A 57671-nucleotide genomic window follows, 5' to 3' on the forward strand; every position below is an offset into this window, starting at 1 on the left:
GCCACGCCCCGAGCCCGGCCGGCGGGGGCGATGGTGTCAGTCGTCGGCGGAACGGCGGGACTGGCAGGCCGGGCAGAGCCCCCAGAAGGTGACCTCCGCCTCGTCCACCTCGAAGCCGTACGCGATGTTCGGGTCGAGGCACGGGGCCGCGCCGACCGCGCAGTCGATGTCGGCGATCTCGCCGCAACCCCGGCAGACCACGTGGTGGTGGTTGTCTCCGGCGCGCGCCTCGTAGCGGGCGGGGCTGCCGGCCGGCTCGATCCGGCGGGACAGCCCGGCCCGGGACAGCGCGCCGAGGACGTCGTAGACGGCCTGGGTGGAGACGGTGTCGAGGCGTTCCCGCACCCGGCGGGTGATCTCGTCGACCTCCAGGTGGCCGCCGGCAGCGAGGACGTCCAGCACGGCGAGGCGCGGCCGGGTGACCCGTAGGCCCCTCGATCGGAGCAGCTTCTCACCAGCGGACATGAGGTCAATGACAACACGGCCCCCACCAGGCGACAAGCAAGCTCCTCGGCCGGGTGGTCAGGGCCACAGCCCGCATCGACCGGGCCGCGGGCTGAACCGGGCAATCAACGCGCGCGTGTACCCGTTCGTCAGCACTGCCGTGGCGGCGGATCGTCGTACGCTGGCTGCCGCGGGCCGCGTCCACTCTCGGAGGTATCGGGTGTTCAGGGAGATCAACGGGCTGCCAGGCCACGTTCTGGTGATTCACGCCGCCGTGGTGTTCGTTCCGCTGCTTGCCGTGCTGGCCGCCGCTTACGGGTTGCTGCCGAGGTGGCGCCCCCGGTTCGGCTGGGCGGTGGCCGCCCTCGCGGTGGTCACCCCGATCGTCACCTGGGTGGCGACGGAGTCGGGCGAGACGCTGGAGGATGCGCTGCGGGAGAAGGGCTACCCGCCGCAGATCCTCGACCAGGTCCACGAGCACGCGGAGTACGGCGGGACGTTGCTCTGGTTCACCGTCGGCCTCGCCGTGGCGGCCCTCCTACTGCTGCTGGTGACCCGCAACGACGACCGGGTCTCCCGGCTGCCCTCCTGGGCGCCCCTGCTGCTGACCGTGGTGGTGGTCGTGCTCGGGGTGGCCTCGCTGGTCTACGTCTACCTGACCGGCGACACCGGCGCCCAGGCGGTCTGGGGCGGCACCCTCTGACCGTCCGTCCGTCCGTGCGCGAGCCGGCCTGGTCAGAAGATCGCCCGGGAGCAGAGCAGGCAGACCAGGGCGACCAGCACCACCGCTGCGGCCCCGCCGACGCTCCAGGTGACCCACTGGGCGCGCTGTTCCTCCACGTCCAACCCGGCCGTGTCCTGCGGAGGCAGGTGCCGGGGCGGCGCCACCCGCAGGTGCACCGGGGGCCGCCAGCCGGGCGGCGGGGGCGTGGTGGGCGGCGGCCCGCCGTACCCGGCCGGGCCGGGACTGGCGGCACCGGCCGGCCGTTCCTGGTCGGGGGCCGCGCCGGCGTTGCCGGGGGCGTCCGGCGGGCGGCGCCAGTAGTCGTCCTCGGGGCGGTCACCGCTGGGCGTCGTCACGCCGTCCGACGCTACCAACCCCGGGGCCGCGTGGCCGACCGGACGCGGGCCGGAACCGGTACTCTTGCCGCTCGTGAGCATCGACCCGGGGACGCAGGCGCGCGGCGACGACGACCGTGCCGTCGAGCTGAGCGACGACTTCGTGGTGTTGCCCGAGCAGACGGCCGACGACACCGACCGGGGTTGGGGCGAGCGGTCCGGCGGCAACGACGACTGGCTGCTCGCCGAGCGCCCGCCGCACTGGGCCTGAGCCCCGCCGCCTGCCGTCCCGTCCCGCTCGGCGTCAGCTGCGGACCACGATGGCGAACCGGCTGCCCTCCGGCAGCCCGACGGCGCGCTGCGCCTGCTCCGGGCGCAGCGCCAGGTAGAGCGCCGAAAAGCCGTCCGCCGCGCCGGCCCCGACCACGTCGAGCACCAGCGCGCGGGACGCCAGCAGGTCGGCCTCGGCGGCCCGGCCGTCGGCCGGCACGGCGAGCAGGTCGACCCGGGCACCGGGGCGGACCACGGCGAGCGCGGCGGGTTCGGCCAGTCGGACCGGGACGCCGACCGCCCCGTCGGGCAGCGGCAGCGCGGACGGCGGGCCGCCGGTGGACGGCACCGGGCCCGGGCCGGGGGAGTGGGAGCCGCCCGGCGGTGGCGGGCAGCCGGCCGGGGTCTGTAGGACCGCCGCGGCGAGCCCGAGGAGGGCGGCGACGAGGGCGGCACGCAGCAGCGTGGACCGTCCTGGAAGCCGGGGCCGGCGCACCGGCCGCAGTGATCCCGTGCCCGCCCCGGTGATCGCCATCCGGTCCTCCCGCCTCCCCCGGGTGCCGTGGTGGCACCGGGGCACCCCGCCTCGTCCGGTGCCGTGACGGCACCGGGAGCAGCAGGCTAGGACGGGAAGGGCCGGCCCCGCCCGGGTCGGGGCGGGGCCTGTGGACAACCGGGCCGCCTGTGGACAACCCCCACGCGGCGCGGCGATCTGCTAGGAAACCGGGTCAGGAGGAGCTGGAACCGCTGGCCGCCGGGGCCTTCGGCGTGCCGCCCGAGGACGACGACCCGGACGCGCCGCCTGAGGACGACGACCCGGACGAGGTCGACGAGCCCGAGGACTCGCTGGTCGAGCCGCCGGACGTGCTCGACGACGCCCCGGAGTCGCCGGACGACGAGTCGGACTTGGCCGGCTTCTCGGAGCCGCTCTTGGCCGGGTCGGCCCCGGAGCGGGAGTCGGTGCGGTAGAAGCCCGAGCCCTTGAAGACGATGCCGACCGAGTTGAAGACCTTGCGCAGCCGCCCCGCACACGCCGGGCACTCGGTCAGCGGCTCGTCAGAGAAGGACTGCACCGCCTCGAGCTGGTGACCGCACGCGGTGCAGGCGTACTGGTACGTGGGCACGTTCTCCTCCGGATGATCTGGCACGGCCGGTTGGCACTCGGCTCATTCGAGTGCCAATGGTGCGTCATCGGACCCGGGTTCGTCCAGCGGAAGTGCCGGGACCGACCCGAGGCCGCCTGTCAGCGTACGCAGCCCCGTCCCGGGGCCGACCACCGCGCGGACCGGCCGGTCGTGCGGCTCGACGGGGAGGCGTTCGCGCAGCTCACCGTCGTGCAGCAGGGCCACCGTCAGGGTCCTGTCGCCGACCCGGGCCAGCGCCCGGTCGTACGAGCCGCCCCCACGGCCCAGCCGTCGCCCGTGCCGGTCCACCGCCAGGGCCGGCACCACCACGAGCTGGGCGGCGGCGACTGCCGCCCGACCGAGCCGGGGGCCGCTCGGCTCCCGCAGTCCCCGCCCGGCCGCGACCAGGCAGCCGGGGCCGGTGTACGCCGCCCAGTCCAGGTCGAGGTCGTCGCACAGCACCGGAAGCAGCAGTTCGGCCCCGGGCGGCAGGGCCGCGCGCAACGCCTCCGGCAGCTCCGGCCCGCCCGGCTCGGAGCCGACCGGGACGTACGCGGTCATCCGGGTCGGGCGCAGCCGGCGGACCACCTCGACCAGCGCGGCCCGGACGCGCGCCGCCGCCTCGGCCCGGGCCGACGCGGGCAGCGCGCGGCGGCGGGCGAGCAGTTCGACCCGGGTACTCCGCTTCGCCGCATGGGCCACTTCCGCGTCATCAGAAAAATCAGGCACGCAACACTCCTGACGCAACGTTTCCCACCCGGTCGCACTGTGTCAGCATCGCTAGCATCGGGCGCGGAACTTCCGGGGGGAAGCGTTGACGCTACGCGGGCGGTTGACGGCAGCCTTCCTCGCGGTGGTGCTCGGCCCGGTCCTGCTCGGCGCGCTTCTCGTCGGCTCGACCATGGCGGCCGTCGACCGCAGCCGCTCGGCGGAACGGCTCGGGCTGGCGGCGGCGAGCGTGCGTACCTCGGTCGACGCCCTCTGCCAGCAGTTGCGGGCGGCGGCCGACGCGGTCGCCCTCGTCGCGGACCAGGCCGGGCGGCCCGGCGCGGCCGGGCAGGTGGTGAGCCGGGGCCTGGCCTCCGCCGTGCTGGTCACCGACGTGGCCGGCGGCGTCCTCTACACCACTCCCGACGCCCTGGCCGGGCCCTGGCGGGACTGCTCCGCCGACGAACCCGCCGGTGGGCCGGTCCGCGCCCTCACCGCGCGGGTCGGGCTGCGCGACCGGGCCGGCGTCGACCTGGGCGCGGTCGCCGCGGCCCAGCCGGTCGACCCGGGCTTCGTGGCCCGGCTGGCGGCGGTCACCGGCGTCGCGGTCACCCTCCTCGACGACGCAGCCGGCGGCGTCGCGCACACCACCGAGGACCCAGGGGTACGCGACGCGGTCCTCACCGCAGCGCGGAAGGTCACCGGGGACCGGGTCACCGAGACCGTGGACGGCCGGTACGTCCGTCGGGTGGGCCCGTCGCCGGGGCAGCCGCTGCCGCTGGTGCTCTCCGTGCCCAGCGAGCAGCCCCCCGGCCTGTACGCGGCGCTGGTGGGCGCGGTGGTGCTGGCCGGGCTGCTGGCGGTGGCGGTGGCCTGGCGGTTGGCCCGGGTCACCACCCGGCCGCTGGTCGAGCTGGCCGGCGCGGTGGACCGGGTGGCCCGTGGCGACCTGGGCGCCCGGGTGCCGGTGCGCAGCCGTGACGAGATCGGCCGGCTCGCCGCCGCGTTCAACCGGATGACCCGGGAGACCGACTCGTACGTGCAGGCGCTCACCAGCAGCCGGGACCAGTTACGTGGGCATCTCGCGGTGCTCGGCGACACCCTGGCCAGCACCCACGACCTGCAACGCATCCTGCGGGTGATCCTGCACAGCGCGATCGCCGCGACCGGGGCCCGGGCCGGGGCGGTGCTGCTGGTCGACGGCGGGGTGCTGGTGGGGCGGTGCTCCGAGGGGCTGGACGGGCGCTGGCCTGCCGCCGGGGCGCTGCCGGACGCCGCCGACCCGGCGCGGCCCGCCGACGCAGACCCGGCGGCGCTGCGGGTGCCGGTGGGGCGCGGGGTGGTCGGCGCGGTGGCGGCCACCGGTGAGCCGTGCCGGGGCCGCGTCGATCCGGCGGCCGAACCGACCGGGGAGCCGCGTTGCGAGACGTACGTCGCGGTGCCCTTCGCCACCCCCGGCGGTCTCGCCGAACGGGCCGGCGCGGAGCCTGCGGCGGCGCTCGGCGTGCTGGTCCTCTACGACCGGCTCGGCGGGGACGAGTTCGACGACGACGACCTGGTCACCCTGCGCACCTTCGCCGGGCGCGCGGCCGTGGCGGTGGACAACGTCCGGGTGCACGAGGAGGCCCAACGGCTGTCGCTGACCGACCCGCTCACCGGGCTGTGGAACTACCGCTACCTGCGCGAGTCGATCCGCCGGGAGGTGGAGCGGGCCAGCCGGTTCGGCCGGATGCTCAGCGTCCTCGCGCTCGACCTGGACCGCTTCAAGACGGTCAACGACACCTGGGGGCACGCCGCCGGGGACGCGGTGCTCGCCGAGTTCGCCCGCCGGCTCCGGGGCGAGATCCGCGAGGTGGACCTGGCCTTCCGCCAGGGCGGGGAGGAGTTCGTGCTGCTGCTGCCGGAGACCGACGCGCGGGGCGCGACCATCGTGGCCGAGCGGCTCGGCGCGGCCGTCCGGGACACCCCCGTCGCGTTGGACGGGCCCGGCGGGGTGACCATCGGAATGACCGTCTCCGTCGGCATCGCCGTGTACCCGGACCACGCCACCACCGGCCAGCAGGTTCTCGACGCCGCCGACGCCGCCCTGTACGCGGCCAAGGCGGCCGGCCGGGACATCTGGCGGCTGGCCGAGGCACGGCCCTGGCCCCTGGTGGAGGAGATCGCCGTGCCGGCCGCCGCGGCCAGCCCCTCCGACGGGCTGCCCCGGGCGGGCACGGCGATCGACGGGCGGGAGTCCCCGGCCCGAGTCGCGGCGGCGGTCGGCCCGGCCGACCCGGACGCCGGGCGGCCCGATGTGCCGGTGGCGCGGTCCGGGCCGGGCGGCGCGTCTTCCGGTCCTCACCCGTCGCGGCACGCCCGTGGCCGATAGTCTCGCGACATGTCGGAGCATTCAGCGAACCCCTCACCGGCCGCCGCAACCGGTCGTTCCCGCGCCGTCAAGGCCGTCATTCCCGCTGCCGGCCTGGCCACCCGGTTCCTGCCGGCGACCAAGGCGGTGCCCAAGGAGCTGCTGCCGGTGGTCGATCGGCCGGTGCTCCAGTACATCGTCGAGGAGGCCACCCAGGCCGGCATCGGCGACGTGCTGTTGATCACCGGGCGCGGCAAGACATCGATGGTGGACCACTTCGACCGTCGGCCGGACCTGGAGGCCCGGCTGGAGGCCAAGGGCGACACCGAGCGGCTGGCCGCCGTGCGCGGGCCCAGCGAACTGGCCGAGATCTACACCTGCCGCCAGCCCGAGCAGCTCGGCCTCGGCCACGCCGTCGGGTACGCCGAGTCGCACGTCGGGGACCAGCCCTTCGCGGTGCTGCTCGGCGACGAGTTCGTCAAGCCCTCCGAGCCGCTGCTACCGGCGATGCTGGAGCTTCAGGCCCGCACCGGTGGCGTCGTGCTGGCCTTCTTCGAGGTCGACCCGGCCGAGACGAAGCGGTACGGCATCGCCTCCGTCGAGCCGGCCGAGCCGGAGCTGACCGACGTCGGCGAGGTCGTGAAGGTCACCGGCATGGTCGAGAAGCCGAAGCCGGAGGACGCCCCGAGCAACCTCGCGGTCCTCGGCCGGTACGTGCTGCCGGGGCGGATCTTCGACGCGATCCGGCGGACGAAGCCGGGCAGCGGCGGGGAGATCCAGCTCACCGACGCGATGGAGCTGCTGCGCACCGAGGGCGTGCCGGTGCACGCGATCGTCTACCGGGGCACCCGCTACGACACCGGCATGCCGCTGGGGTACCTCCAGACCGTGGTGCAGATCGCCGCCGAGCGGGAGGACCTCGGCGCCGAGTTCCGCGCGTGGCTCGGCGAGTTCGTCGCCGCAGGCGCGTCGGGCGGTCCTAATACATGACCGCGACGGCCGACGCCGAGGCGGCCGCGAACGAGTTGACGCCGCTCGCCGACTACCTGGGCAGCGTGCTGCGCAGGTTACGCGCGCTGCCTCCGCTCGACCTCGACCTCACCCAGGCGTACGGCAACGTCCTCGCCGAGGACGTCGTCGCGCCGCACTCCTTCCCGGCCTTCGACCAGGCGGCCGTGGACGGGTACGCGGCCCGCTGGGAGGACCTCTCCGGCACGGGCCGGGCGGCCGGGTACCACCCCGGCCCGTCCGGGTCCCGCACCGTGCGGCTGAACGTGGTCGGCGACCTCGGCGCGGCGAGCTGGCGTCCGGTCCGGCTCACCCCGGGCTCCTGCTTCTCCGTCGCGGCCGGGGCGCCGCTGCCGATCACCGCCGACGTGGTGGTGCCGGTGGAGTGGACCGACCAGGGCATGGCCGCCGTGGAGATCTTCCGCACCCCCAAGCGGGGGTACGGGGTACGCCGCGCCGGTGAGGAACTGCCCGCCGGGACGCTGCTCGCCCGCGCCGGCACGTACGTCTCTCCGGCCCTGGTCGCGGTGTTCGCCGCCACCGGCATCGGGCACGTGGTGGTCCGGCCCTGCCCCCGGGTGGTGGTCGTGGCCACCGGCGACGAGCTGGTCGACGTGGGCCGGGGCAGCCAGCCCGGCCAGGTGGTGGACGCCAACTCCCACGCGCTGACCGCCGCCGCGGCCGAGGTCGGGGCGCTGGCGTACCGGGTGGGTATCTGCGACGACGACCCGGAGGGGCTGCGCGGGCTGCTGGAGGATCAGACCCTGCGCGCCGACCTGATCATCACCACCGGCGGCACCGGCACCGGGCCGGGCGACATGGTGCGCCGGATCCTGTCCCGCCGGGAGGGCGGCCGGGCCGGGCCCGTCACCTTCACCGAGGTGGCCCTCTATCCCGGCACATCCCTCGGGTTCGGTACGGTCGGCGCCGAGGAGGTGCCGGTGGTCTGTCTTCCCGGTGAGCCCGGCGCGGCGCTGATCGGCTTCGAGGTGCTGGCCCGCCCCGCCATCAACCTGCTGGCCGGGGCCGAGCCGGTGTTCCGGCCGAGCGTCCGCGCGCATCTGCTGGAGACCATCACCTCCCCCGGCGGGCTGCGCGAGTTCCGGCCCGCGCACGTCGCCGAGCGGCGCGGCGGCGGCTACACCGTCCAGCCACTGTCGGGCGGCCCGTTCACCCTGTCCGGGTTGGCCGAGGCGAACGGGCTGATGGTGCTCGGCGAGCGGGTCACCGCCGCCGCCGCGGGCTCCACCGTGGACGTCCTCCTGCTGGACCGGCGACGGTGAGCGCGAGGAGTGAGCTTGCGAGCCCCGCAGTCGTGAGCGGAAGGTTGGCTCGGTGAGCGCGAGGAGTGAGCTTGCGAGCCCCGCAGTCGCGAGCGGAAGGCAGACTCGGTGAGCCTGTTGCGGGCCGGGCGGTCGCCGGGCTGGCCGGCGGTGCTCGTGGACGGTCCGGTACTGCTGCGGCCGTACCGGCGCTCGGACGCGGCGGCCTGGTCGGAGGTGCGCCGCGCCAACCGGGCCTGGCTGACCCCCTGGGAGTCCGTGCTGCCCGGGAGCTGGGACGAGATGAACTCGCCGGCCGCATTCCGCTGGGTGCACCGGGACCAGCGCCGTTCGGCGCGTACCGGCGAGGGGATGCCGTTCGCGGTCTGCCTGCGCGAGCAGGAGCGGGAGCGGCTGGTCGGGCACCTCAACATCGGCAGCATGGTCCGGCGGGCGTTCTGCTCCGCGTACGCCGGATACTGGGTGGATTCGCGGGTCGCCGGGCAGGGGGTCATCCCCACCGCGCTGGCGCTCGCGGTGGATCACGCCTTCGGCCCGGGTGGGCTGCACCGGATCGAGGTGAACATCCGGCCGGAGAACAAGCCGTCCCGCCGGGTGGTGGAGAAGCTGGGCTTCCGTGAGGAGTCGTACCACGTGCGTTACATGCACATCGACGGTGCCTGGCGTGACCACATCGGATACGCCATGACCAGCGAAGAAGTGGCCGCCGAGGGCGGCCTGCTGGCCCGCTGGCACCGGCTGCGCGCGACCGCCGGGTGAAGCGGCCCACCTGTGCCTGATCGGCGCGGCGCACAATCAAGACGGTCGGCGGCCCGTAACCTCAAGTAACTGCAAGCTATGGCAAGCGTTGCCCGCCCGCAGGTTCGACCGCCAGGAAGGCGATTTGTCGAAGATCCTGCGGCTGTACGGCGGTTGTCCCGAACTCGGTGACGGGAGGGGTGAGGGTGCCGACCTCGGTGCTCCTCGCCGTCCTCGCCGCCGCCGGTCTGCTCGCCCTCGCGCCGGCGCTGGTTCGTCGGTACGACGCCACCGAGCGGCTGGTGGCGGAGCGGGCGCAGTCGACGGCGCGGGTGCTCCAGCGCCGCCGGCGGGGCCGCACTGTCCCCGGCCGCCGGCCGGTCAACCCTTCCCGATCGCTCGTTGTCACTCTGAGCGAGGATGTGAACACGGGTAGTCTGTCCGCCCCGGTCTCAGCGCCGCCGGCCAAGGGCCGCCGACGGCGTCGGCTGAGCGCCGTACCGTCGGCGGCGAAGTCCCGTCGACGGGCCGCGCCCCGGCGTCGCCAGCACACCCCGGCGATCTACCGCCGCCGTCGGGTGCTGGCCGCCCTGCTGCTGCTCAACTTCGTCGAGCTGATCGGCGTGGTCGTGGTCGGCCCCGGGTTCTGGATCAGCTTCTCGGTCACCGCGACGCTGCTGGTGACGTACGTCGTACACCTGCGCAAGCTGGCGTTGGTCGAGCGGCGGCGGCGGCGGGCGCAGGCCCGGGAGGCGGCCTGGCTGGCCGCCCGGCAGGCCGAGGTGCGCCGCGAGCAGGCCCGCCGGGCGGCGGCCCGCCGGGAGGCGCAGCGCCGTCTGGCGGCCCAGCGCGAGGCGGTACGCCGCACGGCGATGGGCCTGGACCGCCCGGCAGACCTGCCGCCCGCGGCCAGCGGCGGCTCGGTGTCGTACCGGCGGACGGGCGGACTGCGGGGCCGTCCGTACCAGTCGGGCCGCACCTCCCACACGGCCTGACCCGCTCGGATGTTCGGGGCGATCTTGGAAGATTTCGGCCCCTCCGGGGGCCGTTTCTTACCAAGATCCGCCGAGCGGGCGGGGTGATTCGCTCGGCGGACGGGTGTGCTGTTAGTCTTGCTGCCGGCCCGCCCGGTGAAAGCCGGGTGGGACCGAAGCCGGTCCGCCGGCGGAGGGGCTGTGGCGCAGTCCGGTAGCGCACCTCGTTCGCATCGAGGGGGTCAGGGGTTCGAATCCCCTCAGCTCCACCCGGTTAAAAGGCCGTTTCCCATCTGGGAAACGGCCTTTTTCGATGTGGCCCGGGTGGGTCTACCTGCTCTTCTGTGTCCGCCCGGGAGGAAGGCGAGCAGCGGCCGTACGGATCTTTGCAGCGCAAGGTGGTTGCTACCTAGTCTGTGCGCCATGGGCTGGAACACCTCTGCCGTCTTCGTCGCCGGCCACGACCCGCTCGCCATGCTGACCTCCGCCGCGACGGCCACCGGAGAAGAGGTCCACGGCGACGAGGCGACCTCGGGCCTGCGCCACGGCGTCGTCTACACGGCCCGGACCGGGCAGTGGCACGAGCTGTGGGACCCATCCCTGGTGTACGTGACGACAGAGATCGACCTGACCGGCCGCCGGGCGCTGTCGGTCGTCTTCTCCAGCGTCAGCAGCAGTTACGGGTTCACCTATCACGACGGGCACACCCTGGCCCGGCGTCTCGTCTACGCCGACGGGGAACCCGTGGTCAACGAGGGCGCCCCACTGCCGGTCGAGCAGGGGCTGACCTTTCCGGAGTGGGGGCCGGACGAGGACTTCGTCTGGGCCGTCATCGACGACATCACCGGCATCACCTTCGACCCGGACCGCCGTTACCAGGTCCATCAGGTCCACTGACTGCCGCCGGATGCACCGGATCCACGACGACGACCCCGCGACTATCCGCCCGGCCCCTTCCAACATCCAGGCCGGACGGGTGGTCGTCAGAGTGGAATGAGGCCGGATCGGGCGGCGTGTACTGGCCCTGGGCGGCCCCCGACCGGGGGGCTCCGCGACGAGTGTGGCCCGCATCGGCCCCCAGCGCACCTGCCGGCTGGGTCGATCTTCCGGCTCGGACGTCCCGACACTAGGATCGACATCCTTCTACCTCGTAGCCCATTCCGGAGGGAACTCCTCAATGACGGGTCTATTCGCCCGCGTCCTCACGTCGGCCTGCCTGGCACTCGCGACCGCCGGCGCCTCGGTGCTCGCGGTCGCGGGCACCACCGCTGTCGTGGCCACGCCGGCCCAGGCGGCCGGCCCCCGGCCCAACTTCCAGATGCCGGTCCCCTGCGGCGAGACATGGAGGATGGCCACCTACTACGGCCACGACGACTACGACATCGACCTGACCTTCACCGGCGGGGCCAGCAACGGCCGGCCGATCCTCGCCTCCTACGGCGGCACCGTCACGTTCGCCGGCTGGGGCAACAGCGGCGGCTGGTACGTGATCATCGACCACGGCGGCGGTTGGCGGACGTTCTACCTGCACATGATCGAGACGCCGATGGTCCGCGCCGGGCAGTGGGTGTCGACCGGCCAGCAGATCGGGCGGGTCGGCAGCACCGGCAACTCCACCGGCCCACACCTGCACTACGAGCAGGTGCGCGACGGGGTCAAGACCGAGTCGTACTTCAACGGCGTGGCCTCCGGCATCACCTCCGACGGCAGCCCGAACACCGGTCCGCTGTACATCTCCGGCCCCACCTCGGCGGCCCGGAACATGACCAGCCAGAACTGCGGGCAGGTCAACACCAACCGCCAGGTGTACGAGTCCGGCAGCCACAGCGGTTGGCAGATGCTGCCGGTCAACGGCATCACCGGCTCGGCCACCGCGTCGATGGTCATGGGCACGAACAAGCTGCTCTACACCGTCAACGACGGCCGGGTGTACGAGGCGTCCAGCGACACCGGCTGGCGCAACCTGTGGACCGGCATCTCCGGGGTCAGCAACAACGCCCTGGCCGTGATCAACGTCGACGGCGTGAAGTACGTCTACACCGTGGCCGGGGGGATGGTGCACGAGGCGTCCAGCGCCAATGGCTGGCGGAACCTGAACACCGGCATCTCCGGGGTCAGCGCCAACGCCCTGGCCGCGATCAACCTCAACGGTGTGAAGATCGTCTACACCGTGGCCGGGGGCTCGGTGCACGAGGCGGCCAGCAACAGCGGTTGGCGGAACCTGAACACGGGCATCTCCGGGGTCAGCGCCAACGCCCTGGCCGGGATCAGCGTCGACGGCGTGAAGTACGTCTACACCGTGGCCGGGGGGATGGTGCACGAGGCGTCCAGCGCCAATGGCTGGCGGAACCTGAACTCCGGCATCTCCGGGGTCAGCGCCGACGCCCTGGCGGCGATCAACCTCAACGGTGTGAAGATCGTCTACACCGTGGCCGGGGGCGCGGTGCACGAGGCTGCCAGCAACAGCGGTTGGCGGAACCTCAGCTCCGGTGTCCGTGGCACGGCCGTCTCGGCGACGAGCAACAGCGGGGTGAAGATCCTCTACACCGTCTGACGGCTATTCCGGCACGCCCGGACCGCACGGTCCGACCCCGCCTGCCTGGCGACCAGACCCGGATCCCGCTGGATACCGGATCGGATCGCCAGGCAGGCGGCCCCCGTTCGGGCCTCGTCCGATCGATCGAGGGCCAGGCCTCGTCCGATCGATCGGGACCAGGTGCGAATCCCTCAGCGGCCGCCTGACCCGCCGCGCGACATCTGTCGGCCCATGTCCCCGACGGCACCGGCCGACGTGGCCGATCCCGGCCGCCACCCGGGCCGGTCCGGGTTCCGCCACCGCCGGCGGCACCCGGACCCACGGGTCAGCTACCGCAGATGCCGTACCCGTTGAGGCTCCATGTGCCGGCGAAGCCGTCGGCGTCCTCGGTCGCCCGCACCCGCACGGTGCTGCCCGAGGTGATGTTGATCGCGTTGAGCAGCACCTGCCCGTTGCCGGCGTTGATGTCGGCCCCAGCGCTGTAGAGCGCCTTACCGGCCGGGCAGGTCCTGAGGTGGGTTCTCTGCGGGTCGCTCGAGCTCGTCCCCGTCACCACGATCCGCTCCAGCCCGGCGGGCGCGGTGGCGCAGACCGCGAACGATGTGGCGCTCCAGCCGGTCGGCGAGGTGCCCTGCACCGCGACCGCCCGGACGGTCACCGACGACAGGTCGGATGACGGCACCACCTGGTCGAGCACGACGTCACCCAGGCCGCTGTTGATCCGCCCGCCCATCCCGATGACCTTCTTCGTCCCGCAGCTGGCCGTGACGAACTCCGTCCCGACCGCCCCGGTGGTCGCCACGACCTGGTAGCCGGCCGGCGTGGTGGCGCACTGGGCGAGGGCCTGGAGCCCCCAGTCGCCGGTGAAGTTCGTCGGGCCCACCTCCCGCATCGTCACGAAGAAGCCGGTGCCGTTCGCCAGCGGCTCCAGCCGGTCCAGCCCGACCCGGCCGTCGGCCGTCGACCCGGCCGTGAGGAAGCCGCCGCCCCCGGTGACCACCTTGCCGGCCGGGCACGACGCGAGCGCCGACTTGTCCAGGCTGCTCTCGGCCGCCGACTGGGTGACCGTCTCCAGCCCGGCGGGGTCCGCCGAGGCCGGCGCCGCCCCGCCGATCGCCCCCAGCACCGCCGCCGCCCCGACGACCGCCGTCAGCACGCCACGTCCCCTGATTGCTCGCATTGTCGATCTCCCTGTCCACCCCGGACGGTCGGCGCGCTGGCACCGGCCCGTCTCCGCCGGGCCTTCGCCGGCAGCTGGGGACAGCCTGGGCGGCCACGCTTGGCGTCCACTATCCGACGGCTTGCCGCCGGCCACCCCGCACGTCCCGTCCATAGACTGGGTCGTCCGATCACGACTGTGGGGAACGCCATGCGGTGGTCCGTTCTCGGTCCCGTCCAGGTGACCGCCCGGGGCCGGATCCTCGCCATCGACCGTCCCCAGCAACGCGCGGTGCTCGCGCTGTTGCTGCTCGACGCCGACCGGCTGGTCCCCGCCAGGCAACTCGTGGCGGCGCTCTGGGCGGACGACCCACCGGCCACCGCCCGGACCCAGGTGCAGGTCTGTGTCTCCCGGATCCGAGCGGCCCTGCGCGCCGAGGGTGCGGCAGACCTGCTGGTCACCCAGGGCGGCGGCTACCGGCTCACCGTACGCGGGACGGAGCTGGACCTGGCCGAGTTCACCGCGGCGGTCGAGCAGGCCCGCGCCGAGGAGGCGGCCGGCCGGCCGGCGGAGGCGGCGCGGCTGCTGCGCGCCGGCCTGGCGCTGTGGCGCGGTCCGGCGCTCGCCGGCGCGGCGGGCGCCTTCGTCGCCACCGCCGCCGCCGGCCTGGACGAGCAGCGGCTGGCCGCCCACGAGCGGCTCGCCGCCGTGGAACTCGGTCTCGGCCGGTGCGCCGGGGTCGCGCACGCCCTGCGCCCCCTGGTCACCGCCCACCCGCTGCGCGAGCCGCTGGTGGCCCGGTACCTGCTCGCCCTGGCCGGGTGCGGCCAGCAGGCCGCCGCGCTGCGGCTGTACGCCGAGACCCGGCGCCAACTCGTCGACGAGCTGGGTGTGGAGCCGGGTGCCGAACTGGCCGAGGCGCACCTGCGGGTGCTGCGGGGCCAGGTGCCGCCCGCCACCGGGCCCGCCCCGCCCGTTCCCGCCGAGACAGTCCCGTCCCAGCCCGCCGGGCCGCCCCCGGCGCAGCTCCCCGGCGAGCCGGCCTGGTTCACCGGGCGGACGGCGGCGCTGCGCGAGCTGAACGACCTGCTGCCCGGCGATCCTGCCGGCGAGAACGGCACCACCATGCGCACCGGCGACGCCGGCGGCGGGGACGGTGCCGGCCGGGCGGTCGTGATCTCCGCGATCGCCGGCACCGCCGGGGTGGGCAAGACCACCCTCGCGGTGCACTGGGCGCACCGGATCGCGCACCGCTATCCGGACGGGCAGCTCTACGTCAACCTGCGCGGGTTCGACCTCGACGGCCGGGCCGTCCCGCCGGCCGAGGCGCTGCGCGGCTTCCTGGCGGCGCTGCACGTGCCGCCCCAGCGGGTGCCCACCGACCTGCCCGGGCAGTCCGCGCTGTTCCGGAGCCTGCTCGCCGGCCGGCGGGTGCTGGTGCTGCTCGACAACGCCCGCGACGACGAGCAGGTGCGGCCCCTCCTGCCGGGCTCACCGGACAGCCTGGTCGTGGTGACCAGCCGCAACCGGCTCACCGGGCTGGTCGTCCGCGACGGGGCCCGTCCGGTGACCCTGGACCTGCTCGCGCCCGCGGAGTCGCGGGAACTGCTGGGCCGCCGGCTCGGCCGTGGCCGCGCCGGCACCGAGCCGGTGGCGCTCAACGAGATCGTGCGGCGCTGCGCCGGCCTGCCGCTGGCGCTGGCCATCGTGGCGGCGCGGGCCGTCGGACAGCCTGACGTGCCGCTGGCCGCCCTCGCCGCGGAACTGCGCAAGACCAACGCGGACCGGCTCGCCGCGCTGGAGACCGGTGACCCCGCGACCGACGCCCGGGCGGTCTTCTCCTGGTCGTACCGGGCGCTCGACGCCGGGTCCGCCCGGCTGTTCCGGTTGCTCGGTCTGCACCCCGGCCCCGACGTCGCGCGGCCGGCGGTGGCCAGCCTGGCCGGCCTGCCCCCGTCCCGGGTCGGCCCGTTGCTGGTCGGGCTGACCCGGGCGAACCTGCTCACCGAGCGAGTCCCCGGCCGGTACGCCATGCACGACCTGCTCCGCGCCTACGCCTCCGAGCTGTGTCACGAGGCCGACCCGGAGGCCGAGCGGGCAGCCGCCCGGGGCCGCCTCCTCGACCACTACCTGCACGCCACGCACGCGGCGGACCACCTGCTCGACCCGTACCGGCTGGCCCGGCCGACGACGCTGCCGGCACCGGATTCGGGGGTGACGGTGGGCGACCGGCCGGACCACGCCTGGGCGACCGGCTGGTTCACCGCCGAACACCACGTCTTGCTGGCCGCCGTGGAGCAGGCGGCCGGCACCGGCCTGGACCGGCACGCCTGGATGCTGGCCGCCGCCCTCACCACGTACCTCGACCGGCGCGGGCACTGGCCCGAGCTGGCCGCCGCGCACCGCACCGCCCTCGCGGCGGCCCGGCGCCGGGGCGACCTGGCCGGGCAGGCCCTGGCGCACCGGGGCCTGGCCATCGCCTGCACCTGGCTGGGCGACCACCGGGGGGCGCACCTGCACTACGGCCGTGACCTGGAGCTCTACCGGGAGCTGGGCGACGACACCGGTCGGGCGCACACGCACCTCGGGGTGAGCTGGGTGCTGGCCCGGCAGGGCCGGCACCGGGCGGCGCTCGACGAGACGCAGCGGGCGCTCGACCTCTACCGGGCCGCCGGCTACCGGGTGGGGCAGGCCAAGGCGCTCAACAACCTGGGCTGGCTGCACGCCCGGCTCGGCGAACCCGGGCCGGCGCTGCGCTGTTGCCAAGCGGCCCTGCGGCTGCACGAGGAGAACGGCGACCGGCACGGCGCCGCCCTGACCTGGGACAGCCTCGGCTACGTCCACCACGGGCGCGGTGACCACGGACAGGCCGCGGACTGCTACCGGCGGGCGCTCGCGCTGCACCGCGAGCTGGGCGACCGGTACGACGAGGCGGAGGTGCTGGACAACCTCGGCGACGCCGAGCGTGCGGCCGGGGACCTCGCCGCCGCCCGGCGGGCCTGGCGGGCGGCGTCGGCCATCTTCGACGAGCTGCGCCACCCCGACGCCGACCGGCCCCGGGGCAAGTTGGCCGCCACCGCCGGGCCGCCCCGACCACAGTCGTGCCGGCCCGCCCCACACGTGGTCGGCCAGACCACCCCCGGCCACGCGGCGCCTGCCGAGCGGCACCCGTGACGTAGGGGGTGCCCGCAGCCCTTCAGCGACCGGGTCATGTCGCGGTTGGAGGCCGCCCCCCGGCAGGGGAACGGCCTCCAACCGCGTCGACGGGCGGCCGGTCGACGCACCCGGCCATCCGGGTACGCGGATCGGACCTACGGCTTCCAGGAGCCGGCGGCCTCGAAGTTGTGCCGGTACTCCATCGCGCCGTTCTTGTTGGCCACGTCGAAGGTGACGCTGCCGGTGCGCTTGCTGCCCTCCCGCAGGTTGACGCCGGAGTCGAGCAGGTCGCCGCAGCCGGCGAACGCGCCTGCGATCCCGTTCTCGGTGGTGCCGTCGTCGGCGACCCACTGGAAGTAGAACGGGTTGATCGACATGTTGCCCTTCTTCACCGTCGCGGTGACGTCCGCGATCAGGTAGAGCCCCTTGTCGGGTGCGGACGAGTACGCCTTGCAGCCCTTGGTCGAGGTGCGGAACCGCAGCACCGTGATCTCCAGGGTGCCCTCGTCGTCGGTGATGACCAGGCTCTGGCCGGCCTTCAGGTTGAACGTCTCACCGTCCGCCGGGGTCGAGGACGAGGACGGGCGGTCGGTCGGCCGGCTGCCCGGAGCGGCGGTCTCCACCGGCCCGGGAAGCTGCCGCTCCGCCTCCTTCGCCGTTTCGTCGATGCCCTTCACGAGCGCCACCACGCCACCGATGCAGCAGAGCAGGGCGAGCACCGCCGCGACGACCGCGATGATGATGATCGGCTTCTTGCTGCTCTTCTTCGGCTGGACCGGGCCGAGCGGGTAGCCCGGGCCGCCCGGCGCGGCACCGGGCTGGTACGGCTGGTACGGCGATCCCGAGGTGGGCGGGTACGGCGTGCCGGACACCGGCGGATACGCCGCGTCCGGGGCAGGAGGTGGCGGGTACCCACCTGGCTGGTACGCCGCGTCCGGGGCGGGCGGCGGCGGGTATCCACCCGGCTGGTACGCCGGATCCGGGGCGGGCGTGAACCCGCCCTGCGGCGGCTGGTACGGGGACCCCGAGGTCGGCTGGTACGGGGCGCCGGAGGCCGGCGGCGGCGCGTACGGCGCACCGGACACGGGCGGCGGGGGTGGCGGTGCGGTGGGATCGGCCGGCCACTGCGGCACGGGTGCCGTCGGCGGTTCCTGGTTCGGCTGGTATGGATCCTGCGGCCCGTAAGGGGGCTGGGGGTGGCTCACCGTACTCCTCGGCACCTGATTACGTTCGCGACGACCTGACGGTATCGCCCCTGGCAAGGCTCCGGGTACACGTACCGTCTCAGCGGGGTAACAGGATAGCGGCGGTGCGGACCAGGCCGGCGTCGACAGCGAACCGTCCGGTGATCGTCGCGGGTGGGTCGGGCACCGGGGCCGCGTCCAGCCGGGCGGCGGCGATCCGGGCCGTGAACAGGCCGGAGTCCGGGTCCAGCTCGACCAGGGCGTCGTGGAAGTCGAGCCAGGTGCCGACGATCGGGTGCCAGACCTTGTAGACGGTCTCCTTGGCGCTGAACAGCACCGCCGGCCAGGAGACGCCGGCCGGCAGCCGAGCGCACCCGTCCCACTCCTCGGGCAGGCCGATCAGCCGGCGTACCCCTGCGTTGAGCTCCCTGTGCTGCTCGGCGTCCATGCCGACGGAGCGGACCTGGTCGGCGCGGGCCGCGGCCGCGGCGCAGTAGCCGCGGGTGTGGGTGATGGTGCCGACCACCCCGGCCGGCCAGACCGGGGACCGGTCCGGTGCCGACGGCAGGGCGACCGCCGGCACACCGAGCCGGGTGAGCGCCCGCCTGGCGCAGACCCGCCCGGCGGTGAAGTCCCGCTGCCGGCTCTCCACCGCCCGCTCGCCGAGGCAGGCCCGCTCGGCGGGCAGCAGTTCCCCGGCCCAGTCGTCGGACCCGGCGACGGCCACCGCCACCTCGGGCGGCAGCAGGTCACGCATTTCCGGCCCCGGCCGCCTCGGCCCGCCAGGCCAGCACCTGCTCGGTGGTCAACTCCCGGATGCTCATCGGTGCCGAACGTACCGCAAGGGGGCGGCACCGGAGGGCCCCGGACGCGGCCCGACCGACCCCGCCGGTGGCCGCCCCCTCGCGGGAGGAAGCGGCCACCGGCACGTCGGCGCGCGGCGCGGCCGGGAGGGGCGTCGGTCAGGGGGCGCGGCCGGGAGGGGCGTCGGTCAGGGGCGGCGCGGGCGGCGGGTCAGGGCGAAGCCGACCACGCCGGCCACGGCGGCCAGCACGCCGCCGACCGTGGTCCAGATCCAGCGCGAGGACCCCTCGGGCAGCCAGCCGGTGAGCAGGGACTCGTCGTCCTCCTCCTCGGCCGGTGCCGCCGCCGGTCCACCGGTCAGCACCGTGCCGGCCTTCGTGTTCGGCACCAGCGGCGCCTTCAGCTCCCCGTCGTCGGCCGGGGCGTCGCCGTCGCCCACGTCCGAGACCAGCAGGTCCACGTCGAACGGCAGGCCGAGGTCCGGCTCCGGCAGGTCCACCACCGAGAGCCGTACGTAGTACGTCCCGGGCAGCGGGTCGGCCGACCACGGCTCCGCCCAGGACCGGACCTGACGCAGCGTGCAGCCGAGCGCGACGCTGGTGACCGACGCCGCGGCGGTCGGGGTCTGCGCCCCCGCCGTGCACGCCTGCCGGCGGCGCAGGCCGTCGAAGACCTCGACGGTCCAGGTGGACGCGCCGGTGCGGCCCTTGGGGAAGCTGGCCGTCGCGGTGATCTCGTGGATCTGCCCGGCGCGGGCCGGGAAGGACCAGTAGAGGTGGTCGCCGGTCGACGCACCGACCCGGACCGGCTGCCCGGCGGTGATGCCGGTGGCGGTCAGGAACGAGGTGCCGGCCTTGGTGACCGTGGTGGCCCCGGGGGAGGGGGTGGGCGCGGCGAGCTCGTCCCGGGTCGCGGGAGGCGGCGGGCCGGCCAGCGCGGGCGCGGTCGGCAGGGCCAGCGCGGCGGCGGTCGGCAGCGTCAGGACGGCGGCGGCGGCGGCGAGCGCCGCCCCGGACCGGATCAGCGGGGTACGCACGTCAGTTCTCCCTCCAGGTCGCGACCCACCAGCGGGTGAGCAGGCCGGCGACGAGGCCGGTGAGCAGGCCGGCCAGGGTCAGCAGCATCAGCAGCACCCAGCCCCGGCCCAGGTCCGGCCCGCCCGGGGCGGGCGACGAGGCGACCACGTCCACGGTCAGCTCGATCGGCATGCCGGGGGTGGCCCGGGTGCCGGGACGGGGCGCGAAGGCGTTGCTGACCACCAGACAGACGGTGGTCGGGGCGGCCTCGGCCTCGCCCGGCACCGGGGTCGGCGTCTCCCCCTCGGGGGCGTCGTCCGAATCGGCGGCGGCCGACCAGCGCAGGCCTGCGGAGACCACGTCGGTACGGCCGCTGCCGGCGTCCACGCCGCGGACCAGCTCGCGGCCGTCCGGCGCGGTGGCCCGCAGCAGCACCCCGTAGTCCGGGTTGACCGGGCGGTCCAGCGCGATGCTCACCGAGGCACGCAGCTCCTGCCCGGGGCGCACCGGGACGCGGTACCAGCGGTGCTCGGAGAACTGCTCCCGGTCGGTGTAGACGCCGGGGGCGAGCAGCGGCGCGTCCGGGCAACGGGCGGAGCCGCCCACCACGGCCGGGGCCGCGGTGTACGTGTCCCGGGCCCGGTCGACCAGCTGCTTGATCCGTCCGGTCAGCTCGTCCGCGCTCTGCGCGGCCGTGTACGTTCCGCCGGTCGCGTTGGCGATGCAGAGCAGTTGCCGGCGCACCTTCTCGTCGGGGGCCAGGCCGAGGGTGTCCACCACCAGCTTGGTGCCCTGCGCGGCCAGGTCCCGGGCCACCTCGCAAGGGTCCGGTGGGGCGCAGGTGTCCTCGCCGTCGGTGATCAGCACGATCCGGCGGGCGGTGGCGCCGGTGCCCAGGTCCTGGGCGGCCGAGCGGAGCGCCAGCCCGACCGGGGTGAAGCCGGTGGGCCGGAGGGTCGCCACCGCCGCCTTGGCCTGGGTCCGGTCCACCCGGCCGACCGGCACGATCTGCTGGGTGTCCTGGCAGCCGACCTTCTTGTCCTTGCCCTTGTAGGTGGCACCGAGGACCCGGATGCCGAGCTGGGTCTCCTCCGGCAGCGCGTCCACGACCTCGTTGAACGCCTGCTGCGCCACGGAGATCCGGCTCCGCCCGTCGATGTCCCGGGCCCGCATCGAGCCGCTGACGTCGAGCACCAGCTCGACCCGGGGCGGCTCGGCGGGGGTCTCCTCGTCGGCCCACGCGGGCGCGGGCCCGCTCAGCACGATCCCGGGACCGATCAGGACGGTCGCCGCCAGCAGTCCACTGAGGACGGATGTCGATCGTCTTCTGTTGATCACTGGGGCGAGTGTAGTGAGATCCACTCCGGACGGTCGGTCGCCCCCCGGCGGCTGCCCCGCACCCGGCCCGGCGGCCCCGAACGGCCCGCATGACCAGCATTCCGGCGGTGCTGGCCGCAGGGATCTTGCCAGGTCTTCCTCGGATGACTGAGGGTTAGCTGCCAGGTGTAAACCACCAGGCTGGGGTGAGTCTCGTCGGAAATCTGACCCGAGTCCACCCGTTGTGCCGGTGGTTCCCGGTGGTTAAGCTTCACGTGCGCGCCCCAATCGCCCGCTTCCCCCGTGGCAGGCGATCGGGGCGCGCGTTTTCGTGCCGGGGCCACTTCTTCGTGCCCGGGCCCCTTGAGGTCCTCGCGCCGGAGCCGCCGGCTATCCGATATCCGACGCCGCCTCCGGTTTCCGCTTACCGGCTACCGGGCCCGCTCCGTCATCACCCTCCGCGACAGCCGGAGCGCTCCCACGCCGACGGCCGACCACCGGTCTCGGGGGCCACCGCTTGGGGCCGTCGTCAGGTCCAGCGGCCGTCCAGCCAAATCCGGGCCGACCACTCCGCGTACGGCAGCAGCCTTCCCACGAAGATCGGATAGAAGTACGCGAAGCAGAGCGCGACCAGCAGCACGTACGCGCCGACCACGATCCCGCCGACCAGCCGGCGGTCGGCCGCGTCGTCCGGCCCGGGGGGTGGGGCCCCGGCCGGCGCCCGGGCACCGGCCGGGGCCGGAGAGACGATGGCGCCCAGCACGTAGACCACCGCCAGCACCAGGAACGGCAGGGCCGGCGCGGCGTAGAAGGAGAACATCGTCCGCCCGTCCAGGGCGAACCAGAACCAGGGCAGCAGGCCGGCCGCCGCACAGAGCAGGATCGCCCCGGCCCGCCAGTCCCGCCGGGCGACGCCGATCCAGGCCGCCCCGAACAGGGCGGGCAGGAACGACCACCACAGCAACGGCGTGCCGAGCAGCAGAACCTCGCTGGCACAGGTCGGCGCTCCGCAGGCACCGTCACCGGACCAGTGGAACGCCACCGGCCGGCCGAGCAGCAGCCACTGCCACGGCCAGGACTGATACGGGTGCGACTTGGCCAGAGTTGTGTGGAAGCCGTACGCGGCCTTGTGGTATTCCCACAGGTTGTTCAGCGCCCCGAGGTACGGGGTGTCGCTGAGCCCGGGCACGTTCGGGTACCGGGCGGCGAGCCGGTAGTAGCCGTCGTCGGTCAGCAGCCAGCCCGACCAGGTGGCCACGTAGGTGACGACCATCAGCACCCCGGCCAGGGCAAGCCAGGGCACCTCGTCGAGCAGGGCGTCGCGCCAGGGCCGGCGCACCCCGGCGGACCGGCGGACGCCGACCTCCCAGAACAGGGCGAGCAGCGCGAAGGCCGGCAGGAAGTACACGGCGCTCCACTTCACCGCGCACGCGCAGCCGAGCAGCACCCCGGCCGCCAGCCGCCACCAGGGCCAGTTCCGCCAGCCGCCGGCCGGCCGGCCGGCCCGCCCCGCGGCGGTGGGGTCCAGCCCGGCCTCCAGTGCCCGGCTCCACCGTCGCCGGCGGGCGTCCCGGTCGAGGACCAGGGCGCCGAACGCGGCCAGCACGAACAGCAGCAGGAAGATGTCGAGCAGGGCGGTGCGGGAGAGCACCAGGTGGAAGCCGTCCAGGGCGAGCAGCAGGCCGGCGGCGCAGCCGAGCACGGTGGAGCGGAACAGCCGGCGGCCGATGCGGACCAGCAGCAGCACCGACACGATGCCGGCGATCGCGGCGCCGATACGCCAGCCGAACTCCGGGGCGGTGGTCGTCAGGTGCCCCGGCACGGAGATGTTGTGCTCGGCGTCGGAGTAGCCGAAGGCCCACTCGCCGAGCCCGATCAGCCACTTGCCCAGCGGCGGGTGCACCACGTACGACGGGCCGTTGTCCTTGTAGTTCCACTCGACGCCCTTGTCGACCAGCCCCCAGCCGTCGCGGGCGTAGTAGATCTCGTCGAAGATCTTGCCCTTCGGGCTGCTGAGGCCGACCAGGCGCAGGATCGCCGCGATCGCCACCACGACGGCGGTGGCCAGCCACGAGTTGACGTCCAGCCGGGCGTCGACGGTCGCCAGCCGCCGCCGCACGATGGCGGGGACGCCCCCACCGCCGCTGATGGGGGGAGGCGCGGACTCCTCGGTCGCGGCGCCGGCTCCGGCGTGCTCCGATTTCGCCTGGCCCGCGCTGGCGCTCTGCGCTGTCGACGCACTCGTCACGAAGCGATCGTAGGCTGCGGAGGTGCCCGGTGGCGCCCGTCGTCCCCAATACCGGTACAACTGTCGATGAAGGAGTGCGTTTCGTGGGTGAAATGTCCGAAGTTGGCCGCCTGGTCCTCCTCGGCGCGCCGCTCGGCAACCCGGCCGACGCGTCCGCCCGGTTCCGCGAGGCGCTCGCCGCCGCCGACGTGGTCGCCGCCGAGGACACCCGGCGGCTCACCCGGCTGGCCCGGGACCTCGACATCACCGTGTCGGGCCGGATCGTCTCCTACTTCGAGGGCAACGAGGAGCGCCGCACCCCCGAGCTGGTCGAGGTGCTCCGCGAGGGATACGTCGTGGCCCTGGTCACCGACGGCGGAATGCCCAGCGTCTCCGACCCCGGGTACCGGCTGGTCCGGGGCGCGCTCGACGCCGGTGTGCCGGTGACCGCCGCCCCCGGCCCGAGCGCCGTCACCACCGCGCTGGCCCTGTCCGGGCTGCCCAGCGACCGGTTCTGCTTCGAGGGCTTCCTGCCCCGCACCCCCGGCGCTCGGCGTTCCCGGCTGCGCGCCCTGGCCGGCGAGGAGCGGACCCTGGTGCTCTTCGAGGCCCCGCACCGGATCACCGGTGCGCTCGCCGACCTGGCCGCCGAGTTCGGCGCCGACCGGCCGGCGGCGCTCTGCCGCGAGCTGACCAAGACGTACGAGGAGGTGGTCCGCCGGCCGCTCGGGGAGCTGGCCACCTGGGCCGCCGACAGCGGGCCGCGCGGCGAGATCACCCTGGTGGTGGCCGGCGCCGCGCCAGCCGCCGCCGAGCGACCGGACGACGCGACGCTGCGTGCCGCCGTGGCCGAACGAGAGGCCGCCGGCCTGTCCCGGCGGGACGCGATCACCGAGGTCGCCACCGGGTACGGCCTGCGCCGCCGCGACGTCTACGCGGTCGTGCACGCCTGAGGCGTCGGGAGGTCGCCCCGTCGCCGCCCCGGCCGGCGGCGCGGGGCGGCGATGGGGTGGGCGGGCCGGCCTTGCCCGCCCACCCGGCCGGCGGGGGCCGTCACCAGGCGTCGGCAAGAAAGCCGGCCGTGATCACGAGCGGGCCGGCCACGGCGGCGGCCACCGCCCAGCGGCGGGCCCGCCGATCGGTGAACAGGGTGGCACCGGTGCACCGGGCGATCGCCCCACCGCACGCCAGCACCAGCAGCAGCCCGAGCAGCCAGCGCAGGTGCCGGCCGACCCCGGTGTCGGCGTACGCCGCGTCGGACGCCGGCCCGGTCATCCCGGCCGGCAGGACGGAGCCGGTGGCGCTGCGCTCGGCGGGCACACCGCTGATCCGCACCCCGAACGCGACGTACCGGCCGTCGTCAGCGGTGAAGATCCCCCGGCAGCGCTGGGTCAGCCCGCCGCCGGTGCACTCGTCGACCACCACGGTGCCGGTGACGCGGTGCCCGACGGCCAGCCAGAACGGGCCGGCGCTCACCCAGGCGAAGAATGCGGCGAGCAGGCTCAGCGCCAGAAGCGCGGAAAGCCCTCGCCAGGGCTCCGGCGGCCGGGCGGGGCGGTCGGACCGCCGCCGTCGGGCCCGGGCCGCCCGGTCGCCGTCGCCGTGCCGCCACCGGCCGCGCCCCTCACCGAGCGGCGTGCCGTCCCAGTGCACCTCCTCGATCGGTGCCCAGAACAGCCCGTCGTCGGACCCCGGCGGGTCGCCGACGGCGGTTCCCGGGCGGGGCCGGCCGCCCGGCTGCCGGACCGGGACCCGGCGCGGCACGGCGCCGACCGGTGCCCCGGTGGTCGGCTCCACCTCCACCGGCCGGCCGGGGCCGCCGGTGGCCTGCCCGGGCACGACGCCCGAACCGGACAGCAGCGCGCTCGGCCCGGCTGCGGGGTTCGGTCCGGGCCCGGAACCCGGCGCGGGTGCGGCGGCCGGCCGAGGCAGGGCGGCCGGTCCGGGCAGGGCGGCCGGTCCGGGCGGGGCGGCCGGTCCGGGCAGGACGCTCGGCGCGGGTGCGGCGGTCGATCCCGGCGGGGCGATCGGCGGGGTCGTCCCTAGCGGGGCGAGCGGTCCGGTCGTCCCTGGCGGGGCGAGCGGTCCGGTCGTCCCTGGCGGGGCGAGCGGTCCGGCCGGCCCCGGCAGGGCGATCGGTCCGGTCGACCCGGGGGTGGCGGCGGCGGGCGCCCCGGCCGGTTCGGCGGCCGGGACCGGCCGGGGCTGTGGCGCCACGGTCCCGGCCCGGGGCGACGGTCCGGGCGGCGGGTCGTGGTCGCGGGCCGACCCGGTGGGCGGCTCCTCGTGGTCCCGGGCGGCTCGGCTGGCGGTCACGGGCTTCATTGGACACCGGTCGGCGTGGGTGTCCGGGCAGCTCAGGCCGCGTGTCGGCGACAAATCAGGCAACGATCGTCCGCCCCGACGTCGCCCGGCCGCCGAAGCCCCGCGCCTCGCCGCCGCCCGCCCCGGCCCGGGGCGCCCGACGGGTGTCGACCGCCCAGGCGGCCTGTTGGTTCGCGGCGTCCCGACGAGGTCACTAGGCTTGCTGGTCATGAGTCACGTTCTCGCGGCGGTAGCCTGGCCTTACGCCAACGGCCCGCGCCACATCGGCCACGTCTCCGGTTTCGGCGTTCCCTCCGACGTCTTCGCCCGGTACATGCGGATGGCCGGCCACGACGTGCTCATGGTGTCCGGCACCGACGAGCACGGCACCCCGATCCAGGTGCAGGCCGACGCCGAGGGGGTCACCCCGCGCGTGCTGGCCGACCGGTACAACCGGGTGATCGCCGAGGACCTGCGGGCGCTCGGGCTGTCGTACGACCTGTTCACCCGCACCACCACCCGCAACCACTACGCCGTGGTGCAGGAGCTGTTCTCCGGGATGCACCGTAACGGCTACATCGTTCCGAAGGTCACCGTCGGCGCGATCTCCCCGTCCACCGGCCGGACCCTGCCCGACCGGTACATCGAGGGCACCTGCCCGATCTGCGGGTACGACAGCGCCCGCGGCGACCAGTGCGACAACTGCGGCAACCAGCTCGACCCGGTCGACCTGATCAACCCCAAGTCCAAGATCAACGGCGAGACGCCGGAGTTCATCGAGACCGAGCACTTCTTCCTCGACCTGCCGGCCCTGGCCGACGCCCTGCGGCAGTGGCTGGACAGCCGGGAGGGCTGGCGGCCCAACGTGCTGCGGTTCTCGAAGAACCTGCTCGACGACCTCCAGCCCCGGGCGATCACCCGGGACCTGGACTGGGGCGTGCCGATCCCCCTCGACGGCTGGCGGGACCGGCCGGACAAGCGGATCTACGTCTGGTTCGACGCGGTCATCGGCTACCTGTCCGCGTCCATCGAGTGGGCCCGCCGCACCGGAGACCCGGAGGCGTGGCGGAAGTTCTGGAACCCGAAGGACGCCGAGGGTGGCACCGACGGTGACACCCAGAGCCACTACTTCATGGGCAAGGACAACATCGTCTTCCACTCGGTGATCTGGCCGGCGCTGCTCGGCGGCTACTCGGGCGAGGGCGCGCGTGACGGCGAGCCGGGCCGGCTGGGCCGGCTCAACCTGCCCACCGAGGTGGTCTCCAGCGAGTACCTGACCATGGAGGGGCGCAAGTTCTCCTCCTCCCGCAAGGTGGTCATCTACGTCCGGGACTTCCTGGAGCGGTACGACGCCGACGCGCTGCGCTACTTCATCGCCGTCGCCGGCCCGGAGAGCAACGACACCGACTTCACCTGGGCCGAGTTCCTTCGCCGCAACAACGACGAGCTGGTCGCCGGCTGGGGCAACCTGGTCAACCGGTCCGTCTCGATGGCGGCGAAGAACTTCGGCGCGATCCCGCCGGTCGACCCGGCAGGGCTCACCGAGGCCGACGAGGCGCTGCTCGCCACCGCCCGGGCCGGCTTCGAGACCGTCGGCGGCCTGATCGGCCGGCACCGGCAGAAGCAGGCCATCGGCGAGGCGATGCGCGTCGTCGCCGAGGCCAACAAGTACATCTCCGATCAGGCCCCGTGGAAGCTCAAGGACGAGGCGGACAAGCCCCGGATGGGCACCATCCTGCACGTCGCCCTCCAGGTGGTCAGCGACGCGAACACGCTGCTGACCCCGTTCCTGCCGCACTCCGCGCAGAAGATCCACGAGCTGCTCGGCGGCACCGGCGTGCACGCGCCGATGCCCGTGTTGGAGGAGGTCGACGACCTCGACGGCGGGCCCGAGTACCCGGTGCTGACCGGGGACTACACGGTCGGGACGCGCTGGGAGTCCGTACCGCTGGAGGCAGGCCGGCCGCTCGCGGCGCCGAAGCCGGTCTTCCGCAAGCTCGACCCGTCGATCGTCGACGAGGAACTGGCCCGGCTCGCCGGCTGACCACCGAGCCGGCCCGACCCGTCGCCGGCCCGACCCGTCGCCGGCCCGACCCGTCGCCGGCCCGACCCGTCGCCGGCCCGATCCACCGCGCCGGCGCGGCCCCCGCCCCCGGGGACCGCGCCGGCCGTACGGCCGGCGTCAGCGTCGGGCCATCGCCGGGGCCACCACGAACTCCAGGATCGCGCGGTTCACCTCGTCGCTGTTGGTCCACGGGATGCCGTGCGGCGCTCCCTTGAGCGTGGTCAGCCGGCTGTCGGGCAGCATCGGCTGCAATCGCTGCCCGGTCGCCGCGTACGGCAGCACCCGGTCCTGGTCGCCCTGCACGATCAGCACCGGCACGTCGATCCGGGGCAGGTCCGGCCGGAAGTCGGTCAGCCAGGCGTCCACGCACTGGTACGTGCCGATCGCCGAGGCCCGGGTGCCGATCTCCCAGTGCGCCCGGTACGCCTCCTCGCTGACCAACTTGCCCTTGTTGTCTGCATAGTTGAAGAAGTTGTCGCAGAAGCTGGTGAGGAACGCGAACCGGTCGGCGAGGATCGCCTGCTGGAACCCGTCGAACAGGCTCCGGTCCACCCCCTCCGGGTTGTCGGCGGTCTTCAGCAGGAACGGCGCGAGCGGGGCGAGCAGCACCGCCCGGTCCACCCGGCTCGACCCGTACGTGCCGAGGTAGCGGGTCACCTCCCCGGTGCCCATCGAGTGCCCGATCAGGATCGCGTTGCGCAGGTCCAGCTCGGTCAGCAACACGTCCAGGTCGGCCGCGAACGTGTCGTAGTCGTACCCGGCGGCCGGCTGGCTGGAGTTTCCGAAGCCCCGCCGGTCGTACGTGATCGTGCGGTAGCCGGCGGCGAGCAGGGCGCCGGTCTGCTTCTCCCAGGTCGCCCCGTTGAACGGGAACCCGTGGATCAGCACCACCGGCTGCCCGGCGCCGTGGTCCTCGTAGTACAGGTCGATGGGCGCGGAGTTCTCCGCGCCGACGGTGATGAAGGGCATGTCGTCTCCCGGAGCGGGGTCGGGGCCGTCGGACGACCGGCGCATTCCCGGCCCTCTTGCTGTTATGCCCGCCCACCACCGCTTCGGGCCGACCGGCGGTGTGTGATGCTGACGGCGATGACCGAGCCGACTGAGTCCCGCCGCCAACGGGCCACCCGCCGGGCCGGGGAGTTCCCGCCCGCGCCCGAGCCGCTGCCCCGCCCCGTGCCGGACAGCCACACCCACCTGGACATCACCGTCACCGAGGCCGGCGCCCCGGCCGGCGGGGCGGGCGGGAACGCCGCCGCCGCCGACCCGGTCGCGGCGGCCGTCGCGGTGGCCGCCGAGGCCGGCGTGGACCGGCTCGTCCAGGTCGGCGTGGACGTGGCGTCCTCCGCGTGGAGCGCCGACGCGGCCGACCGCTACCCGGCGGTGCTGGCCACCGTCGCCCTGCACCCCAACGAGGCGCCCCGGCTGGCAGACCTCGACGAGGCGCTGCGGCAGATCGAGGCGCTCGCCGCCCGGGACCGGGTGCGCGGGATCGGCGAGACCGGGATGGACTTCTACCGCACCGGCGACGAGGGCCGGGCCGCGCAGGAGGAGAGCTTCCGGGCGCACGTCGCCATCGCCAAGCGGTACGGCAAGGCCCTGGTCGTCCACGACCGGGACGCGCACGCCGACGTGCTGCGGATCCTCGACGACGAGGGCGCCCCGGACACCGTCGTGCTGCACTGCTTCTCCGGCGACGCCGGGTTCGCCGCCGACTGCGTACGCCGCGGCTACCTGCTCAGCTTCGCGGGCACCGTCACCTTCGGCAGCGCCGTCGCGCTGCGCGAGGCCGCCGCGCTCACCCCGCTCGACCAGCTCCTGGTGGAGACCGACGCGCCGTACCTCACCCCCACCCCGCACCGGGGGCGGCCCAACGCGTCGTACCTGATCCCGCTCACCGTGCGGGCGCTGGCCGCGACCACCGGCGCGGACCTCGACGAGCTGTGCGCGGCGCTGTCGGCCAACGGCGAGCGCGCCTTCGGCCCGTGGTGACCGGCCTGCTCGGCCCGGCGGAGATCCGGGAACTTGCCGCCCGCCTCGGCGTGCACCCGACCAAGAAGCTCGGCCAGAACTTCGTGCACGACCCGAACACCGTCCGCCGGATCGTCACCGTCGCCGGCCTGGCCCCGGACGACGTCGCCCTGGAGGTCGGCCCCGGCCTCGGCTCGCTCACCCTGGCCCTGCTGCCGGTGGCCGCGCACACCCACGCCGTGGAGCTCGACCCGACGCTGGCCGCCGCGCTGCCGGAGACCGCCGCCCGGTTCGCCGGGCCGGCCGCCGCCCGGCTGACCGTGCACCACGCCGACGCCCTGCGGATCGGCGCCGCCGAGCTGGCCGACCCCGCGCCGACCGCGCTGGTGGCGAACCTGCCGTACAACGTGGCCGTACCGGTGGTGCTGCACCTGCTGGCCGAGCTGCCCAGCCTCCGGCACGGCCTGGTGATGGTGCAGAAGGAGGTCGCCGACCGGCTCGTCGCCGGCCCCGGCTCCAAGGTCTACGGCATCCCGTCGGTCAAGCTCGCCTGGTACGCCCGCTCCCGCGCCGCCGGTAAGGTGCCGCCCAACGTGTTCTGGCCGGTGCCCAACGTCGACTCCGGCCTGGTCGCCTTCACCCGCCGCGAGCCGCCCCGCCCCGACGTACCCCGGAAGCAGGTCTTCGCCGTCGTCGACGCCGCGTTCGCCCAGCGCCGCAAGACCCTGCGGGCCGCCCTGGCCGGCTGGGCCGGCGGCGCGGACCGGGCCGCCGCGGCGCTCACCGCCGCCGGCGTCGACCCCGGCGCGCGCGGCGAGTCGCTCACCGTCGAGCAGTTCGCCGCCATCGCCGCGTCGGCCCCGACCGCCCCATCGACCGCGCAGTAGGCTGGCGCGGTGACCGAGGCCTGGGGACCGGACGACGATGACGACCAGCAGCGGCGCGGGGCCAGCGGCCCGGTCCGGGTGCGGGTGCCCGCCAAGGTCAACCTGCACCTCGGGGTGGGCCCGCTGCGCCGGGACGGCTACCACGAGCTGAACACCGTCTACCACGCCATCTCGATCTACGACGAGCTCACCGCCCGCCGCGGCGACACCCTCACCCTGACGATGGAGGGGGAGGGCGCCGGCGAGCTGGCCCTGGACGACACCAACCTGGCCATCCGGGCTGCCCGCGCCCTCGCCGGGTACGCGGGCGTCCCGCCGCACGCCCGGCTGCACCTGCGCAAACAGATCCCGCTGGCCGGCGGGCTGGCCGGCGGCAGCGCCGACGCCGCCGCCGCGCTGGTCGCCTGCGACGCCCTCTGGGGTACCGGGCTGTCCCGCGACGAGCTGGCCGGGATCGCCGCCGACCTCGGCTCCGACGTGCCGTTCCTGATCTACGGCGGCACCGCGCTCGGCACCGGCCGGGGCGAGGCGGTCAGCCCCGTGCTGGCCCGCGCCACCTCCTGGCACTGGGTGGTCGCCATCGCCGACGGCGGGCTGTCCACCCCCGCCGCGTACGCCGAACTCGACCGGCTCCGCGACGCCGGGGCCGCCGGCCCGCCGCTGGGCAGCACCGACGGGCTGCTCGCCGCGCTGCGCCAGCGGGACCCCCGGGTGCTCGCCGCCAGCCTCGGCAACGACCTCCAGGACGCCGCGCTCGCCATGCGCCCGTCCCTGGCCGGCACCCTGAAGGCCGGCGAGGCCGCCGGGGCGCTCGCCAGCATCGTCTCCGGCTCCGGGCCGACCTGCGTGTTCCTCGCCGCGAACGCCGACGACGCCGACCGGATCGCCGCCGAACTGGCGACCGCCGGGGTGTGCCGCCAGGCGCGTACCGCGCACGGCCCCGTGCCCGGCGCGCGGATCGGCTGAATCGGGAATACGCCCGCCTGGCGGGGCTGAGGCGTACACCCACCGGGGCGGCCCGGAGTGTCCGCGTACCCTTGGAGGCCAGGCGTCCCCAGGTGCCCGCCGGCACCGGGACGCCTTCATCATGAAAGGTGGGTTCGTGGCCAACATCGTCAACCTGGACCGGGTGTCCAAGGGGTACGGCGCCGCCGGGCCGCTGCTCACCGACGTCTCGCTCGGCCTCGACGACGCCGACCGGATCGGCGTGGTCGGCCTCAACGGCGCCGGCAAGTCCACCCTGCTGCGGCTGCTCACCAAGCAGGAGGAACCGGACGAAGGCCGGGTTACCCACCGTCGCGACCTGCGCGTCCTCTGGCTGCCGCAGGCCCTGACGCTCGCCCCCGAGGCCACCGTCCGGGACGTGGTGCTCGGCACCGCCTGGCTCGGCGAGAGCATGGGCGCCGAGCACGAGTGGGCCGGCGACGCCGGGGTCCGCGGCATCCTCGACGGCCTCGGCATGCCCCACCTCGGCCTCGACCAGCCCGTAGGCCCGATGTCCGGCGGCGAGCGCCGCCGGGTGGCGCTGGCCGCCCTGCTGGTACGCGACTCAGACCTGCTCATCCTCGACGAGCCCACCAACCACCTCGATGTCGGCGGCGTCGACTGGCTGGCGAAGCACCTGGTCGGCCGCAAGGGCGCCCTCGTCGTGGTCACCCACGACCGGTGGTTCCTCGACGCGGTCTGCACCGACACCTGGGAGGTCGCCGACCAGACCGTCCGGGCGTACGAGGGCGGCTTCGCCGCCTGGACCCTGGCCCGCGTCGAGCGGGACCGGGTCGCCGCAGCCACCGAGGCCCGCCGGCAGAACCTGCTCCGCAAGGAGATCGCCTGGCTGCGTCGGGGCCCGCCCGCCCGGACCAGCAAGCCGCAGTTCCGGATCGACGCCGCCAACGCGCTGATCGCCGACGTGCCGCCGGCGCGCGACACCATGTCGCTGCAACGGATGGCCACCGCCCGGCTCGGCAAGCAGGTGTACGACCTGGAGGACGTCCGGCTGTACGCCGGCCCGAAGGAGATCCTGCACGACGCCACCTGGCACGTCGGCCCCGGTGACCGGATCGCCATCCTCGGCCGCAACGGCGCCGGCAAGACCACCCTGCTGCGGATGCTGGCCGGCATCACCCGCCCCGACGGCGGACGGTTCGCCACCGGCTCCACCGTCCGGCCCGCGTTCCTCTCCCAGGAACTGGCCGAGCTGCCCGGTCACCTGCGCGTCCTCGAAGCCGTCGAGGAGGTCGCCCGCCGGGTGCAGCTCGGCGACCGGGAGGTCTCCGCCGCCCAGCTCGCCGAGGTCTTCGGCTTCGACGACCGCCGGCTCTGGACACCGGTCAGCGACCTCTCCGGCGGGGAGCGCCGCCGGCTCCAGATGCTCCGGCTGCTCGCCGGCGAGCCCAACGTGCTGCTCTTCGACGAGCCCACCAACGACCTGGACACCGACACCCTCGCCGCGCTGGAGGACCTGCTCGACTCCTGGCCCGGCACCGTCATCGTGGCCAGCCACGACCGGTACCTCATCGAGCGGGTCACTGAGTCGGCGTACGGGATGTTCGGCGACGGCCGGCTGGTGCACCTGCCCGGCGGCGTCGACGAGTACCTGGCCCGGGCCGCGAACCAGCCGCTGGCCGCGGTCGCCGGCGCATCCACCGCCACGGTGGGCGCCACCCCGGCGGCCGGCGGGATGTCCGCCGCCGAGGCCCGGCAGGCGAAGAAGGACCTCACCCGGCTGGAACGTCAGATCGGCAAGCTGGACCAGAGGGAGGCGGCGCTGCTCGACCAACTCGCGGCGAACGCCACCGACTACGCCAAGGTCGCCGAGCTGGACGCCGAACTCAAGGACATGCGGGCCGAACGGGAGCAGGTCGAGGAGACCTGGCTGGCCCTCGCCGAGCAGGTCCCCGGGAACTGAGCCGGCCGGCTCCCGGAAGGCGAGCCGGCCTCGGGTGGGGGGTGTGCGGCGTCACAGCCCGCCGTGCGGGACAATCAGGTGACCCCTCACCCGCACGGTCTTGGAGATTCAGACATGGCCCACACCCCCGTCAACCACCCCGCGCGGCCGATCTACCGGGCGATCGGCGGGCTCGTTGGTCTGTACTTCGTGGTCTTCGGAGTGCTCGGCATCATTGCCAGCGCCGGCAACGACTTCCTCGCCCAGGATGACACGAAGGTGCTCGGCCAGGGGACCAATCTCGGATTCTCGCTGCTCAGCGTCCTGCTCGGCGTCGCGATTCTGGCCGGCACCGCGATCGGCCGCAACCTCGACGTCGCGATCAACCAGTGGCTGGCGTACGTGCTCATGGTTCTCGGCCTGGCTGCGCTGGCCTTCCTGCACACCGACGCCAACATCTTCAACTTCACCATCTTCACCGACATCGTGGTGCTGACCCTCTCGCTGGTGCTGCTGATGGTCGGCATGTACGGCAAGGTCGGCACCGAGGAGGAGAGCGACGCCTGGCAGAAGGCCCGCCTCGTCCTCTGACCAGGGGCGCCGCTGCGGGGGATCGGCTGGTTCCGGTCCCGCTGCGGCGGTTCGGCCCGCATCCGGCACCCGCGCGGGCGACAATCCTTCCGAACGGACACATCCGGACGGAGGGGTTATGGCGCACTTTCCGGTCAATCACCCGGCGCGAGCGCTCTACCGCGTCCTCGCCGGGGTCATCGGGCTCTACATCCTGGTCTTCGGCGTCTGGGGAGTGGTCGCGACCTGGGGCGAAGGGCTGTTCGACCGGGGCGGCACCTGGGCCCTCGGCCTCCGCACCAACCTCGCGTTCTCGCTGGTTTCGGTGATCTTCGGGGCCGTGCTGATGGTCGGGGCGTCCCGGCGGAGCAACCTCGGCCACTACATGAACCTGACCGCCGGGGTGGTCTTCCTGGTCACCGGGGTGCTGATGATGTCTGTCCTGCAGACCTCGGCGAACTTCCTCAACTTCTCGATGTCCACCGTCATCGTGTCGCTGCTGTTCGGGTTGGTGCTCCTCGCCACCGGCCTCTACGACAAGGTCGGCCCGCCCGAGCGCGCCGAGGCCGAACGCCGGCACCGCCGCGCCGCCGTCCCCGGCGGTCGCTGAAAACCCGGCCGTTCCGGACCCCGGTCACCGGCCCTTCGCCGTGATCAGGGTCGGCTTCGCGTCCAGGTGCGACAAGCCGTTCCAGGCCAGGTTGACCAGGTGCGCGGCCACTGTTTCCTTACGCGGCTTGCGCACCTCCAGCCACCAGCGCCCCGTCAATGCCACCATCCCGACGAGGGCCTGCGAGTAGAGCTCGGCCAGCTTCGGGTCGTACCCCCGGGTCTTGAACTCGGCGCCGAGGATGTGCTCGACCTGGTGCGCGACGTCGTTCATCACGCTGCTGAAGTTGCCCGTCGCGGACATCACCGGCGACTCCCGGACCAGCACCCGGAACCCGCTGGTCTCCTCCTCGATGTACCCGAGCAGGGCCATCGCCGCCTGCTCCAGCAAGTCCCGCGGATGACCGGCGGTCAGGGCCGTGGTGATCCGGTCCAGCAGGGCCCGGACCTCCCGGTCCACCACCACCGCGTAGAGCCCTTCCTTGCCGCCGAAGTGCTCGTAGATCACCGGCTTGGAGACCTTCGCCCGGGCCGCCACCTCCTCGATCGAGGTCGCGTCGAAGCCGCGTTCGGCGAACAGTTGCCGGCCGATCGAGATCAACTGCTCACGCCGCTGGGCCGCCGACATCCGCACCCGTGAGGGCGGCTTGCCCGCCGCCGCCGCAACCGCGCGCCGCCGACCACCTGTGCCACCCTCGCCGACCGGACCGTCCGCCATGTCGTCACCTCGCCGGCGCTCGGGGACGCCTGTCGTGGGATGCCGCTGCCTCCGCTGTTCGCGCCGTCGACCCCGTCCGAAATCCGGGGCGGTGCCACCGCGTCGTCCGACCGTACCCGTGCCGGTCGACCCGGCGTCGGCCGGCACGGCGGCAGTCGCCGGGCGGGTGGAGCCGCCTGGGACAGTTTCGTGCGTGGGTGCCTTCATGCCGCGTGACGTGCCGTCGGAGTGCCCCGCCGGCGGACGCTCTGGAGGACCGGGAGGATCATGAGGGGAATGGGCGATGGCGTCCAGGGCTCGGGACGCTAAGGTGTAGAGGTCTGCCGACCGCTTGGTTTGTCCGTTTAGACCGTCCCGGGTCGTCTAATGGCAGGACGTCAGGTTTTGGTCCTGATTATAGGGGTTCGAATCCTCTCCCGGGAGCTTCCGCTGTACCGCCGCCATCGCGTGGTTAGCATGGCCGCGAGACTGTCGCCGTCCCGACGGGAGCTACATCGTGTCCCAGCTCCACCTCCGAACCGTCGTCGTGCTCGCCGCCGGGGAGGGCAAGCGGATGAAGTCGGCGCTGCCCAAGGTGCTGCATCCCCTGCTCGGTCGGACCCTGCTCGGCCACGTGCTGACCGCCGCCGCGCCGCTTGCGGCCGACCGGACCGTCGTGGTGGTCGGGCACGGCGCGGACCAGGTCCGGGCGCACCTGGCCGAGGTCGCCCCGGCGGCCACCCCGGTGCTCCAGGCCGAGCAGCTCGGCACCGGCCACGCGGTCCGGATCGGGCTGGACGCGGCGCCGGACGCCGCCGGGACCGTGGTGGTGATCAACGGGGACGTGCCGCTGCTCCGCCCCGAGACGGTCGCCGCGCTGGTTGACGCGCACGAGAGCGCGGGGGCCGCGGCCACGGTGCTGGCCGCCGAGGTGCCCGACCCGACCGGGCTGGGGCGCATCGTCCGGGACGCGGCGGGGCGGCTGGAGCAGATCGTCGAGGAGCGCGACGCCACCCCGGCCCAGCGCGCGCTGCGCGAGATCAACGCCGGCATCTACGCGTTCGACGCGGTGCGGCTGCGCGCCGCGTTGGGCAAGCTCTCCGCCGACAACGACCAGGGCGAGGAGTACCTGACCGACGTCTTCGGCCTGCTCGTCTCCGCCGGCGAGCCGGTGGCGGTGCACGTGGCCGCCGACCACGTCGAGACGCTGGGCTGCAACGACCGGGTCGAGCTGGCGGCGCTGCGCCGGCTGCTGCGCGACCGGGTCAACGAGGGGTGGATGCGGACCGGGGTCAGCATCCTGGACCCGGCGACGACCTGGATCGACGTGACGGTCGCGGTGGACCGGGACGCGGTGATCGACCAGAACACCCAGCTGCGCGGCGGGACCGTGGTCGGTGCGGAGGCCGTGGTCGGCCCGGACGTGACGCTGATCGACACGGTGATCGGCCCGGGGGCGACCGTGCTGCGCAGCCACGCCGTCGAGGCCGAGGTCGGCCCGGGGGCCAGCGTCGGGCCGTACGCGTACCTGCGGCCGGCGGCGAAGCTGGCCGAGCGGGCCAAGGTCGGCACCTTCGTCGAGGTGAAGAACTCCGAGGTCGGCGCGGGCGCGAAGGTGCCACACCTGTCGTACGTGGGCGACGCGACGATCGGGGCGAAGGCCAACATCGGCGCGGCGACGATCTTCGTGAACTACGACGGGGTCAACAAGCACCGCACCACGGTCGGCGAGGCTGCGTTCATCGGCTGCGACACCAGCCTGATCGCCCCGGTGGAGGTGGGCCCGGGCGCGTACGTCGCGGCGGGCAGCGCGGTCAGCCAGGACGTGCCGCCGGGTGCGCTCGGGGTTACCCGGGCGCCACAGCGCAACATCGAGGGCTGGGTGGCCCGCAGGCGGCCCGGCACCGCCTCGGCCGAGGCCGCCGAGCGGGCCCGCCAGGCTGTGGCGGAAGCGGCGGAGGATGCGCCGGAGGCATGAGGGCCGCAAGGGAAGGTGAGGCAATCCACGGGGGTGCCGAGGCGGTTCGACGGCCGTCAGGCGGGGGAGATACTGCAACCGAATAGTCCCGGTCAGACCGCAGCCGGGACCACCGACCAACGGGAGCAGACGGGCCCATGGGCAGCATCGTCGCCGAAAACCGCAAAAGCCTGATGCTCTTCTCCGGACGTGCCTTTCCGGAGCTGGCCAGGGAGATCGGCGAGGTGCTCGGCGTCGCGCCGACACCCGCCGACGCGTACGAGTTCGCGAACGGGGAGATCTTCGTACGGTTCAAGGACTCGGTGCGCGGTTCGGACGCCTTCGTGGTGCAGTCCGTGACGCACGGGGTCAACACCTGGGTCATGGAGACCCTGATCATGATCGACGCGCTGAAGCGCGGGTCGGCCAAGCGGATCACCGTGGTCCTGCCGTTCTACCCGTACTCGCGGCAGGACAAGAAGCACCGGGGCCGGGAGCCGATCTCGGCGCGGCTGGTGGCGGACCTGCTGAAGACCGCGGGCGCGAACCGGATCCTCACGGTGGACCTGCACACCGCGCAGATCCAGGGCTTCTTCGACGGCCCGGTGGACCACCTGTTCGCGATGGACATCCTGGCCGAGTACGTGGAGCGCAAGTTCGCTGGTCGGCCGATGACGGTGGTGGCGCCGGACTCGGGCCGGGTGCGGGTGGCGGAACGGTGGACGGACCGGCTGGGCGGCTGCCCGCTGGCGTTCATCCACAAGACCCGGGATCCGCTCAAGCCGAACCAGGTGGTGGCGAACCGGGTGGTCGGCGAGGTGGAGGGCCGGGTCTGCCTGATCGTCGACGACATGATCGACACCGGCGGCACGATCAGCAAGGCCGCCGAGATCCTCCGGGAGGGCGGCGCGGCGGAGATCGTCGTGGCGTCCACCCACGCGCTGCTGTCCGACCCGGCGACCGAGCGGCTGAAGAACAGCCCGATCACCGAGGTCGTGGTGACCAACACGCTGCCGCTGCCGTCCGAGAAGCAGCTTGACAAGATCACCGTGCTGTCGATCGCGCCGCTGCTGGCCCGGGCGATCCGGGAGGTCTTCGACGACGGGTCGGTGACCACCCTGTTCGGCGGCCTGAGCTGACGGCCGCCCGCGCGCCGGCCGTCGTCCCGCGGCCGGCGCGCGGGTACCGGACCGGCTCCGACCGGCGTCCGGACCGGCTCCGACCGGCGTCCGGGGCGATGTTCGCTGGGCGTTTTTGCTCCTGCGGATGGCGGAGGCGGGGACTGCCGTCGGGGGCGTAATCAATTCGGGTAGACTACTGCGGTTGCCACGGCGAGGGTGCCCGGCGGGCCGCTGAAAAGCGCCGCACGGATGCACCGTCATCGACGCGGTGCTCCGGGCAGTCGTTCATGACGCATGAGCCCCAGCGAGCCCCTCGCCCAGCACCGCCAGTCGACAAGCCCGCCGCAGCGAAAGCATCAGGAGTTTCCCCGTGTCCGAGGTAAAGATCAGCGCCGAGCCCCGTACCGAGTTCGGCAAGGGTGGTGCCCGTCGTACCCGCCGGGCCGGCTTGGTGCCCGCCGTGCTTTACGGCCACGGCGAGAAGCCCAAGCACATCGCGCTGCCCGTGCGTGAGTTCGCCGCCGCGATCCGCAGGGGCGGCGCCAACCAGCTCTTCGCGATCGAGGTCAGCGACGGCACCCAGGTGCTGGCGCTGCCGAAGGCGATCCAGCGGGACCCGATCCGGGACAGCTACGAGCACGTCGACCTGCTGCTGGTCCGCCGCGGCGAGAAGGTCACCGTCGATGTTCCGGTCCAGCTGATCGGCGAGGCCGCCAAGGACACGCTGATCGTGCACGACCACGACACCCTCTCGGTGACCGCCGACGCCACGAAGGTGCCGGACCACCTGGAGGCGTCGATCGAGGGTCTGGAGGCCGGCACCCAGGTCACCGCCGCTGACGTGGAGCTGCCGGCCGGCGTCGAGCTGGTCGCCGACCCGGAGTCCACGGTCGCCTCGGTGACCGCCGCGCCGACCGCCGAGCAGCTCGAGGCCACCCTCCCCGAGGTCGAGGAGGCCACCGCCGAGGCCGAGGCCGAGGTCGGCGAGGAGACCGCCGAGGGTGCCGAGACCCCGGCCGCAGAGGGCGAGCAGGCCCCGGCCGAGGCGAAGACCGGGGCCTGATCGGTCCCCGTTCCGTGCGACAGGCGCTCCCGTGATCGGGGGCGCCTGTCGGCATATCGGGGTGGTCGTCGGGTCGCACGGCCGTGGTGGGCGGCGCTGAGAGCGGGAGGGGCGTGGCGTGACGGACGAGGCGGGGCCGTGGCTGGTGGTCGGCCTGGGCAACCCCGGTCGGGAGTACGCGGGCAATCGGCACAATGTCGGTTTCATGGTGGCCGACCTGCTGGCCGCCCGCGTGGGCGGCAAGTTCGGTCGGCACAAGCGGGCGGTGGCTGAGGTCACCGAGGGGCGGCTCGGGTTCGGTGGCCCGAAGCTGGTGCTGGCGAAGCCGCTGACGTACATGAACCTCTCCGGCGGGCCGGTGGCCGGGCTGGCGCAGTTCCACAAGGTGCCGCCGGGCCAGGTGATCGCGATCCATGACGAGCTGGACATCGGCTACGGGCAGGTGCGGGTGAAGTGCGGCGGCGGTGAGGGCGGGCACAACGGCCTGCGCTCGATGTCGAAGTCGCTGGGCACGAAGGACTACGTCCGGGTGCGGTTCGGCGTCGGCCGGCCGCCGGGTCGGCAGGACCCGGCGGACTACGTGCTGTCGGACTTCTCCGCCGCCGAGCGCAAGGAGCTCGAATTCCTGGTCGACCGGGCGGCGGACGTGGTCGAGTCGGTGGTCATCCGGGGCGTGGAGCCGACCCAGAACCTGTATCACGGGGCGTGACCTGGGCGGGGCGTACTCGGGCGACCGGGGCCCGGCCGGGTAGTCTGCGCCTTTCGGGCGAACCGCAGCCGGCGGCCCGGGTCGCCGGCGAGGCGACGGGAGCGAGTTGTGGGCAGTCCTCCGATGATCGACGGCGCGTTCGCCCGGTGGTTGGCGGCCCAGGCGGGGCAGGCGCTGCTGGGCCTGCGTACGGAGATGGGCTTCGCCGACCCGGGGGCGTTGAAGTCGGCAGGGGACAAGGTCTCGCACGACCTGATCCGGACTGAGCTGGCGAAGTGGCGCCCGGGGGACGCGGTCCTCTCCGAGGAGGACGAGGGCTCGCGGCTGGCCTGGGCGGCGGAGGTGAACGCCGGGGCGGTGCCCCGGCTGACCGCCGACCGGGTGTGGATCGTCGACCCGCTGGACGGGACGCGGGAGTACGCCGAGGAGGGGCGCTCGGACTGGGCGGTGCACGTGGCGCTCTGGGCGCGTAACGCCGCCACCCCGCACGGCCTGGTGGCCGGCGCGGTCGGGCTGCCGGCGCAACACCGGGTGCTGGGCACGGACCAACCGCCGGCGTACCCGCCGATGGCGCTGGAGGCGACGGCCGCGGGCGGGGGGCAGGTCATCCGGTTGGCGGCCAGTCGTAGTCGTCCGCCGGTTTTTCTGACCGATCTGGCGGAGGACGTCGGCGCTCATCTCGTTCCGATGGGCTCGGCGGGGGCGAAGATCGCCGCAGTGGTGACCGGTGAGGTCGACGCGTACATCCACGCCGGCGGCCAGTACGAGTGGGACTCGGCCGCCCCGGTAGCTGTGGCGACGGCCACCGGACTGCATGCTTCCCGGATCGACGGATCTGCGCTGAGATACAACGAGGCTGATCCGCGCCTGCCCGACCTGCTGGTCTGCCGCAAGGATCTCGCCAGCCGGTTGCTTGCAGCGTTGCAGAGGCAGTCCGGGTAGCCTGAGCGTTCTTCTTTACGTGTCCGACCGGAAAGGTCTGGAATCCCATGGGCGGATCCGAGCGAATCGAGGCCGTGTCATGACCACCCCCGCCGCGTACCAGGTCTCGCACCTCGACGCGTTGGAGGCGGAGAGCGTCTTCGTGATGCGCGAGGTGGTCGCGGAGATGGAGCGGCCGGTGCTGCTGTTCTCCGGTGGCAAGGACTCGATCGTGATGTTGCGGTTGGCGCAGAAGGCGTTCGCGCCGGCGAACATCCCGTTTCCGGTGATGCACGTCGACACGGGGCACAACTTCCCGGAGGTCCTGGAGTACCGGGATCGTCGGGTGGCGGAGCTGGGCCTGCAGTTGATCGTGGCGAGTGTGCCGGAGGCGTTGGCGCGGGGGTTCGTGCGGGAGGCGGCGGACGGGACGCGGAACCGGATCCAGACGCCGGTGTTGCTGGACGCGGTGGAGAAGCACCGGTTCGACGCGTTGTTCGGTGGGGCGCGGCGGGATGAGGAGAAGGCGCGGGCGAAGGAGCGGGTGTTCTCGTTCCGGGACGAGTTCGGGCAGTGGGATCCGAAGAACCAGCGTCCGGAGCTGTGGTCGTTGTACAACGGTCGGCATCACCCGGGGGAGTCCATCCGGGTGTTCCCGTTGTCGAACTGGACCGAGTTGGATGTGTGGCACTACATCGCGCGGGAGCGGATCCCGTTGCCCTCGATCTACTACGCGCACGAGCGCGAGGTGGTGGAGCGGGACGGGATGCTCTACGCGGTGAACGAGTTCTTCCACCCCCGGGCGGGTGAGGAGCGGTTCAAGGCCCAGGTCCGCTACCGGACGGTGGGCGATGCCTCCTGCACCGCTGCCGTGCGTTCGGACGCGGACTCGGTGGAGCTGGTGATCGAGGAGGTGGCCGCGACGCGGATCACCGAGCGGGGCGCGACCCGGGGTGACGATCGGGTCAGTGAGGCCGCGATGGAGGACCGTAAGCGGGAGGGCTACTTCTGATGAGTACCGACACTGTGGCCGCCGAGGTCGATCTCGGGGCGCGGCCGATGGACCTGCTGCGGTTCGCGACGGCGGGGAGCGTCGACGACGGTAAGTCGACGTTGATCGGCCGGCTGTTGTACGACACGAAGTCGTTGTTCACCGACCAGCTCGCCGCCGTCGAAGCCGTCAGCGCGGCGCGGGGGGACGAGTACACCAACCTCGCGTTGCTCACCGACGGCCTGCGGGCGGAGCGGGAGCAGGGCATCACGATCGATGTGGCGTACCGGTACTTCGCCACGCCGCGACGGAAGTTCATCATCGCCGACACCCCGGGGCACATCCAGTACACCCGCAACATGGTCACCGGGGCGTCCACCGCCGATCTGGCGCTGATCCTGGTGGACGCGCGCAAGGGCCTCGTCGAGCAGTCGCGGCGACACGCGTTCCTGTGTTCGTTGTTGCGGGTGCCGCACCTGGTGTTGTGCGTGAACAAGATGGACCTGGTGGGTTTCTCGCAGGAGGTGTTCGAGCGGATCGCGGACGAGTTCACGGCGTTCGCGGCGAAGCTGGACGTGCCCGACCTGACGGTGGTGCCGGTGTCGGCCCTGCGGGGGGACAACATCGTGTCCCGGTCGGAGAACATGCCGTGGTACGACGGTCCGTCGCTGCTGCATCATCTGGAGCGGGTGCACATCGCCTCGGACCGGAACCTGCAGGACGTGCGGTTCCCGGTGCAGTACGTGATCCGGCCGCAGTCCACGACGGTGACCGACTACCGGGGGTACGCCGGTCAGGTGGCCTCGGGGGTGTTGAAGCCGGGGGACGAGGTGATGGTGCTGCCGTCGGGGTTCACCAGCCGCATCGCGACGGTGGAGACCGCGGACGGGCCGGTGGAGGAGGCGTTCCCGCCGATGTCGGTCACGGTCCGGCTCGAAGACGAGATCGACATCTCCCGGGGTGACATGATCTGCCGGCCGAACAACGCCCCGGCGGTGGCGCAGGACATCGAGGCGATGGTCTGCTGGATGGACGAGACCCGCCCGTTGCAGGTCGGCGGTAAGTACGCGATCAAGCACACCACCCGATCGGCGCGGGCGATCGTGCGGGGCCTGCACTACCGCTTCGACATCAACTCCCTGCACCGCGACGAGACCGCCACCGAACTGAGGCTCAACGAGATCGGCCGGGTCCGGCTGCGGACGACGGTGCCGCTCCTGGCCGACGAGTACCGCCGCAACCGCACCACCGGTGGCTTCGTCATCATCGACGAGGCCACCAACCGCACCGTGGGCGCCGGCATGATCGTCGAAACCGTCTGACGCCGCCCCTCGAACGCCCCGCGCTTTCACGGAAAGAGTGGCCATCCGAGCCCGGATGGCCACTCTTTCCGTGAAATAGCGGCCGTGGGTCGCGGGGGAGGGGGCGGGGTGTTAGGGGTGGGTGTTGGCAGTGGACAGGTGGAAGTTGGGGGCGGGGAAGTTGTGGGCGGCGTAGGCGGTGGTGACGGTGGCGGACGCCGCGTCGGCGCGGTCGGCGTCGACCAGGGCGAGGACGCAGCCGCCGAAGCCGCCGCCGGTCATCCGCGCGCCGTACGCCCCGGCCGCGAGGGCCGCCTCGACCGCCGTGTCGATCTCCGGCACGGTGATCTCGAAGTCGTCCCGCATCGAGGCGTGTGAGGCGGTCAGCAGCGGGCCGATGTCGCGGATCCGGCCGGCGCGCAGCAGTTCGACGGTGTCGAGCACCCGCTGGTTCTCGGTCACTACGTGCCGGACCCGGCGGCGGGTCTCGTCGTCGTGGAGCAGGGCGAGGGCCTCGTCCAGCCCGGCGGCGGGGACGTCGCGCAGCGCGGCCAACCCGAGCAGCTTCGCCGCCTGGTCGCAGGAGGCGCGGCGGGAGGCGTACTCGCCGCCGGCGTGCCGGTGCGGGGCCCGGCTGTCGACCACCAGCACGGCCAGGCCGGCGGCGGCCAGGTCGAACGGGATGTGTTCGACGGACTCGGTACGGCAGTCGAGGAACAGCGCGTGGCTGGGGCGGCAGCGGATCACCGCAGACTGGTCCATGATCCCGGTGGGGACGCCGACGTAGGCGTTCTCGGCCCGCTGGGCGAGCCGGGGCCGCCGTTCGGCCGGCAGGTCCACCCCGCCGAGGTCGACCAGGGCGGCCAGCACGGCGGCCTCCAACGCCGCCGATGAGGACAGCCCGGAGCCGACCGGCACGTCCGAGGCGATGGCGAGCCGCGCGCCGGGCACGTCGTGGCCGGCGTCGCGCAGCGCCCAGACCACCCCGGCCACGTACGCGCCCCAGCCGGAGACCCGGCCGGGCGCGGCGACCTCGTCGGCGCCGAACTCGACCGGGGAGTCGGACAGCTCCGACCAGACCGTCCACCGCAGGCCGTCCTGCGGCGCGGCGGCGACGACGGTACGCAGCGGCAGCGCGAACGGCAGCACGAAGCCGTCGTTGTAGTCGGTGTGCTCGCCGATCAGGTTGGCCCGCCCGGGAGCCGCCCAGCGGCCGGCGGGTGGCTCGCCGTACCGGTGCAGGAAGCCGGCGTCGGCACGGGCGGCGACGTCGCCGGCGGGGCCGGGACGCGCGGGACCGGTCACGGACGCTCCAGGACGTGCGTGCGGTAGAAGGCCCAGGCGTCGCCGACCATGTCGTGCAGGGTGGGCTTCTCGGGCACCCAGCCCAGCTCCTCGCGGGCCAGCGCGGAGGAGGCCACCAGCTCGGCCGGGTCGCCCTCGCGGCGCGGCGCCACCTCGATCGGCAGCGGGCGGCCGGTGACCTCGCGGACCACGTCGACGACCTGCCGGTTGGTGAACCCGGCACCGTTGCCCAGGTTGTAGATCCGGTGCCGACCGGGAACGGCGGCGGTGAGCGCCAGCAGGTGGGCGCGGGCCAGGTCCTCGACGTGGATGTAGTCGCGCACGCAGGTGCCGTCGACGGTGGGGTAGTCGTCGCCGAAGAGTTGGAGCTTCTCCCGCCGGCCGGCGGCCACGTCCAGGGCGATCGGGATGAGGTGGGTCTCCGGGTCGTGCCGCTCGCCGATGGCGAGGTCGCCGCGCAGGTACGCCCCGGCGACGTTGAAGTAGCGCAGCGACACGGCGGCCAGGTCGTGCCCGGTCGCCTCGGAGGTGAGCGCCATGTCGACGGCGAGCTTGGTGGCGCCGTACGTGTTGGTGGGGGCCTTGACGGCCGTCTCCGAAATGGGCAGCTCGACCGGGTTGCCGTAGACGGCGGCGGTGGAGGAGAAGACCATCCGGGGCACGCCGGCGGCCCGGACCGCGTCGATCAGGGCGAGCGAGCCGACGGTGTTGGTCTGCCAGTACAGCTCCGGCCGGACCATCGACTCGCCGGCGGCGATCAGGGCGGCGAAGTGCAGCACCCCGTCGAAGCCCGCCCCCGGGGTGAGCACCCGGGCCGCGTCGTGGATCGGCGCGTCGACCCAGGTGGCCTCCGGGGCGAGTGCCTCCCGGTGCCCGGTGCGCAGGTCGTCGAGGACGACCACCTCGTGGCCGGCGTCGAGCAGCATCCGGGTCACCACGCTGCCGATGTAGCCGGCGCCGCCGGTGACGAGCAGTTTCACGTCGAGCCTCCTGCCTGGCCGCGTCTCGCGTGGCCGTTCGTGATCACCTTACGACGGCTCGCTGTGGCCGCACGGGCCGCCGCCGGGCCCTCGGGGCTCTACCATCTACAGACATGCGGGAAGCGGGCGGTCCCGGGCTCCGGCGACGATCGCCGAGCCGGGCTCGACGCGTTCCGGGGCCGCTGGCCCGGGCGGTCGCCCGGCTCGTGGTCCGGGCCGCCGACGGGGCCACCCGGCTGGTCACCGACCTGCTCGGGGCCAGCCCCGCAGCCGGCCGGGAACGGATCAGCGAGGCGGAGCTGCGCGACCTGGTCGCCGCCAACACCGTTCTCGACCCGGACGAGCGGCGGATCATCGACGAGGTGCTGGTGGCCGGCGCGAGCCTGGTCCGTGAGGTGATGATGCCCCGCACCGAGGTGGTCTTCCTCTCCGCCGCGCTGAGCCTGGCCGAGGCGGAGCAGCTGGTCCGGGCCGAGACGCACACCCGCTACCCGGTGGTCGACGGCACCCACGACGACGTGGTCGGCTTCGTCCACCTGCGCGACGTGCTGCTGCGCCCCGACCTCGATCCGGACGCCACCGTCGGCGAGCTGACCCGGGAGGTCAAGCAGCTGCCCGGCAGCAAGCGGGTGCTGGCCGCGCTGACCGAGATGCGCCGCGAGGGCCACCACCTGGCGGTGGTGGTCGACGAGTACGGCGGCACCGCCGGCATCGTCACCTGCGAGGACCTGATCGAGGAGCTGGTCGGGGAGATCCACGACGAGCACGACGACGCCCCCGAGCCGGCGCTGGCCGGGCTGCCCGCCGTGGTGGACGGCCGGCTCAACCTCGCCCACTTCGCCGAGCGCACCGGGGTGCGGCTGCCCGCCGGCCCGTACGAGACGGTCGGCGGGTACGTGATGGCGGCGCTCGGCCGGCTGCCGATCGACGGCGACGAGGTGCCGGTGCCCCTGGCCCCGGGCGACGGCGGTTCCCCCGACGTCCCGCCCGAGGGGTGGCTGCTGCGGGTGCTCGCGCTGGAAGGGCGCCGCGTGGCCCGGCTCGCGGTCTCCGCGGTGCGCCTGCCCGAGCCGCGGCGCGAGGTCGCCGCCCCGGTGCCGGCGGCCGAGAGCCGACCCGCCGGCCCGTCATGACGTACGCCGGGGGGTGCTGACAGAATTGCCGGCATGTTTTCGCCGGCGTGCTTCGAGTAGCCGCGCGACGTGATACGGGTGGACGGCTCGGTGGCCGAAGGGGTGGCGCGGAACGTGGATCGCAGGGACGGGGCGCCGGTGGCCGGCGACACCATCCAGATCGGGATCGCGGTGGACATCCCGGAACCGTGGGGCGGGACACTCACCCGGCGCCGGGTCGAGACCGGCGACCCCCTGGTGGTCCAGGCGCACGTGACGCTGCTCGGGCCCACCGAGATCCCGGTGGCGGCGCTGCCGGCGGTCGAGCGGCACCTCACCGCGGTGGCCGCCGCCCACCTGCCGTTCGCGCTGCACCTGCGCGGCACCGGCACGTTCCGTCCCGTCACCCAGGTGGTCTTCGTGGCGGTGGCCGCCGGGATCAGCGAGTGCGAGCTGCTGGCCGCCGCGATCAGGGTCGCGCCCGAGCTGCACCGGGAGACCCGCTTCCCGTACCACCCGCACGTCACGGTGGCGCAGGACGTCGCGCCGGAGGCGCTGGACAAGGTGTACGAGGACCTGGCCGACTTCTCGGCGATGTTCGAGGTGGGCTCGTTCACCCTCTTCTCCCACAGCGGGCAGGCCCGGTGGCAGCCGCGCCGGGACTTCCTGCTCGGGGCTTGAACCCGGCGGGCCGTCGACGTGTCGGCGGCCGATCGGCGAGGATGACGGCGTGAACGTGATCGGGCGGATCGAGGCCGGCATCGGCCGGCGGATCGCCGCCGCCCGCCGCCGGTCACGGACGTTCGACCATCTGTGGCGGGCCGGGACGCTCTACGGCGATGTGCTCGCCGCGCGGCTGGCGGCGGCCATCGCGTACTACGGCTTCTTCGCGGTCTTCGCGCTGGGCCTGGTCGCGTACGCGATCTTCGGGGCGATCCTGGAGGACAACGACGAGATCAGCGCCTCCGCCGCCGGGTTCCTCCGGGAGAACCTGCCCTTCCTGGACCCGGCGCAGATCGCCCAGAGCAGCGGCACCGTCGGCGTGATCGGCCTGGTCATCCTGGCCTTCACCGGGATCGGCTGGGTGGAGGCGATCCGCTCGTCGCAGCGGCTGATATACGGGCTCAACCAGCAGCCCGGCAACCTGGTGGTGCGCCGGGTGATCGACCTGGGCGTGCTGGTGCTGGTGTTCGTGATGCTCGGTGTCTCGGTGGCCGCCGTGGACACGCTGGAGTCGCTGCTGCGGTTCCTGCTGGGCAGCACCGGCTCGGTGGGGCTGACTGTGGTGAGCGCGGTACTCAGCGTGCTGGTCAACGCGGTGCTGGCGACGGCGTTGCTGGTGGCGGTGCCCCGGCTTCGGATGAGCCGGCGTCGGCTGCGCCCGGTGGTGTTCGTGGTCGCGGTCGGGATCACGCTGCTGAACACGGTCGGGCGGTACTACGTGGTGCGCACCGAGCGGAACCCGGCGTACGCGGTGGTGGCCGGGGCGGTCGGCGTGCTGCTCTACCTGTACCTGCTCAACCAGCTCGTCCTGTTCGGCGCGGCGCTCGCCGCGACCAGCCCGTACGGCCAGGTGGTGGACCTGGCCGAGGGGCCGGTGCCGGCGGACGTCGACGCCGACACCGATCCGGGTGCGCCCGGGGGAGCGGGCTGACATGCGGATCGTCGTGGACCAGGCGTCGCCGGTGGCGCCGTACGAGCAGGTGCGTGGCCAACTCGCCGAGCAGATCGGGGACGGGCGGCTGCCGGTCGGTACCCGGCTGCCGACGGTCCGCCGGCTCGCCGGCGAGCTGGGGCTCGCGGCGAACACGGTGGCCCGGGCGTACCGGGAACTGGAGGCCGCCGGGCTGCTGGAGACGCGGGGGCGGCACGGCACCTTCGTGGCACCGGGCCGGGACGACGCGGTGGACCGGTTGCAGCGGGCGGCGGGCGGCTACGCGGCCGAGGCCGCGCGGCTCGGGGTCGCGCCGGACGCGGCGCTGGACCTGGTCCGGGCGGCCCTGGACGCGGCCCGGCGAGGGTGAGTGGTCCCGGGCGGGGCGGCGGACGTGCACCGGACCGACAACCGAAGAACCGGCAATTCGGGCAAAAGCTACACGCCTGAACGTGAGAATCCACCATGATGAGCGCGTGGGCGCTCTCGTGACGTTGGACCTGCCGGAAGACTCACCGATGCTCGGCCTGCCGTGGATCATCACCTTCGGGCCGCTCGGCGACGCCGACGAGTGGGAGCCGGTGGTCTGCGGCCCGTACGAGCGAGCGCACGCGCTGGCCCTCGCCGAGTCGGTGGTGGCCGAGGAACAGCTCATGGGGGTGGTCGAGCCCCTGCTGCCGGCGCTGTCCCCGGACGAGATCCGCAGCGAGATCGCCGCCGCCCAGCTCGCCGCGCGGGACGAGGACAACCGGATCGAGGCGGCCGACCTCTACGGCGACTTCGAGGACGTCATCGACGACGAGCTGGAGACGGCGGCCGAGGCGGACGACCGGACCGGGCCGCTCCCGGCGCCGGACGAGGCGGAGCTGCGGGCCGGCTTCGCCCGGATCGCCAAGCTGCTCACCGAGAAGGGCGGCTGACCCGTGGCCGCCTGCGGGATTCCCTGGCCGCGGTGACGGGGAACACGTCCGCCGTCCCGCGACCGGCGTGACGCGCGTCGGTCCCGTGGCCCAGATGGTCGCCGACGCCCCACGGAGCGAACTCCGTGGGGCGTCGGCGGCACCTCACCCCCCACCACAAGGGGTCGACTGCCCAGCCCTCCGTCGGCGCGGGGCACAACGGAGGACCAGGGGCTCAAATGGGAGTCTACCCAGGTCAGCGCCGGTCGAACCACGCGGCGGCGTCCACCGGCAGGACGTGCCCGACGCCCTGCTCGGTGAGTTCCGCGCTGGCGGCGACCGGCTGGCCGTAGCCGTCGATCAGGACCTCGGCCTCGCTGAGGTTGACCACGCAGGTCAGCTCGGCCTCGCCGGCGGTCCGACGGAAGGCCAGCACTCCCGGGCCGGCGGTCTCCAGCCAGGTCACCTCGCCGGCGCTCGGGCCGAGCGCGGGGTGGGAGTGCCGGATCCGCAGCGCGGCACGGTACAGCTCCAGCGTCGATCCGGGCACCCCGGCCTGGGCGGCGACGGAGAGGGCGGCCCAGGTGGCCGGGGCCGGCAGCCAGCTCGGCGCGCTGCCCTCGGGGCCGAAGCCGTACGGGGCCAGCTCGCCGCTCCACGGGATCGGCACCCGGCAGCCGTCCCGGCTCTCGCCGGTGCGCAGGAACGACGGGTCCTGGCGCAGTTCGTCCGGCAGGTCGAGCACCTCGGGCAGGCCCAGCTCCTCGCCCTGGTAGACGTACGCGCAGCCGGGCAGGGCGAGCATCAGCAGGCTGGCGGCGCGGGCCCGGCGCAGGCCGACCTCGCCGTCGCCGTACCGGGTGACGTGCCGCTGCTTGTCGTGGTTGGACAGCACCCAGGTGGTGGGCGCGCCGACGATGGTCGCCTCGGCCAGCGCGGTGTCGATCACCTTGCGGAACGAGTCAGCCGACCAGGTGGCGTCGAGGAAGTCGAAGCTGAACGCCTGGTGCAGCTCGTCCGGGCCGATGTAGCGGGCCAGCCGCTGCGGCGTCTCGGCCCACGCCTCGGCGACCGCCATCCGGCCGCCGGGGTAGCTGTCCAGGATCGGCCGCCAGGCGCGGTAGATCTCGTGCACCTCGTCCTGGTCGAAGTACGGCAGCCGGCCCTTGCCGAGCAGCTCCGACTGGCGTCGGCCGGTGGTCATGCTGTTGAAGCCGACGTCCGGCAGCCCCTCGGCCTTGATCATGCCGTGGGCCACGTCGATGCGGAACCCGTCCACGCCCCGGTCCAGCCAGAAGCGCAGGACCTCCTCGAACTCGGCGCGGACCTCGGGGTGCCGCCAGTTGAGGTCGGGCTGGGCCGGGTCGAACAGGTGCAGGTACCACTGGCCGTCGGGCACCCGGGTCCAGGCCGGGCCGCCGAAGATGCTCTCCCAGTCGTTCGGCGGCAGCTCGCCGTTCTCGCCCTTGCCCTCGGCGAACAGGTAGCGGGCCCGCTCCGGCGAGCCGGGGGCGGCGGCGAGCGCGGCCTTGAACCACGGGTGCCTGCTGGAGGTGTGGTTCGGCACGAGGTCGACGATGATCCGCAGGCCGAGGGCGTGCGCGTCCGTGATCATGGCGTCGAAGTCGGAGAGGGTGCCGAACATCGTGTCCACGTTGCGGTAGTCGGCCACGTCGTAGCCGCCGTCGACCATCGGCGAGGTGTAGAAGGGGGTCAGCCAGAGCGCGTCCACCCCGAGGTCGCGCAGGTACGGCAGGCGCTCGCGGATGCCCTGGAGGTCGCCGACGCCGTCGCCGTTGGAGTCGGCGAAGCTGCGGACGTAGACCTGGTAGACGACCGCGGAGCGCCACCAGTCGTCGTCGGAGGTCAGTGGCGTCGGGTTGCTGGCGGTCATCGGTGGCGATCCCCGTTCTGTGGCGCGGGACGGCGTGGCGCGGCGTGGCACGGCGGTGTGTCACCCGGGTGTCAGAGCAGGATGCCGCCCGGATGCTGCAAGAGTCAAGCAGGACTTGCGCAAGAAATGACGCCCCAGGTGGTGGGAGGCGGTGTCGACGTCGGCCCGGTGGTGGGACTCGCCGGACGATCCGCGGTGCGGGACGGTGGCTGCTGCGGGAAGCGGCCGGCGCGCACCCGGGGCCGGCGCACCCGGGGCCGGCTCAGGCGGGGCCGAGGGAGGGCGGGGGCGAGGGAGGGCCGGGGCCGGCTCAGGCGGGGCCGAGGGAGGGCGGGGGCGAGGGAGGGCCGGGGCCGGCTCAGGCGGGGACGGGGAGTGCCGGGGGCGTCGGGCGCTGCCGGGTCGGGCCGCCCGTCGCCGGGCCGGTGGCGTCCCGACGGACGACGGCGGTGGAGCCGCGCACCACCAGCTCGGGCCGGAACAGGTACTCCGAGTGTGGCGCGGCGTGCCCGTTGATCTCGTCGACCAGGGCCCGGACGGCGGCTACGGCCATCGCGGCCACCGGCTGCCGCATCGTCGTCAGCGGCGGGTCGGTGAAGGCCATCAGGGGCGAGTCGTCGTACCCGACCACCGACAGGTCGCCCGGCACGGACAGGCCGCGCTGCCGGGCCGCCCGGATCGCGCCGAGCGCCATCAGGTCGGAGCCGCAGACCAGGCCGGTCACCCCGCGCTCCAGCAGCCGCCCGGCCGCCGCCTCGCCGCCCTCCACCCCGAAGAGGGTCAGCTCGGCCAGCTCGTCCAGCTCGGCTTCGGGCAGGCCCGCCAGGCGCTCCATGGCGGCCCGCCAGCCGGCCACCCGGCGCTGTACCGGGACGAACCGGTCCGGGCCGGTGATCAGGCCGATCCGGCGGTGCCCGAGGGCGACCAGGTGGGCCACGGCCAGCTCGGTGGCCTCCCGGTCGTCGCAGGAGACGAAGGGCGCGGCGATGCCCGGCACGTATCCGTTGATCATGACGACCGACAGCGGTCGGGCGATCAGCGCCCGGTACCGGTCGTGGTTGGCCGCGGTGTCGGCGTGCAGCCCGGAGACGAAGACGATGCCGGACACCTGGCGGTCGAGCAGCATCTCCACGTACTCGTCCTCGGTGACCCCGCCCGGTGTCTGGGTGCACAGCACCGGGGTGAACCCGCTCTGTGCCAGGGTCGACTCGATCACCTGGGCGAAGGCGGGGAAGATCGGGTTGTCCAGCTCCGGCACGACCAGGCCGACCAGGCCGGCGCTGCGCTTGCGCAGCCGGGCCGGGCGCTCGTAGCCGAGGACGTCGAGGGCGGTGAGGACGGCCTGCCGGGTCTCGGGGGCCACGCCGGGGCGGTCGTTGAGCACCCGCGACACCGTGGCCTCGCTGACTTCGGCCTGCTGGGCGATGTCGGACAGTCGAGCACGCATGGGCGAACTTTAGCCCACGGGCAAGTTCTTGCGTACGCGCCTGCAAGCTCTTCCATTATCTGCAACCTCTTGCTAACGTCCCCGCAACATACGGGAGTAGCGGCGCACAACCGGGCGCCGGACAGCAAGAACTTACGAAGGTTCCCACTGGCGGGCAGCCCTTTCCCCGGCACATCCGCCATGACGACAGGAGTACCGATGCGCATCCGTACCGCGGGTGTGGTCGCCGTCCTCGGCCTGGCGCTGGCCGCCACCGGCTGCGGCGGTGGCGACGACGACAGCAACGCCCCGGCCGCGAAGGAGTCCGCCAAGGCAGCCGGCGGCAAGCTGGTGATCTGGGCCGACGACAAGCGCACCGCCGCCCTCAAGCCGTTCGCCGAGAAGTTCGGCAAGGAGAACGGCGTCACGGTCGAGGTCCAGGCCGTCTCCAAGGACCTGCAGACCAACTTCGTGACCGCCTCGCAGCAGGGCAGCGGCCCGGACGTCGTGGTCGGCGCGCACGACTGGATCGGCAACCTCGTCCAGAACGGCGCCATCGATCCCGTGCAGCTCGCCGCCGAGCAGAAGAGCGGCTTCAACGAGACCGCCGTCAAGGCCGTCACGTTCAACGGCCAGCTCTACGGCGTGCCCTACGCCATGGAGAACCTGGCGCTGATCCGCAACACCGAGTTGGCCCCCGAGGCGCCCAAGACCGTCGAGGACCTGGTCGCCGCCGGCAAGAAGCTCAAGGCCGAGAAGAAGGCCACCGAGATCCTCTGCCTCCAGTCCGGCCAGAACGGCGACGCCTACCACATCTACCCGTTCTACACCTCCGGTGGCGGGTACCTCTTCGGCACGGCCGCCAACGGCGACTACGACCCGAAGGACCTGGGCGTGGGCAAGCCGGAGTCGATCGAGGCGTTCAAGAAGATCGCCAAGCTCGGTGAGAAGGGCGACGGCGCGCTGAAGCGCTCGATCACCGGCGAGAACTCGATCGCCACGTTCACCGGCAAGAAGTGCGCCTACCTGGTCTCCGGCCCGTGGGCCGTCGCGGACGCCAAGAAGGCCAACATCTCCTACGACATCTCCCCGGTCCCCGGCTTCGCCGGCGGCAAGGAGGCCCAGCCGTTCGTGGGCGTCCAGGCGTTCTACGTGGCAGCCAAGGGCAAGAACAAGGCCCTCGCCCAGGAGTTCGTGGCGAACCACGTCACCACCCCCGAACTGGCCGTGGCGCTCTACAACGCCGAGCCCCGTCCGCCGGCGCTGACCGCCGCCCTCGACCAGGTCAAGGGCACCGACCCGGACCTGGCCAAGTTCCAGGAGGCCGGCAAGAACGGCCAGGTGCTCCCGGCGATCCCGGCCATGGCCACCATCTGGGACCCGTTCGGCAAGGCCGAGGCCGCCATCATCGGCGGCGCCGACCCGACCAAGACGATCACCGCGGCCGGCAAGACCATCTCCGGCCAGATCAAGTAATGAGCACGTCGCTGTCCGGCCCGGGGGCTGCCACGCAGCCCCCGGGCCGGGAGCCCGCCAGCCCCGGGCTCCCGGACAGGTCCCGCACCGCTCGGCACCGCGAGCCGATCACCACGACCGGTCTGCTCGTCAAGGTGGTCCTGCTCGGCCTGACCGCCGGGATCGCGGTCTGGGCGGCCTTCCCGCTCATCGAGGCGGAGAAGTGGGTCGGGCTGGCCCTGCTGGCCGCCACCACCGCCGGGCTCTTCTACCTCTACCTGACCCGCCGGCACATCCCGGCGAAGTACCTGGTCCCCGGCACGCTGTTCCTCATCGCGTTCCAGGTGGTCCCGGTGCTCTACACGGCGAGCACCGCCTTCACGAACTTCGGCGACGGCCACCGCGGCACCAAGGAAGACGCCGTCGTCGCCATCCAGACCGCCTCGGTCAAGCAGGTGCCCGGCTCCGCCGAGTACGCCCTCTCCGTGGCCACCCAGGGCGACCCGGCGACCGGCCCGCTCGTCTTCCTGGTCAGCGACCCGGGCACCGGCGCCGTCTCGGCCGGCGACGCCGGCGGGCTGCGCAAACTCGACCCGGCCGACGTCACCGTGTCCCCCGGCGGCAAGGTCACCGCCGCCGACGGCTACACCGTGCTCAACTTCGGCCAGGCCAGCGCCCGCAGCCAGGAGATCACCGACCTGGTCGTGCCGACCTCCGGCGGCGCGCTGCGTTCCGCCGGCCTGTCCCGCGCCTACGAGGGCAAGGCGATCCGGGCGTACGACGCCGGCTGCGACTGCGTCAAGGACATCGAGACCGGCAAGACCTGGACGGCGGACGAGGAGTCCGGCGCCTTCGTCGCCCCCGACGGCGAACGGCTGGCCCAGGGCTGGAAGGTCACCGTCGGGCTGAAGAACTTCTCCCGGGTGCTCACCGACCCGGCCATCTCCGGGCCGTTCTTCGGCACTCTGCTGTGGAACTTCGCCTTCGCCGTCGGCTCCACCGGCGGCACGTTCATCCTGGGCATGTTCATCGCCCTGGCGCTGCACTCGCCCCGGATGCGGGGCACCAACGTCTACCGGGTCCTGCTGATCCTGCCGTACGCCATGCCGTCCTTCGCGATGCTGCTGGTCTGGCGGGACATGTTCAACACCGACTTCGGGCTGATCAACAACCTGTTCGGGCTCGGGGTGGACTGGTTCGGCCAGGAGTGGTCGGCCCGGACGGCGGTGATCCTGGTGCAGCTCTGGCTCGGCTACCCGTACATGTTCCTGGTCGCCACGGGCGCGCTCCAGGCCATCCCGAAGGAGCTGACCGAGGCGACCTCGGTCGACGGCGCGTCACCCTGGCAGTCGTTCCGGGCGGTCACCCTGCCGCTGCTGCTGGTCGCGCTCTCCCCGCTGCTGATCGCGTCGTTCGCGTACAACTTCAACAACTTCAACGCGATCTACCTGACCACCGAGGGCGGCCCGTTCCCGGCGGACAACCCGACGGCGGGAGCGACGGACCTGCTGATCACGTACACGTACCGGCTGGCCTTCGGCGCGCAGGGCGCCCAGTTCGGCCTGGCGGCCGCGGTGTCGATCTTCATCTTCACCATCGTCGCGGTGGTGTCGGCGGTGAGCTTCCGGCGCACCCGTAAGCAGGAGGAGGTGTACTCGTGACCTCGCTCAGTGGCACTCCGGTCGCGGGCGGCGCGACCGGCGCCGCCCCGGCCGTCAACCGCAACGCGGGCCGGCGTCGCAACCGGTGGTTCGCCCAGGTCGGCTGGCGCCACCTGGTCGCCGTGTTGGCGGTCGCGTTCAGCCTCTTCCCGATCCTGTTCGTGCTGTCGGCCGCGCTCAACCCGCTCGGCACGCTCTCCTCGACGGAGCTGCTGCCGACCGGGGCGTCCCTGGAGAACTTCACCAACCTGTTCGACCGTACGGCGTTCGGGTGGTGGTTCCTCAACTCGCTGCTCATCGCCGGGGTGGCCTCGTTCGTGTCGGTCGTCCTGTCGGCGCTGGCGGCGTACGCCTTCTCCCGGATGCGGTTCTCCGGTCGGCGGGTCGGGCTGTTGTCGCTCCTGCTGATCCAGATGTTCCCGCAGTTCCTGGCGATCGTGGCGATCTTCCTGCTCTTCACGACGATCACCGACCTGTGGCCGGCGATCGGCTTCAACACCCCGTGGGGCCTGCTGCTGCTCTACCTGGGCGGCGCGCTGGGCGTGAACACCTGGCTGATGAAGGGCTTCTTCGACACGCTCCCCCGGGAGCTGGACGAGTCGGCCACGATGGACGGCGCCACGCACGCCCAGGTCTTCTTCCGGATCATGCTGCCGCTGGTGGCGCCGATCCTGGCGGTGACCGGCCTGCTCGCCTTCATCGGCACCATCAACGAGTTCCTGATGGCGAACGTCTTCCTGACCAACAGCGAGTCGAAGACCCTCGCGGTCGGGATGTTCGGACTGGTGGCCGGCGAACGCAACAACAACTTCGGGATCTTCGCGGCGGGCACCCTGCTCACCGCGATCCCCACGGTGCTGGTCTTCCAGATGGTCCAGCGCTACATCGTCTCCGGTCTCACCGCCGGAGCCGTCAAGGGATAAACCGGATAGGTGGCCGCTCCTCGCCGAGGTCGAGGCGAGGGGTGCCGCTCCGTCGCGACCAGCCGGGTCCACCGGCCGGTCAGCGACACCGCAGTGCTGCGGCAAGGGCGTCGGCGTCCGACGTACACCGGAGCAGTCACGGATCGACCGCCACGGTCGGGAAACCGGCCGCGGCGGGAGACCGCTTTCTCTCCCCGTCCGATCGACGCGAAAGGCACCGCCATGTCCCTGTTGCCGCACCACGACGGATCCGCCCTGTACGTCCCCGAGCAGGAACCCGCGCTCGGCGACACCGTCGACGTCTTCGTCCGGGTGCCGGCCGGCGCCGACGTCCGGCAGGTGCACGTGCGCACCACCGGCGACGGCGAACCCCGGTTCACCGAGGCGGTCGTCGACCGTACCGACGGCGGCGACGTCTGGTGGAGGGTTCCCGTCGAGGCCCGCAACCCGGTCAGCAACTACCGGTTCATGCTCACCGGCAGCCGCGGCTACCGCTGGCTGAACGCCGCCGGCGTGGTGCCCCACGACGTGCCCGACAACGGCGACTTCAAGCTGGTCACCCACGCCCCGCCCCCGGCCTGGGCCCGGGACGCGGTGATCTACCAGATCTTCCCGGACCGGTTCGCCCGCTCCGCCGCCGCAGACGGCCGGGACCTGCCGGACTGGGCCATCCCGTGCGACTGGGACACCCCGGTGATCGGCCGGGGCCCGGAGACCCCCCGCCAGTTCTACGGCGGCGACCTGGACGGCGTCACCGAGCGCCTGGACCACCTGGACCGCCTCGGCGTGAACACCGTCTACCTGACCCCTGTCTTCCCGGCCCGCTCCAACCACCGCTACGACGCGGCCAGCTTCGACACCGTCGACCCGCTGCTCGGCGGTGACGCCGCGCTGGCCCGCCTCGCCGAGGCCGTACGCGCCCGGGGCTGGCGGCTGCTCGGCGACATCACCAGCA

Annotated in this window: 51 protein-coding genes, 2 tRNA genes and 1 pseudogene (1 of these 54 running past the window's edge); 36 read left to right on the plus strand and 18 right to left on the minus strand. The window is 73.6% G+C overall.

From position 1 onward, the window contains the following. Positions 1–36 precede the first annotated feature (36 nt). The gene (locus ACFYZF_RS13330; protein ID WP_387019484.1) at positions 37–465 is read right to left on the minus strand and encodes a Fur family transcriptional regulator; all 429 of its coding nucleotides are present in this window, start codon (positions 463–465) and stop codon (positions 37–39) included. 199 nt (positions 466–664) lie between these two features. On the opposite strand from ACFYZF_RS13330, the gene ACFYZF_RS13335 reads away from it, so the two are divergent. Continuing rightward, on the plus strand, positions 665–1147 hold the full coding sequence (locus tag ACFYZF_RS13335; RefSeq protein ID WP_387019487.1) for a DUF2231 domain-containing protein: 483 nt from the start codon (positions 665–667) through the stop codon (positions 1145–1147). 32 nt (positions 1148–1179) lie between these two features. Here the strand turns inward: ACFYZF_RS13335 and ACFYZF_RS13340 are convergent, their stop codons facing one another. Continuing rightward, entirely contained in the window at positions 1180–1524 is a 345-nt protein-coding gene (locus tag ACFYZF_RS13340; RefSeq protein ID WP_387019490.1) for a hypothetical protein, read from the minus strand. A gap of 64 nt (positions 1525–1588) precedes the next feature. On the opposite strand from ACFYZF_RS13340, the gene ACFYZF_RS13345 reads away from it, so the two are divergent. Continuing rightward, the gene (locus tag ACFYZF_RS13345; RefSeq protein WP_350883799.1) at positions 1589–1774 is read left to right on the plus strand and encodes a hypothetical protein; all 186 of its coding nucleotides are present in this window, start codon (positions 1589–1591) and stop codon (positions 1772–1774) included. Between the two features lie 33 nt (positions 1775–1807). On the opposite strand, the gene ACFYZF_RS13350 is transcribed toward ACFYZF_RS13345, so the two are convergent. The 3 genes from ACFYZF_RS13350 to ACFYZF_RS13360 all read right to left on the minus strand — a co-directional run bounded on the left by ACFYZF_RS13350 (position 1808) and on the right by ACFYZF_RS13360 (position 3626). After that, positions 1808–2308, minus strand: a complete 501-nt coding sequence (locus ACFYZF_RS13350; protein WP_387019493.1) for a flagellar biosynthesis protein FlgA — start codon at positions 2306–2308, stop codon at positions 1808–1810. Between the two features lie 193 nt (positions 2309–2501). Beyond that, positions 2502–2897 (minus strand): FmdB family zinc ribbon protein, encoded by a 396-nt coding sequence (locus ACFYZF_RS13355; protein WP_387020367.1) that lies wholly within the window; start codon positions 2895–2897, stop codon positions 2502–2504. Between the two features lie 42 nt (positions 2898–2939). After that, complete coding sequence (locus ACFYZF_RS13360; protein WP_387019496.1) at positions 2940–3626, minus strand: 5-formyltetrahydrofolate cyclo-ligase; 687 nt, start codon at positions 3624–3626, stop codon at positions 2940–2942. 85 nt (positions 3627–3711) lie between these two features. Between ACFYZF_RS13360 and ACFYZF_RS13365 the strand changes: the two genes are divergently transcribed. From ACFYZF_RS13365 to ACFYZF_RS13400, 8 genes are all read left to right on the plus strand, one after another. Next, positions 3712–5976: a diguanylate cyclase gene (locus ACFYZF_RS13365; protein ID WP_387019499.1), complete on the plus strand. Its 2265-nt coding sequence runs from the start codon at positions 3712–3714 to the stop codon at positions 5974–5976. Positions 5977–5985: 9 nt separating this feature from the next. Then, positions 5986–6945 (plus strand): UTP--glucose-1-phosphate uridylyltransferase, encoded by a 960-nt coding sequence (locus tag ACFYZF_RS13370; RefSeq protein WP_350883790.1) that lies wholly within the window; start codon positions 5986–5988, stop codon positions 6943–6945. Further along, positions 6942–8246: a gephyrin-like molybdotransferase Glp gene (gene glp, locus ACFYZF_RS13375; RefSeq protein ID WP_387019502.1), complete on the plus strand. Its 1305-nt coding sequence runs from the start codon at positions 6942–6944 to the stop codon at positions 8244–8246. Before ACFYZF_RS13370 ends, glp begins: the two co-directional genes overlap by 4 nt. Positions 8247–8354: 108 nt before the next feature. After that, positions 8355–9005, plus strand: a complete 651-nt coding sequence (locus ACFYZF_RS13380) for a GNAT family N-acetyltransferase (protein WP_387019505.1) — start codon at positions 8355–8357, stop codon at positions 9003–9005. Between the two features lie 179 nt (positions 9006–9184). Then, the gene (locus ACFYZF_RS13385) at positions 9185–9979 is read left to right on the plus strand and encodes a hypothetical protein (protein ID WP_387019508.1); all 795 of its coding nucleotides are present in this window, start codon (positions 9185–9187) and stop codon (positions 9977–9979) included. A gap of 174 nt (positions 9980–10153) precedes the next feature. After that, positions 10154–10227 (plus strand) — tRNA-Ala (locus tag ACFYZF_RS13390). 154 nt (positions 10228–10381) lie between these two features. Then, on the plus strand, positions 10382–10855 hold the full coding sequence (locus ACFYZF_RS13395; protein ID WP_387019510.1) for a hypothetical protein: 474 nt from the start codon (positions 10382–10384) through the stop codon (positions 10853–10855). Between the two features lie 280 nt (positions 10856–11135). Then, positions 11136–12512 carry a M23 family metallopeptidase gene (locus tag ACFYZF_RS13400; protein WP_387019513.1) on the plus strand — a complete coding sequence of 459 codons (1377 nt, stop codon included), beginning with the start codon at positions 11136–11138 and terminating at the stop codon, positions 12510–12512. A gap of 307 nt (positions 12513–12819) precedes the next feature. On the opposite strand, the gene ACFYZF_RS13405 is transcribed toward ACFYZF_RS13400, so the two are convergent. Then, the gene (locus tag ACFYZF_RS13405) at positions 12820–13674 is read right to left on the minus strand and encodes a hypothetical protein (protein ID WP_387019515.1); all 855 of its coding nucleotides are present in this window, start codon (positions 13672–13674) and stop codon (positions 12820–12822) included. Between the two features lie 189 nt (positions 13675–13863). Between ACFYZF_RS13405 and ACFYZF_RS13410 the strand changes: the two genes are divergently transcribed. After that, complete coding sequence (locus ACFYZF_RS13410) at positions 13864–16827, plus strand: BTAD domain-containing putative transcriptional regulator (protein WP_387019518.1); 2964 nt, start codon at positions 13864–13866, stop codon at positions 16825–16827. Positions 16828–16964: 137 nt separating this feature from the next. On the opposite strand, the gene ACFYZF_RS13415 is transcribed toward ACFYZF_RS13410, so the two are convergent. The 5 genes from ACFYZF_RS13415 to ACFYZF_RS13435 form a co-directional block, all read right to left on the minus strand. Further along, positions 16965–17894: a hypothetical protein gene (locus tag ACFYZF_RS13415; protein ID WP_387019521.1), complete on the minus strand. Its 930-nt coding sequence runs from the start codon at positions 17892–17894 to the stop codon at positions 16965–16967. A gap of 199 nt (positions 17895–18093) precedes the next feature. Then, positions 18094–18750: a 4'-phosphopantetheinyl transferase gene (locus ACFYZF_RS13420; protein WP_387019524.1), complete on the minus strand. Its 657-nt coding sequence runs from the start codon at positions 18748–18750 to the stop codon at positions 18094–18096. Between the two features lie 234 nt (positions 18751–18984). Further along, positions 18985–19833 carry a peptidase gene (locus tag ACFYZF_RS13425; RefSeq protein ID WP_387019526.1) on the minus strand — a complete coding sequence of 283 codons (849 nt, stop codon included), beginning with the start codon at positions 19831–19833 and terminating at the stop codon, positions 18985–18987. Between the two features lies 1 nt (position 19834). After that, positions 19835–21151 carry a VWA domain-containing protein gene (locus tag ACFYZF_RS13430; protein WP_387019529.1) on the minus strand — a complete coding sequence of 439 codons (1317 nt, stop codon included), beginning with the start codon at positions 21149–21151 and terminating at the stop codon, positions 19835–19837. A 508-nt stretch (positions 21152–21659) separates the two neighbouring features. Next, positions 21660–23378, minus strand: coding sequence for a dolichyl-phosphate-mannose--protein mannosyltransferase (locus ACFYZF_RS13435; RefSeq protein WP_387019532.1), 1719 nt, complete (start codon positions 23376–23378; stop codon positions 21660–21662). 92 nt (positions 23379–23470) lie between these two features. Here ACFYZF_RS13435 and rsmI point away from each other — a divergent pair, with 92 nt between their 5' ends. Beyond that, the gene (rsmI, locus tag ACFYZF_RS13440; RefSeq protein ID WP_387020370.1) at positions 23471–24310 is read left to right on the plus strand and encodes a 16S rRNA (cytidine(1402)-2'-O)-methyltransferase; all 840 of its coding nucleotides are present in this window, start codon (positions 23471–23473) and stop codon (positions 24308–24310) included. Between the two features lie 100 nt (positions 24311–24410). Here the strand turns inward: rsmI and ACFYZF_RS13445 are convergent, their stop codons facing one another. Further along, positions 24411–25673: a hypothetical protein gene (locus tag ACFYZF_RS13445; RefSeq protein WP_387019534.1), complete on the minus strand. Its 1263-nt coding sequence runs from the start codon at positions 25671–25673 to the stop codon at positions 24411–24413. A 217-nt stretch (positions 25674–25890) separates the two neighbouring features. On the opposite strand from ACFYZF_RS13445, the gene metG reads away from it, so the two are divergent. Beyond that, on the plus strand, positions 25891–27705 hold the full coding sequence (gene metG / locus ACFYZF_RS13450; protein ID WP_387019537.1) for a methionine--tRNA ligase: 1815 nt from the start codon (positions 25891–25893) through the stop codon (positions 27703–27705). 138 nt (positions 27706–27843) lie between these two features. Here metG and ACFYZF_RS13455 read toward each other — a convergent pair whose 3' ends face one another. After that, entirely contained in the window at positions 27844–28695 is an 852-nt protein-coding gene (locus ACFYZF_RS13455) for an alpha/beta fold hydrolase (protein WP_387019540.1), read from the minus strand. Positions 28696–28800: 105 nt separating this feature from the next. On the opposite strand from ACFYZF_RS13455, the gene ACFYZF_RS13460 reads away from it, so the two are divergent. From ACFYZF_RS13460 to ACFYZF_RS13485, 6 genes are all read left to right on the plus strand, one after another. Continuing rightward, the gene (locus ACFYZF_RS13460) at positions 28801–29715 is read left to right on the plus strand and encodes a TatD family hydrolase (protein WP_387019542.1); all 915 of its coding nucleotides are present in this window, start codon (positions 28801–28803) and stop codon (positions 29713–29715) included. Next, on the plus strand, positions 29712–30581 hold the full coding sequence (gene rsmA, locus ACFYZF_RS13465; protein ID WP_387020373.1) for a 16S rRNA (adenine(1518)-N(6)/adenine(1519)-N(6))-dimethyltransferase RsmA: 870 nt from the start codon (positions 29712–29714) through the stop codon (positions 30579–30581). The genes ACFYZF_RS13460 and rsmA overlap by 4 nt, the downstream gene beginning before the upstream one ends. 9 nt (positions 30582–30590) lie before the next feature. Then, positions 30591–31547 (plus strand): 4-(cytidine 5'-diphospho)-2-C-methyl-D-erythritol kinase, encoded by a 957-nt coding sequence (locus ACFYZF_RS13470; RefSeq protein ID WP_387019544.1) that lies wholly within the window; start codon positions 30591–30593, stop codon positions 31545–31547. Between the two features lie 136 nt (positions 31548–31683). Continuing rightward, positions 31684–33489: an ABC-F family ATP-binding cassette domain-containing protein gene (locus ACFYZF_RS13475; protein ID WP_387019546.1), complete on the plus strand. Its 1806-nt coding sequence runs from the start codon at positions 31684–31686 to the stop codon at positions 33487–33489. 114 nt (positions 33490–33603) lie between these two features. After that, complete coding sequence (locus ACFYZF_RS13480; RefSeq protein ID WP_387019549.1) at positions 33604–34059, plus strand: DUF4383 domain-containing protein; 456 nt, start codon at positions 33604–33606, stop codon at positions 34057–34059. 118 nt (positions 34060–34177) lie between these two features. Further along, entirely contained in the window at positions 34178–34648 is a 471-nt protein-coding gene (locus ACFYZF_RS13485; RefSeq protein ID WP_387019552.1) for a DUF4383 domain-containing protein, read from the plus strand. A gap of 24 nt (positions 34649–34672) precedes the next feature. Here ACFYZF_RS13485 and ACFYZF_RS13490 read toward each other — a convergent pair whose 3' ends face one another. Beyond that, entirely contained in the window at positions 34673–35365 is a 693-nt protein-coding gene (locus ACFYZF_RS13490) for a TetR family transcriptional regulator (protein ID WP_387019555.1), read from the minus strand. A 352-nt stretch (positions 35366–35717) separates the two neighbouring features. On the opposite strand from ACFYZF_RS13490, the gene ACFYZF_RS13495 reads away from it, so the two are divergent. From ACFYZF_RS13495 to cysN, 8 genes and pseudogenes are all read left to right on the plus strand, one after another. Continuing rightward, positions 35718–35788 (plus strand) — tRNA-Gln (locus ACFYZF_RS13495). Between the two features lie 70 nt (positions 35789–35858). After that, positions 35859–37408: pseudogene (gene glmU / locus ACFYZF_RS13500) on the plus strand (bifunctional UDP-N-acetylglucosamine diphosphorylase/glucosamine-1-phosphate N-acetyltransferase GlmU). Positions 37409–37459: 51 nt separating this feature from the next. Next, on the plus strand, positions 37460–38440 hold the full coding sequence (locus tag ACFYZF_RS13505) for a ribose-phosphate diphosphokinase (RefSeq protein WP_387019558.1): 981 nt from the start codon (positions 37460–37462) through the stop codon (positions 38438–38440). A gap of 352 nt (positions 38441–38792) precedes the next feature. Further along, positions 38793–39485 carry a 50S ribosomal protein L25/general stress protein Ctc gene (locus ACFYZF_RS13510; protein WP_387019561.1) on the plus strand — a complete coding sequence of 231 codons (693 nt, stop codon included), beginning with the start codon at positions 38793–38795 and terminating at the stop codon, positions 39483–39485. 118 nt (positions 39486–39603) lie between these two features. Then, complete coding sequence (gene pth / locus ACFYZF_RS13515; protein ID WP_387019563.1) at positions 39604–40194, plus strand: aminoacyl-tRNA hydrolase; 591 nt, start codon at positions 39604–39606, stop codon at positions 40192–40194. A gap of 123 nt (positions 40195–40317) precedes the next feature. Continuing rightward, the gene (locus ACFYZF_RS13520) at positions 40318–41136 is read left to right on the plus strand and encodes an inositol monophosphatase family protein (protein ID WP_387020376.1); all 819 of its coding nucleotides are present in this window, start codon (positions 40318–40320) and stop codon (positions 41134–41136) included. A gap of 79 nt (positions 41137–41215) precedes the next feature. After that, a complete protein-coding gene (gene cysD / locus ACFYZF_RS13525; protein ID WP_387019566.1) occupies positions 41216–42127 on the plus strand; it encodes a sulfate adenylyltransferase subunit CysD in 912 nt (303 codons plus the stop codon). Next, positions 42127–43428 carry a sulfate adenylyltransferase subunit CysN gene (gene cysN / locus ACFYZF_RS13530; RefSeq protein ID WP_387019569.1) on the plus strand — a complete coding sequence of 434 codons (1302 nt, stop codon included), beginning with the start codon at positions 42127–42129 and terminating at the stop codon, positions 43426–43428. Before cysD ends, cysN begins: the two co-directional genes overlap by 1 nt. A gap of 111 nt (positions 43429–43539) precedes the next feature. On the opposite strand, the gene galK is transcribed toward cysN, so the two are convergent. Continuing rightward, positions 43540–44712 (minus strand): galactokinase, encoded by a 1173-nt coding sequence (galK, locus tag ACFYZF_RS13535; protein ID WP_387019572.1) that lies wholly within the window; start codon positions 44710–44712, stop codon positions 43540–43542. Further along, positions 44709–45692 carry a UDP-glucose 4-epimerase GalE gene (gene galE / locus ACFYZF_RS13540; RefSeq protein ID WP_387019575.1) on the minus strand — a complete coding sequence of 328 codons (984 nt, stop codon included), beginning with the start codon at positions 45690–45692 and terminating at the stop codon, positions 44709–44711. The genes galK and galE overlap by 4 nt, the downstream gene beginning before the upstream one ends. Positions 45693–45805: 113 nt before the next feature. On the opposite strand from galE, the gene ACFYZF_RS13545 reads away from it, so the two are divergent. From ACFYZF_RS13545 to ACFYZF_RS13565, 5 genes are all read left to right on the plus strand, one after another. Next, a complete protein-coding gene (locus ACFYZF_RS13545) occupies positions 45806–46825 on the plus strand; it encodes a hemolysin family protein (protein ID WP_387019577.1) in 1020 nt (339 codons plus the stop codon). 72 nt (positions 46826–46897) lie between these two features. Beyond that, positions 46898–47485 carry a 2'-5' RNA ligase family protein gene (locus ACFYZF_RS13550; RefSeq protein WP_387020379.1) on the plus strand — a complete coding sequence of 196 codons (588 nt, stop codon included), beginning with the start codon at positions 46898–46900 and terminating at the stop codon, positions 47483–47485. A gap of 49 nt (positions 47486–47534) precedes the next feature. After that, positions 47535–48458 (plus strand): YhjD/YihY/BrkB family envelope integrity protein, encoded by a 924-nt coding sequence (locus tag ACFYZF_RS13555; protein WP_387019579.1) that lies wholly within the window; start codon positions 47535–47537, stop codon positions 48456–48458. A 1-nt stretch (position 48459) separates the two neighbouring features. Beyond that, positions 48460–48828 carry a GntR family transcriptional regulator gene (locus ACFYZF_RS13560; protein ID WP_387019582.1) on the plus strand — a complete coding sequence of 123 codons (369 nt, stop codon included), beginning with the start codon at positions 48460–48462 and terminating at the stop codon, positions 48826–48828. Positions 48829–48934: 106 nt separating this feature from the next. Continuing rightward, the gene (locus ACFYZF_RS13565) at positions 48935–49378 is read left to right on the plus strand and encodes a hypothetical protein (RefSeq protein WP_387019585.1); all 444 of its coding nucleotides are present in this window, start codon (positions 48935–48937) and stop codon (positions 49376–49378) included. A 235-nt stretch (positions 49379–49613) separates the two neighbouring features. On the opposite strand, the gene ACFYZF_RS13570 is transcribed toward ACFYZF_RS13565, so the two are convergent. Together ACFYZF_RS13570 and ACFYZF_RS13575 are read right to left on the minus strand one after the other, a co-directional pair. Further along, positions 49614–51251, minus strand: coding sequence for a glycoside hydrolase family 13 protein (locus tag ACFYZF_RS13570; RefSeq protein ID WP_387019588.1), 1638 nt, complete (start codon positions 51249–51251; stop codon positions 49614–49616). A 358-nt stretch (positions 51252–51609) separates the two neighbouring features. Then, positions 51610–52698, minus strand: coding sequence for a LacI family DNA-binding transcriptional regulator (locus ACFYZF_RS13575; protein ID WP_387019591.1), 1089 nt, complete (start codon positions 52696–52698; stop codon positions 51610–51612). A gap of 198 nt (positions 52699–52896) precedes the next feature. On the opposite strand from ACFYZF_RS13575, the gene ACFYZF_RS13580 reads away from it, so the two are divergent. The 4 genes from ACFYZF_RS13580 to ACFYZF_RS13595 form a co-directional block, all read left to right on the plus strand. Beyond that, positions 52897–54153, plus strand: a complete 1257-nt coding sequence (locus ACFYZF_RS13580) for an extracellular solute-binding protein (RefSeq protein ID WP_387019593.1) — start codon at positions 52897–52899, stop codon at positions 54151–54153. Beyond that, on the plus strand, positions 54153–55793 hold the full coding sequence (locus ACFYZF_RS13585) for an ABC transporter permease subunit (RefSeq protein ID WP_387019595.1): 1641 nt from the start codon (positions 54153–54155) through the stop codon (positions 55791–55793). Before ACFYZF_RS13580 ends, ACFYZF_RS13585 begins: the two co-directional genes overlap by 1 nt. 113 nt (positions 55794–55906) lie before the next feature. Then, positions 55907–56716 (plus strand): sugar ABC transporter permease, encoded by an 810-nt coding sequence (locus tag ACFYZF_RS13590; RefSeq protein ID WP_387020382.1) that lies wholly within the window; start codon positions 55907–55909, stop codon positions 56714–56716. Between the two features lie 222 nt (positions 56717–56938). Then, positions 56939–57671, plus strand: partial view of a glycoside hydrolase family 13 protein gene (locus ACFYZF_RS13595; RefSeq protein ID WP_387019597.1) — the start only. It continues 1094 nt past the right edge of the window; the window shows 733 of its 1827 coding nt (coding positions 1–733); it begins with the start codon at positions 56939–56941; its stop codon lies off the right edge, out of view.

This window comes from Micromonospora sp. NPDC001898, assembly GCF_042891255.1.
Classification (GTDB): domain Bacteria; phylum Actinomycetota; class Actinomycetes; order Mycobacteriales; family Micromonosporaceae; genus Micromonospora.

Coding starts and splice junctions, on each gene's coding strand:
- ACFYZF_RS13330 (WP_387019484.1), bottom strand. CDS start 465: ATGTCCGCTGGTGAGAAGCTGCTCCGATCGAGGGGCCTACGGGTCACC.
- ACFYZF_RS13350 (WP_387019493.1), bottom strand. CDS start 2,308: ATGGCGATCACCGGGGCGGGCACGGGATCACTGCGGCCGGTGCGCCGG.
- ACFYZF_RS13370 (WP_350883790.1), top strand. CDS start 5,986: ATGTCGGAGCATTCAGCGAACCCCTCACCGGCCGCCGCAACCGGTCGT.
- glp (WP_387019502.1), top strand. CDS start 6,942: ATGACCGCGACGGCCGACGCCGAGGCGGCCGCGAACGAGTTGACGCCG.
- ACFYZF_RS13395 (WP_387019510.1), top strand. CDS start 10,382: ATGGGCTGGAACACCTCTGCCGTCTTCGTCGCCGGCCACGACCCGCTC.
- ACFYZF_RS13400 (WP_387019513.1), top strand. CDS start 11,136: ATGACGGGTCTATTCGCCCGCGTCCTCACGTCGGCCTGCCTGGCACTC.
- ACFYZF_RS13405 (WP_387019515.1), bottom strand. CDS start 13,674: ATGCGAGCAATCAGGGGACGTGGCGTGCTGACGGCGGTCGTCGGGGCG.
- ACFYZF_RS13410 (WP_387019518.1), top strand. CDS start 13,864: ATGCGGTGGTCCGTTCTCGGTCCCGTCCAGGTGACCGCCCGGGGCCGG.
- ACFYZF_RS13420 (WP_387019524.1), bottom strand. CDS start 18,750: ATGCGTGACCTGCTGCCGCCCGAGGTGGCGGTGGCCGTCGCCGGGTCC.
- rsmI (WP_387020370.1), top strand. CDS start 23,471: ATGTCCGAAGTTGGCCGCCTGGTCCTCCTCGGCGCGCCGCTCGGCAAC.
- metG (WP_387019537.1), top strand. CDS start 25,891: ATGAGTCACGTTCTCGCGGCGGTAGCCTGGCCTTACGCCAACGGCCCG.
- ACFYZF_RS13455 (WP_387019540.1), bottom strand. CDS start 28,695: ATGCCCTTCATCACCGTCGGCGCGGAGAACTCCGCGCCCATCGACCTG.
- ACFYZF_RS13460 (WP_387019542.1), top strand. CDS start 28,801: ATGCTGACGGCGATGACCGAGCCGACTGAGTCCCGCCGCCAACGGGCC.
- ACFYZF_RS13480 (WP_387019549.1), top strand. CDS start 33,604: ATGGCCCACACCCCCGTCAACCACCCCGCGCGGCCGATCTACCGGGCG.
- ACFYZF_RS13485 (WP_387019552.1), top strand. CDS start 34,178: ATGGCGCACTTTCCGGTCAATCACCCGGCGCGAGCGCTCTACCGCGTC.
- ACFYZF_RS13490 (WP_387019555.1), bottom strand. CDS start 35,365: ATGGCGGACGGTCCGGTCGGCGAGGGTGGCACAGGTGGTCGGCGGCGC.
- ACFYZF_RS13505 (WP_387019558.1), top strand. CDS start 37,460: ATGGGCAGCATCGTCGCCGAAAACCGCAAAAGCCTGATGCTCTTCTCC.
- ACFYZF_RS13520 (WP_387020376.1), top strand. CDS start 40,318: ATGATCGACGGCGCGTTCGCCCGGTGGTTGGCGGCCCAGGCGGGGCAG.
- cysD (WP_387019566.1), top strand. CDS start 41,216: ATGACCACCCCCGCCGCGTACCAGGTCTCGCACCTCGACGCGTTGGAG.
- cysN (WP_387019569.1), top strand. CDS start 42,127: ATGAGTACCGACACTGTGGCCGCCGAGGTCGATCTCGGGGCGCGGCCG.
- ACFYZF_RS13545 (WP_387019577.1), top strand. CDS start 45,806: ATGCGGGAAGCGGGCGGTCCCGGGCTCCGGCGACGATCGCCGAGCCGG.
- ACFYZF_RS13560 (WP_387019582.1), top strand. CDS start 48,460: ATGCGGATCGTCGTGGACCAGGCGTCGCCGGTGGCGCCGTACGAGCAG.
- ACFYZF_RS13570 (WP_387019588.1), bottom strand. CDS start 51,251: ATGACCGCCAGCAACCCGACGCCACTGACCTCCGACGACGACTGGTGG.
- ACFYZF_RS13575 (WP_387019591.1), bottom strand. CDS start 52,698: ATGCGTGCTCGACTGTCCGACATCGCCCAGCAGGCCGAAGTCAGCGAG.
- ACFYZF_RS13580 (WP_387019593.1), top strand. CDS start 52,897: ATGCGCATCCGTACCGCGGGTGTGGTCGCCGTCCTCGGCCTGGCGCTG.
- ACFYZF_RS13585 (WP_387019595.1), top strand. CDS start 54,153: ATGAGCACGTCGCTGTCCGGCCCGGGGGCTGCCACGCAGCCCCCGGGC.